The organism is Streptomyces sp. NPDC059740 (genome assembly GCF_042733155.1).
GTDB lineage: Bacteria > Actinomycetota > Actinomycetes > Streptomycetales > Streptomycetaceae > Streptomyces.
Window position 1 is genome coordinate 1 of sequence record NZ_JBHWGP010000035.1, and the last position, 56,944, is coordinate 56,944.

The 56,944-nt window shown below is 72.5% G+C and carries 46 protein-coding genes; 16 read left to right on the forward strand and 30 right to left on the reverse strand.

Translation table 11 applies throughout. The annotated features are described in order from the left end of the window. Window positions 1–249: 249 nt before the first annotated feature. The 6 genes from ACFV3R_RS28265 to ACFV3R_RS28290 form a co-directional block, all read right to left on the reverse strand. Window positions 250–3,060 carry a penicillin acylase family protein gene (locus tag ACFV3R_RS28265; protein ID WP_385589015.1) on the reverse strand — a complete coding sequence of 937 codons (2,811 nt, stop codon included), beginning with the start codon at window positions 3,058–3,060 and terminating at the stop codon, window positions 250–252. Window positions 3,061–3,292: 232 nt separating this feature from the next. Next, window positions 3,293–4,282, reverse strand: a complete 990-nt coding sequence (locus ACFV3R_RS28270) for a zinc-dependent alcohol dehydrogenase family protein (RefSeq protein WP_385589017.1) — start codon at window positions 4,280–4,282, stop codon at window positions 3,293–3,295. Beyond that, window positions 4,279–5,139, reverse strand: a complete 861-nt coding sequence (locus tag ACFV3R_RS28275; RefSeq protein ID WP_385589019.1) for a carbohydrate ABC transporter permease — start codon at window positions 5,137–5,139, stop codon at window positions 4,279–4,281. The genes ACFV3R_RS28270 and ACFV3R_RS28275 overlap by 4 nt, the downstream gene beginning before the upstream one ends. Next, a complete protein-coding gene (locus ACFV3R_RS28280) occupies window positions 5,136–6,107 on the reverse strand; it encodes a carbohydrate ABC transporter permease (protein WP_385589021.1) in 972 nt (323 codons plus the stop codon). The genes ACFV3R_RS28275 and ACFV3R_RS28280 overlap by 4 nt, the downstream gene beginning before the upstream one ends. Before the next feature lie 25 nt (window positions 6,108–6,132). Then, window positions 6,133–7,500 (reverse strand): ABC transporter substrate-binding protein, encoded by a 1,368-nt coding sequence (locus tag ACFV3R_RS28285; protein ID WP_385589023.1) that lies wholly within the window; start codon window positions 7,498–7,500, stop codon window positions 6,133–6,135. Window positions 7,501–7,600: 100 nt separating this feature from the next. Beyond that, a complete protein-coding gene (locus ACFV3R_RS28290; RefSeq protein WP_385589123.1) occupies window positions 7,601–8,362 on the reverse strand; it encodes a DeoR/GlpR family DNA-binding transcription regulator in 762 nt (253 codons plus the stop codon). A 731-nt stretch (window positions 8,363–9,093) separates the two neighbouring features. Between ACFV3R_RS28290 and ACFV3R_RS28295 the strand changes: the two genes are divergently transcribed. Further along, entirely contained in the window at window positions 9,094–9,981 is an 888-nt protein-coding gene (locus ACFV3R_RS28295; protein WP_385589025.1) for a D-alanyl-D-alanine carboxypeptidase family protein, read from the forward strand. Window positions 9,982–10,039: 58 nt separating this feature from the next. Here the strand turns inward: ACFV3R_RS28295 and ACFV3R_RS28300 are convergent, their stop codons facing one another. The 7 genes from ACFV3R_RS28300 to ACFV3R_RS28330 are packed head-to-tail and all read right to left on the reverse strand — an operon-like array spanning window position 10,040 to window position 16,671. Then, entirely contained in the window at window positions 10,040–10,687 is a 648-nt protein-coding gene (locus ACFV3R_RS28300) for a hypothetical protein (RefSeq protein ID WP_385589027.1), read from the reverse strand. Window positions 10,688–10,695: 8 nt separating this feature from the next. After that, window positions 10,696–11,583: a carbohydrate ABC transporter permease gene (locus tag ACFV3R_RS28305; RefSeq protein ID WP_385589029.1), complete on the reverse strand. Its 888-nt coding sequence runs from the start codon at window positions 11,581–11,583 to the stop codon at window positions 10,696–10,698. Then, complete coding sequence (locus ACFV3R_RS28310) at window positions 11,583–12,545, reverse strand: carbohydrate ABC transporter permease (protein WP_385589031.1); 963 nt, start codon at window positions 12,543–12,545, stop codon at window positions 11,583–11,585. Before ACFV3R_RS28310 ends, ACFV3R_RS28305 begins: the two co-directional genes overlap by 1 nt. Continuing rightward, a complete protein-coding gene (locus tag ACFV3R_RS28315) occupies window positions 12,545–13,861 on the reverse strand; it encodes an ABC transporter substrate-binding protein (RefSeq protein ID WP_385589033.1) in 1,317 nt (438 codons plus the stop codon). The genes ACFV3R_RS28310 and ACFV3R_RS28315 overlap by 1 nt, the downstream gene beginning before the upstream one ends. A gap of 7 nt (window positions 13,862–13,868) precedes the next feature. Continuing rightward, the gene (locus tag ACFV3R_RS28320) at window positions 13,869–14,594 is read right to left on the reverse strand and encodes a cupin domain-containing protein (RefSeq protein ID WP_385589035.1); all 726 of its coding nucleotides are present in this window, start codon (window positions 14,592–14,594) and stop codon (window positions 13,869–13,871) included. After that, entirely contained in the window at window positions 14,588–15,517 is a 930-nt protein-coding gene (locus ACFV3R_RS28325; protein WP_385589037.1) for a PmoA family protein, read from the reverse strand. Before ACFV3R_RS28325 ends, ACFV3R_RS28320 begins: the two co-directional genes overlap by 7 nt. Continuing rightward, window positions 15,514–16,671, reverse strand: a complete 1,158-nt coding sequence (locus ACFV3R_RS28330) for a Gfo/Idh/MocA family protein (RefSeq protein WP_385589039.1) — start codon at window positions 16,669–16,671, stop codon at window positions 15,514–15,516. The genes ACFV3R_RS28325 and ACFV3R_RS28330 overlap by 4 nt, the downstream gene beginning before the upstream one ends. A 375-nt stretch (window positions 16,672–17,046) precedes the next feature. Between ACFV3R_RS28330 and ACFV3R_RS28335 the strand changes: the two genes are divergently transcribed. Next, complete coding sequence (locus tag ACFV3R_RS28335) at window positions 17,047–17,610, forward strand: hypothetical protein (RefSeq protein WP_385589041.1); 564 nt, start codon at window positions 17,047–17,049, stop codon at window positions 17,608–17,610. A gap of 109 nt (window positions 17,611–17,719) precedes the next feature. On the opposite strand, the gene ACFV3R_RS28340 is transcribed toward ACFV3R_RS28335, so the two are convergent. The 5 genes from ACFV3R_RS28340 to ACFV3R_RS28360 all read right to left on the reverse strand — a co-directional run bounded on the left by ACFV3R_RS28340 (window position 17,720) and on the right by ACFV3R_RS28360 (window position 23,196). Then, window positions 17,720–18,619 carry a Gfo/Idh/MocA family protein gene (locus ACFV3R_RS28340; RefSeq protein WP_385589043.1) on the reverse strand — a complete coding sequence of 300 codons (900 nt, stop codon included), beginning with the start codon at window positions 18,617–18,619 and terminating at the stop codon, window positions 17,720–17,722. A 26-nt stretch (window positions 18,620–18,645) separates the two neighbouring features. Then, entirely contained in the window at window positions 18,646–19,845 is a 1,200-nt protein-coding gene (locus tag ACFV3R_RS28345; protein ID WP_385589045.1) for an ROK family protein, read from the reverse strand. Between the two features lie 14 nt (window positions 19,846–19,859). Continuing rightward, window positions 19,860–20,729, reverse strand: a complete 870-nt coding sequence (locus ACFV3R_RS28350) for a carbohydrate ABC transporter permease (protein ID WP_385589047.1) — start codon at window positions 20,727–20,729, stop codon at window positions 19,860–19,862. After that, window positions 20,729–21,691 carry a carbohydrate ABC transporter permease gene (locus tag ACFV3R_RS28355; RefSeq protein ID WP_385589049.1) on the reverse strand — a complete coding sequence of 321 codons (963 nt, stop codon included), beginning with the start codon at window positions 21,689–21,691 and terminating at the stop codon, window positions 20,729–20,731. Before ACFV3R_RS28355 ends, ACFV3R_RS28350 begins: the two co-directional genes overlap by 1 nt. Before the next feature lie 104 nt (window positions 21,692–21,795). Continuing rightward, window positions 21,796–23,196 (reverse strand): ABC transporter substrate-binding protein, encoded by a 1,401-nt coding sequence (locus ACFV3R_RS28360; RefSeq protein ID WP_385589051.1) that lies wholly within the window; start codon window positions 23,194–23,196, stop codon window positions 21,796–21,798. A 151-nt stretch (window positions 23,197–23,347) separates the two neighbouring features. Here ACFV3R_RS28360 and ACFV3R_RS28365 point away from each other — a divergent pair, with 151 nt between their 5' ends. Genes ACFV3R_RS28365 through ACFV3R_RS28380 form a run of 4 tightly spaced genes read left to right on the forward strand, consistent with a single transcriptional unit; the run spans window position 23,348 to window position 28,471 of the window. Beyond that, entirely contained in the window at window positions 23,348–24,394 is a 1,047-nt protein-coding gene (locus ACFV3R_RS28365) for a zinc-binding alcohol dehydrogenase (RefSeq protein WP_385589053.1), read from the forward strand. 14 nt (window positions 24,395–24,408) lie between these two features. After that, window positions 24,409–25,221 (forward strand): sugar phosphate isomerase/epimerase family protein, encoded by an 813-nt coding sequence (locus ACFV3R_RS28370; RefSeq protein WP_385589055.1) that lies wholly within the window; start codon window positions 24,409–24,411, stop codon window positions 25,219–25,221. Then, window positions 25,218–26,582: a hypothetical protein gene (locus ACFV3R_RS28375; protein WP_385589057.1), complete on the forward strand. Its 1,365-nt coding sequence runs from the start codon at window positions 25,218–25,220 to the stop codon at window positions 26,580–26,582. Before ACFV3R_RS28370 ends, ACFV3R_RS28375 begins: the two co-directional genes overlap by 4 nt. Continuing rightward, window positions 26,579–28,471, forward strand: a complete 1,893-nt coding sequence (locus ACFV3R_RS28380) for a glycogen debranching N-terminal domain-containing protein (protein WP_385589059.1) — start codon at window positions 26,579–26,581, stop codon at window positions 28,469–28,471. Before ACFV3R_RS28375 ends, ACFV3R_RS28380 begins: the two co-directional genes overlap by 4 nt. Window positions 28,472–28,675: 204 nt before the next feature. Here the strand turns inward: ACFV3R_RS28380 and ACFV3R_RS28385 are convergent, their stop codons facing one another. Then, on the reverse strand, window positions 28,676–29,929 hold the full coding sequence (locus ACFV3R_RS28385; RefSeq protein WP_385589061.1) for an ROK family protein: 1,254 nt from the start codon (window positions 29,927–29,929) through the stop codon (window positions 28,676–28,678). Between the two features lie 222 nt (window positions 29,930–30,151). On the opposite strand from ACFV3R_RS28385, the gene ACFV3R_RS28390 reads away from it, so the two are divergent. The 6 genes from ACFV3R_RS28390 (at window position 30,152) to ACFV3R_RS28415 (ending at window position 38,843) form a co-directional block, all read left to right on the forward strand. After that, entirely contained in the window at window positions 30,152–31,528 is a 1,377-nt protein-coding gene (locus ACFV3R_RS28390) for an extracellular solute-binding protein (protein WP_385589063.1), read from the forward strand. Continuing rightward, window positions 31,525–32,457, forward strand: a complete 933-nt coding sequence (locus ACFV3R_RS28395) for a carbohydrate ABC transporter permease (protein ID WP_385589065.1) — start codon at window positions 31,525–31,527, stop codon at window positions 32,455–32,457. Before ACFV3R_RS28390 ends, ACFV3R_RS28395 begins: the two co-directional genes overlap by 4 nt. Beyond that, complete coding sequence (locus ACFV3R_RS28400) at window positions 32,457–33,362, forward strand: carbohydrate ABC transporter permease (RefSeq protein WP_385589067.1); 906 nt, start codon at window positions 32,457–32,459, stop codon at window positions 33,360–33,362. Before ACFV3R_RS28395 ends, ACFV3R_RS28400 begins: the two co-directional genes overlap by 1 nt. A gap of 65 nt (window positions 33,363–33,427) precedes the next feature. Then, window positions 33,428–36,469, forward strand: a complete 3,042-nt coding sequence (locus ACFV3R_RS28405; RefSeq protein WP_385589069.1) for an alpha-mannosidase — start codon at window positions 33,428–33,430, stop codon at window positions 36,467–36,469. A gap of 355 nt (window positions 36,470–36,824) precedes the next feature. Then, the gene (locus ACFV3R_RS28410) at window positions 36,825–38,093 is read left to right on the forward strand and encodes a glucarate dehydratase family protein (protein WP_385589071.1); all 1,269 of its coding nucleotides are present in this window, start codon (window positions 36,825–36,827) and stop codon (window positions 38,091–38,093) included. A gap of 153 nt (window positions 38,094–38,246) precedes the next feature. Continuing rightward, window positions 38,247–38,843 carry a dihydrofolate reductase family protein gene (locus tag ACFV3R_RS28415; RefSeq protein WP_385589073.1) on the forward strand — a complete coding sequence of 199 codons (597 nt, stop codon included), beginning with the start codon at window positions 38,247–38,249 and terminating at the stop codon, window positions 38,841–38,843. A 190-nt stretch (window positions 38,844–39,033) separates the two neighbouring features. On the opposite strand, the gene ACFV3R_RS28420 is transcribed toward ACFV3R_RS28415, so the two are convergent. The 8 genes from ACFV3R_RS28420 to ACFV3R_RS28455 form a co-directional block, all read right to left on the reverse strand. After that, entirely contained in the window at window positions 39,034–39,594 is a 561-nt protein-coding gene (locus ACFV3R_RS28420; RefSeq protein ID WP_385589075.1) for a transglycosylase SLT domain-containing protein, read from the reverse strand. Between the two features lie 488 nt (window positions 39,595–40,082). Beyond that, window positions 40,083–41,063 carry a cation diffusion facilitator family transporter gene (locus tag ACFV3R_RS28425; RefSeq protein WP_385589077.1) on the reverse strand — a complete coding sequence of 327 codons (981 nt, stop codon included), beginning with the start codon at window positions 41,061–41,063 and terminating at the stop codon, window positions 40,083–40,085. A gap of 176 nt (window positions 41,064–41,239) precedes the next feature. After that, complete coding sequence (gene yicI, locus ACFV3R_RS28430; protein ID WP_385589079.1) at window positions 41,240–43,570, reverse strand: alpha-xylosidase; 2,331 nt, start codon at window positions 43,568–43,570, stop codon at window positions 41,240–41,242. A 145-nt stretch (window positions 43,571–43,715) separates the two neighbouring features. Then, on the reverse strand, window positions 43,716–44,537 hold the full coding sequence (locus tag ACFV3R_RS28435) for a carbohydrate ABC transporter permease (RefSeq protein ID WP_385589081.1): 822 nt from the start codon (window positions 44,535–44,537) through the stop codon (window positions 43,716–43,718). Window positions 44,538–44,540: 3 nt separating this feature from the next. Continuing rightward, window positions 44,541–45,482 (reverse strand): carbohydrate ABC transporter permease, encoded by a 942-nt coding sequence (locus ACFV3R_RS28440; RefSeq protein ID WP_385589083.1) that lies wholly within the window; start codon window positions 45,480–45,482, stop codon window positions 44,541–44,543. Between the two features lie 11 nt (window positions 45,483–45,493). Further along, the gene (locus ACFV3R_RS28445) at window positions 45,494–46,732 is read right to left on the reverse strand and encodes an extracellular solute-binding protein (RefSeq protein WP_385589085.1); all 1,239 of its coding nucleotides are present in this window, start codon (window positions 46,730–46,732) and stop codon (window positions 45,494–45,496) included. Window positions 46,733–46,780: 48 nt separating this feature from the next. Beyond that, a complete protein-coding gene (locus ACFV3R_RS28450) occupies window positions 46,781–49,723 on the reverse strand; it encodes a glycoside hydrolase family 3 C-terminal domain-containing protein (RefSeq protein WP_385589087.1) in 2,943 nt (980 codons plus the stop codon). A gap of 78 nt (window positions 49,724–49,801) precedes the next feature. Beyond that, window positions 49,802–50,812, reverse strand: a complete 1,011-nt coding sequence (locus ACFV3R_RS28455) for a LacI family DNA-binding transcriptional regulator (RefSeq protein WP_385589089.1) — start codon at window positions 50,810–50,812, stop codon at window positions 49,802–49,804. Between the two features lie 571 nt (window positions 50,813–51,383). On the opposite strand from ACFV3R_RS28455, the gene ACFV3R_RS28460 reads away from it, so the two are divergent. The 3 genes from ACFV3R_RS28460 (at window position 51,384) to ACFV3R_RS28470 (ending at window position 53,678) form a co-directional block, all read left to right on the forward strand. After that, window positions 51,384–51,845 carry a hypothetical protein gene (locus ACFV3R_RS28460; RefSeq protein WP_385589091.1) on the forward strand — a complete coding sequence of 154 codons (462 nt, stop codon included), beginning with the start codon at window positions 51,384–51,386 and terminating at the stop codon, window positions 51,843–51,845. 257 nt (window positions 51,846–52,102) lie between these two features. Beyond that, the gene (locus tag ACFV3R_RS28465) at window positions 52,103–52,480 is read left to right on the forward strand and encodes a hypothetical protein (RefSeq protein WP_385589093.1); all 378 of its coding nucleotides are present in this window, start codon (window positions 52,103–52,105) and stop codon (window positions 52,478–52,480) included. A gap of 340 nt (window positions 52,481–52,820) precedes the next feature. Continuing rightward, on the forward strand, window positions 52,821–53,678 hold the full coding sequence (locus ACFV3R_RS28470) for a lysozyme (RefSeq protein ID WP_385589095.1): 858 nt from the start codon (window positions 52,821–52,823) through the stop codon (window positions 53,676–53,678). A gap of 98 nt (window positions 53,679–53,776) precedes the next feature. On the opposite strand, the gene ACFV3R_RS28475 is transcribed toward ACFV3R_RS28470, so the two are convergent. From ACFV3R_RS28475 to ACFV3R_RS28485, 3 genes are all read right to left on the reverse strand, one after another. After that, window positions 53,777–54,436, reverse strand: coding sequence for a trimeric intracellular cation channel family protein (locus ACFV3R_RS28475; RefSeq protein ID WP_385589097.1), 660 nt, complete (start codon window positions 54,434–54,436; stop codon window positions 53,777–53,779). Window positions 54,437–54,593: 157 nt separating this feature from the next. Continuing rightward, complete coding sequence (locus ACFV3R_RS28480) at window positions 54,594–55,301, reverse strand: B3/4 domain-containing protein (protein ID WP_385589099.1); 708 nt, start codon at window positions 55,299–55,301, stop codon at window positions 54,594–54,596. Window positions 55,302–55,371: 70 nt separating this feature from the next. Then, entirely contained in the window at window positions 55,372–56,208 is an 837-nt protein-coding gene (locus tag ACFV3R_RS28485; protein WP_385589101.1) for an EamA family transporter, read from the reverse strand. Between the two features lie 123 nt (window positions 56,209–56,331). On the opposite strand from ACFV3R_RS28485, the gene ACFV3R_RS28490 reads away from it, so the two are divergent. After that, window positions 56,332–56,913, forward strand: a complete 582-nt coding sequence (locus ACFV3R_RS28490) for a helix-turn-helix domain-containing protein (RefSeq protein ID WP_385589103.1) — start codon at window positions 56,332–56,334, stop codon at window positions 56,911–56,913. Window positions 56,914–56,944 lie beyond the last annotated feature (31 nt).

Here is a 56,944-nt window from a genome sequence, read left to right on the forward strand (position 1 = left end):
CGGGGGTCGCGCGGGGCTTCCCCCCCGCCTGTGCGGGGGGGGGTGGGGGGGGTCGGCGTGTGGGCGGGGCCCGCCCCCGGGGTTCCCGCCCGGGGGGGGGGCCCCTCGCCCGTGCCCACTTCCGGGGCGCACCGCGATCGCCGCTCCTCCCGCCCGGAGCACAAAAGCGCCCGGCGGCCCACGGGGGTGGCCGCCGGGCGCACCGGTCGGCAGGGGGGCGGCTGCCGTGCGCAGCCGCCCCTTTCGGTGTCACCGGTGGTCGGGGAACTCCACCACCTGCTGGTAGGTGGGCCGGTTCTGCCAGGAGATCCGGTCGTCGGTGACGCCTCCGAGGGGGCGCTGGACGATGCTGTCGGCGCACCACTGGTCGCCGGCGTCGCACCCGTCGTCGCCGGGGTAGACCTGTGCCGCCGTCTTCCCCGCGGCCTCCTTGAGGCTGGTCAGCAGCGCGGTGCGGCAGGCGGAGAGGTCGCCGTCGCCGCAGAACGGCTTGGCCAGGCCGCCCTTGACGGGCTTGCCGAGCACCGCCCGCAGGTCCTTGTCCACGTAGGACCACCAGCCGTACTGGAAGGAGCTGCCGGCGTGACTGCCGGTGGGTCCGTGGCCGGCGGAGGGTGCCTCGTCGACGGTGATGTTCGCGGTGAGCGCCGAGTAGAGGTCGTCCCCGAGCCAGGGCTGGAACTCGGCCTTGACCAGGAGCGGCCACCAGGCGTCCATCACGCGTACCGCGTCGGAGTCGGCGTAGGTGTGGGATCCGGGGCTGGTCTCCTTCCGCTTGCTGCCCGCGTCGGCCCAGTTCTCGAGCTTCTGCACCGTCTCGGCGAGGTCGGGGTCGTCGACGGGCCGGCTGCGCACCACGGCCAGCAGGTCCGGCAGGACGTCCTCGCCGCGCAGGTCGGTGACGGCGGCGTCGGCCATCGCCCGGGTGAGGGAGGCGCGGGTGACGCCGCCCTTGTCGACGAGTTTCTTCACCCGGTCCTCCAGCAGGTCGGCGCGGTGCACCGAGCCGTTGCCGAAGGCGGCCGAGTCGTAGTCGGCGGCCTGCTTGTTGTTCCAGGAGACGTAGTAGTCCTGGTCGACCGACTGCGGGTGCTGGGCTGCGGGGGTGTAGTCGGCGGTGTTGTCCGACGGGTCGAAGCCGCGCCACTCGTAGGCGGGTTCGGCCTTCACGGGCAGTGAGGCGTCGACGCCCTTGGCCCGTACCGGGTTGGAGCCGGAGTTGTAGTAGGCGGTGTGCCGGGAGTCGGCGTAGAACCAGTTGAAGGTGTAGTTGATGTGCTGCACGGCGCCTCGGAAGCTCGCCGGGTCGTGCACGGCACCGGGGTCGTTGAGCATCTGGAAGCCGATGATGGAGTCGGCCTCGTGCTGGTAGGAGGAGCGCAGCGTGGTGTAGGCGACGGGCTTGCCGTCGACGGTGGCGCGGTACTCGACAGGTCCGTACTTCGTGCGCATGACCTGCATGCGGTAGGAGCCCTTGGCGGTGGAGTCGGCGAGGGTGGGCTTCCAGGAGTTGGTGCGCTCCAGCTTCTCCATGGGCACGCAGCTGCCGTGCCAGAGGTAGGAGGTGGAGTCCTTGGTCGGGGTGGAGCCGTCGGCCTCGCACAGCGGCACCGCGTAGGTGTCGGTGACGTCCTGGCTGGCGGAGGTGGCGCTCCAGGAGTAGTCCTGGCCGCGGCCCAGTTCGACGTAGAGGCTCAGGCCGGCGAAGGCGGCGCCGCGGGCGCTGATGCCCGGGCCCTGGAGTTCTTCCAGCATCAGGAGCTGCGGCGCGAAGTAGCCGGTCTGGGGGCCGAAGACGGCGACGGGGTGGCCGCTGGCGGTGTGGGCGCCGGAGACGAGGAGGGCGTTGGACATGCCCTTGCGGGGTGTCTTGAGCATGTCGGCGGGGAGCACCCCGTCGTCGAAGACGCCCTGGAGTGGCTTGAGTCTGTCAGGGGCCTTGACCGGTGCGCGGGTGACGGCCGCGTTCTGGGCGGCCGATCCGGTGCGGTCGTGGACCAGCGGTTCGGAGGTGACGGAGCCCTTGTCGGGCATCGCGGTGCCCTGGGGGTCGTCGGGTTTGGTGGCGTAGGGGAAGGACTGCCCGTCGTGGAGGGTGAGCGTCGCCTCCGGGTCGTTGCGCTCCCGGAAGGACTCCCAGACCTTCGAGCCCTCTTCGACGCCGTACTTGGCCTGCGCGGCCTGGAGGGAGAGGGCGTTCTGCACCTCGCCGCCGCCACCGGAGCCGAAGAGCGCGCCGATCACCGAGGCCAGGGCGATGAGGTCGGTGAGCTTGAACTTCTCTATGGAGCCGGCGTTGGTGATCGGGTCGATGTGGCCGGTGAGGTCGTACTCGCCGGGGAAGTAGCGTCCCGGTTTGGCCTTGGCGATGTAGGCGTTGATGCCGTCCACGTAGTTGGTGGCGTCGGCCAGCGCCTGGGCGCCGCGCTCCCCGTCGGCCGAGAGGCGGTCGACCTGCTTCTGGAGGTCCTCCTCGGTGTAGGGGGCGGCGCGCCAGAACTGCTGCTCCAGGCCCTGGTTGGCCTCCGCGCCGCCGGCGAAGGAGGTCAGCGCCCCGCGGCCGACGTGGCGGAAGAGGTCCATCAGCCAGAGCCGGTCCTGGGCGGCGGCGTAACCGGCGCCGAACTCCGTGCCGGCGCGGGTGGTGCCCTTGACGTGCGGGACGCCGGTGGCCTTGTCCCGGGTGATGGTGACGTCCTCGCGGGGGCTGGTGGTGGAGGCGACCTGGTCGGCGGGGACGCCGAAGGAGGCGTCGTTGTAGAACTTCGACAGCGTGGCGTCGGTGACCTGCTGGTAGCCCCCGGCCAGGTCGGCGTAGGGCCCGAGTTGGTCGCTGGTGTGCGCCGGGCGGGTGCCCAGCGTGCGGTTGGCGAGGATGTCCGCCAGGGTGGCGTTGCCGTTCTCGCCCGGTGGCAGGATGTCGCGGCACTGGCTGTGGCAGTAGTCGCCGTCCGCTTCGGCCGCCGCGGCGGTCGTCGGCAGGGGGGCCGTGAGGCCCACGCCCAGCGCGAGGACGGCGCCGGCCGCCGCTGATCTGAGACTGAGGGTGCGTCGTCGCATTCCCGCTCCTCCTGGAAGGCAGTGCGACGGAGGTTACCGTCGGTAGACGCTTCGTCAGGAGGTGTCTGTCAGCTCTTTTTACCCAGCGGTAGGAAACTCACACCACCGGCCCGGCCTGCCGGGCACGTTTGCGGCCACGCCCGGGCGGGCCCGTGGAGCCGTGGCACGGCGGGACGACACGGCGGAGGGGGATTGGCCGCCGTGCCGTCCCGGGTGCTGCCCCGAGGATCGCTCAGGGCAGGATCTGGATCTTCCGCCCCTGCCCTGCGCGGAACCGCTCCAGGGCCGCCGCGTAGTCGTCGAGGGGAAGCCGGTCGCTGATGAAGTCCTCGGGGTCGATGACGCCGGCGGCGAAGAGTTCCGCCGCCCGCTCGTAGCTGTGCAGCACGGCCATCGAGCCGGTGATCGTGATCTCCTGGTTGTAGATGCGGTACGGCTCGATGGTGGCGCGGGCGGCGTAGTCGGAGACACCGAACTGGAGGAAGGTGCCGCCCTTCCCGACCCGGCCGAGCCCGTCCTGGATGGCCCGTTCGTTACCGGTGGCGTCGATCACCACGTCCCAGCCGTAGGGCCTCTCCACCTCGTCCGCCGAGCCGACGGCCGTCGAACACCCCAGGGCGGTGGCGGTCTTGAGCCGTTCGGGGTTGATGTCGACCACGTCGATGGTGGCGGCCCCGGTGCGCTTGGCGAGCTGGAGCATCATCAGGCCCATGGTGCCGGCGCCGTAGATGAGCAGGTGGCTGGCGAGCGAGGAACGCAGCACGTCGTAACCGCGCACCGCGCAGGAGAGCGGCTCGATCAGGGCGGCGTCCTCGGTGCGGACGTGGTCGGGCAGCCGGACGCAGTTGGCGACGGGGGCCTTGGCGTACTGGGCGGCGCCGCCCGAGGTGGTGACGCCGATGGCCTGCCAGCGCTCGCAGAGGTTGTTGCGGCCGATGCGGCAGTAGTGGCACTCGTGGCAGTACAGGGACGGGTCCACGGCGACCCTGTCGCCCTCGCGCAGCTCCCGCACCTCACTGCCCAGAGCCACGACCCGGCCGGCGAACTCGTGCCCCGGTACCACGGGCAGGGTCGGTGCGAACTCGCCCTGGAGGATGTGCAGGTCGGTGCCGCACAGGCCGCAGGCGGCGACCTCGACGACGACCTCGCGCGGCCCGGGAGTGGGGTCGGGGACCTCGGCGATCTCGACCGAGCCCACTCCCGTGATGACGGCTGCCTTCATTTGACTGCTCCCAACGACAGGCCCTGGACGAGTTTGTCCTGGGCGGCGAAGCCCGCGGCGAGGACGGGCAGTGAGACGACGGTGGCGGCGGCGCACACCTTGGCGAGGAAGAGGCCCTGGCTGGTGACGAAGGAGGTGAGGAAGACCGGCGAGGTGCCGGCCACCACCCCGGTCAGCACGCGGGCGAAGAGCAGCTCGTTCCAGCTGAAGATGAAGGAGATCAGGGCGGTGGCGGCGATGCCCGGCATGGCCACGGGCGCCACGATCCGGGTGAGGACGGTCGGCAGCCCGGCCCCGTCGATCGCCGCCGCCTCCAGCATCGCCACGGGTACCTCGGCCAGGAAGGACCGCATCATCCACACCGCGATCGGCAGGTTCATCGAGGTGTACATGATGACCAGCAGCCAGATGTTGTCGAGCATGTGGACCTGCTGGGCGATGAGGTACACCGGCAGCAGGCCGGCGACGGCCGGCAGCATCTTGGTGGTGAGGAAGAAGAACAGCACGTCGGACCACTTGCGCACCGGCTTGATCGAGAGCGCGTAGGCGGCCGGCACCGCCAGCAGCAGGACCAGGAGGGTCGAGGCGACGGAGGCGGTGAGGGAGTTGAGCAGCGGCGGCCAGGGGCTGCTGCCGCCGGACCCGCCGAAGAACTCGCGGTACCCGGACAGCGTCAGGGCGGCGGCCGGGCTCGGCGGGTTGGTCGCCGCGTCCTGCTCGCTGTGGAAGGAGGTCAGGACCATCCACAGCACGGGCAGGGCGAACAGCACGCCGGCCACCCAGGCCGCCAGGGTCAGGAACATGCCGCGCGTCCGGGGACGCCTGCTCGGGCGGATGCCCGGTGCGAGGGCGCTCATCGGCCACCCTCCTCACGCAGCAGCGAGGAGACGCTGCGCAGGGCGAAGGTGGCGACGAGGATGGAGGCGATGACCACGACGACCCCGATCGCGGAGGCCTGACCGTAGTCGTGGGCCTGGTAGAGAGTCTGGTAGACGGTGAAGGGCAGGTTGGCCGTGCCCAGTCCGCCGGAGGTGAGGGTGAAGACGGCGTCGAAGTTCTGCACCACGTAGACGGCGCCCAGCAGGGCGGCCAGCTCCATGTAGCGGCGCAGGTGCGGCAGGGTGAGGTAGCGGAAGACCTGCCAGGCGCCGGCGCCGTCGACGGTCGCCGCCTCGACGGCGTCCATCTGCCGGCTCTGCAGTCCGGCCAGCAGGATCAGCATCATGAACGGCGTCCACTGCCAGATCAGGCACACCTCCACGGAGGTGAGCGGGAGCACCGACATCCAGTCCGGCTGCGGCGCGTTGTCGCTGCCGAACAGCTGCCACACGGCGTTGAGGATGCCGTTGAGCAGGCCGTAGGAGGCGTTGTAGAGGGCGTGCTTCCACAGCAGCGCGGCGGCGACGGGCACCACGAGGAACGGGCTGATGAGGAGGGTGCGCACGATGCCTCGGCCGACGAAGCTGCGGTCCAGCAGCAGGGCGAGCCCGAGCCCGAGCAGCAGGCTGACGAGGACGACCACGACGGTGAGGACGACCGTGGTGAGGATCGCCGAGCGCAGCGCCGGGTCGGTGACGACTGCGACGTAGTTGTCGAGCCCCGCGAAGCCCCGGTTCTGCGGAGCGAGGGCGTTCCACTGGGTGAAGGATATGAAGAGCGTGGCGACGAAGGGGAGTTGGGTCACCACGATCAGGAAGACCAGGGCCGGCAGCAGCGGCGCGCGACGTGCCCAGTCCGCCGCCCGGTGGACGCCCCGGCCGGGTGTTCTCCCGGTGCTGGGTGGGGCGCCGGGTGGGCTCAGGGTGAGGGGTGGTGCGGTGCTCATGGAGTCTCCCGAAGGGGCGGGTTGATCACTTGGCGTAGGTGGCGGCGACGCGTGCGGCCAGTTGCTGGCTGTCGTGGAGCGCGGCGGCGACGCTGGTCCCGCCGGCGATGGCCGAGCTGATGTTCTGCGAGACCCGCGTGCCGAGGGCGGAGAACTCCGGGATTCCCACGAACTGGATACCGGGGGCGGGGCGGGGCTGCACGCCGGGGTCGTCCGGGCGTGCGCTGCTGATGGCCGAGGCGGTGGCGTCCGCGAAGGCGGCCGAGGCCTTGCGGTAGGCGGGGTTGGTGAAGGTCGAGGCGCGCTTGCCGGCGGGCGCCCGGGACCAGCCCAGCTCCTTCCCGGCCAGCTGCTCGTAACTCTTGCTGGTCGCCCAGGAGACGAACCGCCAGGCGTCGCTCTGGTGCTTGGACGCCTTCTGCACGGCGAGCGCCCAGGTGTAGAGCCAGCCGGAGCTCTTGGTCTTCTCGACGGGCGCGGGGGCGTAGCCGAGCTTCCCGGCGACCGGCGAGTCCTTCGCCTCCAGGGGGCCGGCGGCGGCTGTGGAGTCGTACCACATGGCTACCCGGCCCTGCTCCATGTCGTTGAGGCACTCGGTGTAACCCGCCTGGGCGGCGCCGCGTTCACCGTGGTGGCGCAGCAGGTCGACGTAGAAGTCGGTCGCCTTGGTGAAGTCGGGGCTGTCGAGCTCGGCCTGCCAGTCCTTGGTGAACCAGGTGCCGCCGAAGGTGTTCACGACGGTGGTGAGCGGCGCGGCCATCTGCCCCCAACCCGGCTGTCCGCGCAGGCAGATGCCGCGCACGCCCGGCTTGGCGCCGTCCAGCTTCGCCGCGATGTCGGCCACCTGGTGCCAGGTGGGGTGGGCCGGCATGGTCAGTCCCTTGGCCTTCAGCAGGTCCTTGCGGTACATCAGGAAGGAGGACTCGCCGTAGAAGGGCTCGGCGTAGGTGTGGCCGTCGGCGGCGGTCAGGGAGGTGCGGATCGGCTTCAGCACGTCGTCCTGGTCGTAGGACGGGGTGGCGGCGGCCTTGTCGTCCAGCGGCGTCAGCCACTTGTTGCGGGCGTAGAAGGGCACCTCGTAGTTGCTGATGCTGCCGATGTCGTACTGGCCGGCCTGGCTGGAGAAGTCCTGGCTGATCTTGTCGCGGACGTCGTCCTCGGGCAGGACGGTGAAGTGGACGCGGATGCCGGTCTGCCGGGTGAAGTGCTCGGCGGTCAGCTTCTCCAGATCCAGCATCTGGGGGTTGTTGACCATCAGCACGTTGAGGGTGTGGCCACCGGTGTCGTCCAGTGCGCCGGCGCCGGCGCAGCCGGTGAGGGTGAGCAGGGATGCGGCGCACAGGGCGGCTACCCGGCGCAGTGCCGGGCCGCGTGGCCGTCGTCGTGCGGTCATGATGGGTGGGTCTCCTTTGACACATGGGGCGGCTCGACCGGGTCGCGGCACGCCGACGGAGCCGTCGGCGGCACGTCCGAGGGCTGGGGGTTGAGGGTGGTCAGACCCGGTGCACCTGCGGGCCCAGGAGGGCGTAGCGGTGGGCCTCGGCCGCCGACAGGCCGGTGTCGGTGACGACGGCCTCGAAGTCGGCGACGTCGGCGAAGCGGCAGAAGCTGTTGGCACCGAACTTGCTGTGGACGCCGACCAGTACCCGCCTGCGGGAGCTGCGTACCGCGCAGGCCTTCACGGCGGCGACGGCCGGGTCCGGGGTGGTCAGGCCGTGCTCCCGCGAGATGCCGTTGGCGCCGAGGAAGGCGAGGTCGATGACGAAGCCGGAGAGCATGTCGGTGACCCAGTTGCCCACGGTGCCCAGGGTGTTGCCGCGGACCCGGCCGCCGAGCAGCAGGACGGTGAGGTCCTCGCGGTTCGAGACGGCGGCGGCGGTGGAGAGGGAGGAGGTCACCAGGGTCAGCGGGCGGCCGGCCGGCAGCATCGAGGTGAGCAGCTGCGGGGTGAACCCCTCGTCGACGAAGAGGGTCTCCGCGTCCCCGAGGAGCTTCACGGCGCCGGCAGCGATCCGGCGTTTCTCGGCCACGTGGCTGGTCTCGCGGTGGGCCAGGTCGGTCTCGAAGCCGGCGCTCTCCACCGGGTAGGCGCCGCCGTGGGTGCGGCGCACCAGGCCGCGTCGTTCCAGGCTGCGCAGGTCGCGGCGGAGCGTCTCGGGGGCGACGTCGAACTCGACGGCCGCCCGGGTGACGTCCAGCCGCCCCTCCCTGCGGGTCAGCGCGAGGATGCGGTGCTGCCGTTCTTCGGCGTCCATCTTCATGCGCGACCTCCTCTCCACCGTGGGTGGGCCCGATCGGGCCTCATGGGGCCCGGTTGCGCCCGCCTGAGAGTTATACCAACGGTCTTGCCGGAAGCGGTCACCCACGATCAAGGAAACTGTGACCGATCGGGTGTCGCGCCGGACACGGTCCCGGCAGGTGGAGGGCGGGCAGCCTCCATCCTCGCGAGGTTCACCGGGCGATCCGTGCCCGTTCGGTGCCCGTTTTCCCCGGGGCCGCCCCTCAGGTGAGCGGCCGGGTGCCCGCCGGAGCCCGGAAGGGACCGCGGGGGTCGCGACCACGGTGTTCACCGCGACTCGCACGGCAGGGCCGACCGGGGCCCGCAGCGCACCCTCGTCCCCTGCGTCCGCTCCGGGGCGGGGCCCGCCGCGCGCCGCGGTGGCCGGGTGGAGCGGTCTCACCTACCGGGCGGCACGGAGAGCATCGTCACAAACCGGTGCCTAACGGACGAACCGCCGCCTACTGTTCTTCGAGGCGTCGCGTCAGCGGGCCCGCGGGCCCCCGTGCGCGGACAGTGCCGGCGGGACGACCGCACGGGCAGAGCCGTATGCGCGCCGGAATCGGGCAGACACGCAGGGTATGGAGCCCGGTCGGACCGGGTGAGGCGGGCGGTCTCCACGACCTGTGGCCGCCCCTCGGCCGGCGTCGCCCGTCACAGGCGGTACGTGATCCTGTGCCGCCCCGCGAGAACGTTCGGAGTGATCATTTGAGGACCGCAGACAGCCAGCGGATACGTCGGGGTGTGGTGGTCGTCGCCACGGGGGCCGCGGTGGCGGCGGGGGCCCTGACCCTCCCCGCACAGGCGGCCACCACCCCCTCCCCCGCGGTCACTGCCAAGGGCGGCTACGTCACCGACGGCAGCGGAGCGGACCTGTACGCCAAGGGCGCGGACACCCCGCGCTCCACCGGGTCGACCACGAAGATCATGACAGCCGAGGTCGTCCTCTCGCAGCGGCACCTGGACCTGGACGACAAGGTCACGGTGCAGAAGGCGTACAGCGACTACATCGTCGACCACACCGCCTCCAGCGCCCACCTCATCGTCGGGGACCGGCTCACCGTGCGGCAGTTGCTCTACGCGATGATGCTCCCCTCGGGCTGTGACGCCGCCTACGCGCTCGCCGACCACTTCGGTTCGGGCACGACGCGGGCGCAGCGGGTGGAGTCCTTCGTCGCCGAGATGAACTCCACGGCGGCCGGCCTGGGTCTGCGCAACACCCACTTCGACTCCTTCGACGGCATCGGCAACGGCGAGAACCACTCCACGCCGCGCGACCTGACCGCGCTGGCCACCGACGCCCTGCGGAACGCCACCTTCGCCAAGGTGGCGGGCACCGAGTCGACGAAGCAGGAGGTGACCACCTCCACCGGCGGCCACCGCATCATGTCCTGGACCAACACCAACACCCTGCTGGGCACTTACCCCGGGGTGATCGGTGTGAAGACCGGGTCCGGACCGGAGGCCGGGTACTGCCTGGTCTTCGCCGCCGTCCGCGACGGCCGGACCGTGGTGGGCACCGTCCTGGACGCCCCGAACGCGAAGGACCGGACCGCCGACGTGAAGAAGCTGCTGGACCGCGGCTTCGCGCAGTAGCCCTCTCCCCCGCCTCCCGTTGCCCGGCCCCCGGCCCCTCCCGAGCGGGGGCGGAACGTCACGCCTGCGGGGCCGTCTCCTCACGCACGGCGGCCCGGGCCTCGACGGCCGTCACCGCGAAGGCCAGCGCGCCCGGCGCCAGGAGTGCCAGCGGCGGCGACATCCAGGCGATCACACCGGTGAGGCACAGGGCGGCGGCGAGCCAGGCCGTCCCGCGCCGGTCCTCTCCTGACCGGCTCACGGCCCCGGACAGCGCCCGGCGCCAGCCGGCGTCCGCCACAGCGGGGTCGGCCGCGGCCCGGACACCCACCAGCAGGGCCGCCGCGCCCACGGCCGCGAGCACCCACCGCACCACGGCGGCACCGGGCAGCCCCGCCCCCGCCAGTGCCGTGTCCAGCGCGAGCAGCGTCGCCAGCGCCAGGAGAGCGAGGCCGGCGCGGAGCGAGCGCCCGGCGCCGGGAGCGCGCAGCGCGGCCAGGTAGCGGCCGGGGGTGGCCGGCCGGCCGTCGTCCGCCGCCTCCCGCAGCAGCCGGCAGGCCGCGGCGAAGGCGGTGGGAGCGGTGATTACGGGCAGGCTCGCCAGGGTGCAGTAGACGCCGGCGGCGAGCACCTCGGCGAAGAGCGCGGTACGCGGGCCGAAGAGTTCACCGGGTTCGCGCGGGGTGCGGGGGCGGGCAGTCGCCGCAGGTTGGTGGGGCACGCTCATGGCCCGCCTCATCCCTTCAGTCCGGACGTCGCCATGCCCTGCACCAGGTAGCGCTGGAAGGCGAGGAAGAACAGCATGATCGGGACGACGGACAGCACCGACATGGCGAACATCGGGCCGTAGGCCGACTGGCTGGACTGGTCGATGAAGCTGCGCAGCGCCAGCGTGATGGTGAACTTCGTCGGGTCGAACAGGTAGATGAGCTGGGTGAAGAAGTCGTTCCAGCTCCAGATGAAGGTGAAGATGGCGGTGGTGATCAGCGCCGGCCGGGTCAGCGGCAGCACCACCGACCAGAAGACGCGGAAGGGACCGCAGCCGTCGATGCGCGCGGCCTCCTCCAGTTCGCGCGGCAGCCCCCGCATGAACTGCACGATGAGGAAAACGAAGAACGCGTCGGTGGCGAGGAACTTCGGGAGCACCAGGGGCCAGAAGGTGTCCACCATGCCGAGTCTGTTGAAGATGATGTACTGCGGGATGAGCACGGCGTGGTGCGGCAGCATCATCGTGGCGATCATGAAGCCGAACATCGGTCCGCGCATCCGGAACCGGAGGCGGGCGAAGGCGTAGGCGGCCAGCGAGCAGGAGAGGACGTTGCCGAGCACGCACCCCACCGAGATGACCAGCGAGTTGCCCAGCAGCTTGCCGATGGGGACGCCGCTGACACCGTCCAGGGCGGTGCCGTAGTTGCCCCACGCAAGCCGGCTCGGCAGCAGCTTGAGGCTGGTGAGGACCTCGTCCGCGGGCTTGAGCGAGGTGGCCAGCAGCCACACCAGCGGGTAGAGCAGCGCCAGCAGTACCAGGAGCGCCAGGACGTGCTTGGCCACCCGGCCCGCGGTCGGGGCCGAGCGGCCCGCGGCCCGGTGGCCGGCGCCGGACGCGGCGGCGGTGGTGGTCATCAGCCCTCCTCACCGGCGTAGAACACCCACGCCTTGGACGTCTTGAACAGCACCAGCGTCACCGCGCCGATGGCCAGCAGCAGGATCCACGCCATCGCCGAGGCGTAGCCCATGTGGGAGGCGCTGAAACCCCGGTCGTAGAGGTAGAGCGTGTAGAACATGGTCGAGTCGGCGGGGCCGCCCTTGCCCGAACTCACCACGAAGGCGGGCGTGAAGACCTGGAAGGACTGGATGGTCTCCAGGACGAGGTTGAAGAAGAGGACGGGTGAGAGCATCGGCAGGGTCACCGAGCGGAACTGCCGCCAACGGCCCGCGCCGTCCAGCGCAGCCGCCTCGTACAGGTCGGAGGGGATCTGCTGGAGCCCCGCCAGGAAGATGACCATGGGGGCGCCGAACTGCCAGACCGTCAGCAGCGCCACCACCAGCCAGGCCAGGTCCGGGTCGGCGACCCAGCCGCCGGTGTGGATGCCCAGGTGGCCCAGCACGTCGGGGACGGTGCCGCCGTCGTTGTACAGCGCCCGCCACACCAGCGCGATGGACATCGAGGCGCCCAGCAGGGAGGGGGCGTAGAACGCCGAGCGGTAGAAGCCCTGGCCGGTGCGGATGTTCTTCAGCAGCACTGCGACGGCGAGCGCCAGCGCCAGCTTCAGCGGCACCGCCACGACCACGTACAGCAGCGTGGTCCCCACCGACCGCCAGTAGCGCGGGTCGTGGAGGAACATGTCGGTGTAGTTGCGCAGCCCGACCCAGTGCGGGGCGTCGAAGAGGTCGTAGTCGGTGAAGGACAGGTACAGCGACACCGCCATCGGCACCAGCGTCAGTGCCACCACCCCGATGATCCAGGGCGAGAGGAAGACGTAGGCAGGTCCCTGCCGTTCGCGGCGCGGGCGTTTGGTGCGGCCGGTCCGGGCGGGCCCTTCCCGGCCGGTGGAGGTCGTCAGCGGAGGGTGTGTGGTGGCCATCAGCGCAACTCCCTGTGGGCCTCGGCGACGTACTCCCTGGCCGCCTGTTCGGGGGTCTCCTTGCCGAAGGCCACCGTCTGGTAGATGCGGGTGAAGGACACCTGGAGGACGAGGTCGCCGCGGGGCGGGGCGGCCGGCGGCTGGGAGACGCCGTAGTGGTCCATGGTGCGGCCGTAGTCGTAGACGACCTTGTTCGGTCCGGTGAGCCTCTTGCCGACCGCGGCGGCGATCCTCCGGTTGGGCGGGGTGGAGCGGGTGTTGCCGAGGATCGCCCCCGCCTCGGGGTCGTTGAGCACGAAGTCCACCAGTTCGGCCGCCTCCCTGGGGTGGGCGCTGTTGGCGCCGACGCCGACCAGCACACTGGGCTTGAAGTACTGGCCGGCCCGGCCGCCGGTGGTGGGCACCGGGGCCAGGCCCACCTTGTCGCCCATCAGGGGCACGTACCCGAGCCAGGTGGCGTCCCACTGGAAGTCGGTGGCGGCCAGGCCGCGCGCCAGCGGACTGTCCTGCACGGCGCCGTACATCTGCGAGGTGTTCTCGGCACTGGAGACGGTTCCCTCGCGCCGCAGCCCGTCGCAGAAGCGCCAGAACGCCGCGAGGTCCCCGGCGGTGAAGCCGAGTTCGTGCTGCGAGGCGTACAGCTGCTTGCCGTGGCCGCGCAGCCAGTCCTCGAAGGCGTCCTCGTTGACACCGACGTCGGTCAGGCCCGTGTAGGGCTGACCGTCGGGCCCCTTCAGGTGCAGGGCGCTGATCCTGCGGCCGGCCGCCGCCCAGTCCTGCCAGGTCCAGCTGGGTTTCGGAGCACGCACACCGGCCTTGGCGAAGGCCTGCTTGTCGTAGGCGAAGCCGGTGATGCCCCTTCCCATGGGGAAGGCGTACTGGCGGCCCGCGTACTTCCCGGTGGCGGTGAGCTGCGGGTCGAAGTCGGCGGTGCGCAGCGTCCCGTCCTTGACGTACGGGTCGAGGTTCAGCAGCGTGCCGCTGCCCGCGTACTGCGATATCTGCCGGTAGTCCAGTTGCGCGACGTCGGGGAGGTCCCGGCCGGCGGCCTGGGTGGCGAGCTTCTGGACGTAGGCGTCGTAGGTGGAGTAGGTGGTGCGCACGGCGATGTCCGGGTGCTTCTTCTCGAAGAGGCGCACCACCTTGTCGGTGAGCGCGGCCCGTTGGTCGTTGCCCCACCAGGCGAAGGTCAGGGTGACCTTGCCGTGGGCGGCCGCCGTCGCGTCCCCGCCCGCACACCCGGTGGCGGCCACGGCCACCAGCGCCGTGAGCACCGCCCACACCGCCGTCAGCCAACCTCGTCGTCGACTGCGCATGCTCGCCTCAGTTCCCCTCGAGGTCGTAGACGTCCAGGCGTCCGCACATCCCGAAGCGGCGCTGCGGCTCGGTGTGCCGGGCGTACACGGCGGCCTCGGCCAGGTGGGAGGCGTCGCCGGCGCGGAGCCGGTCCAGTTGTTCCCCCGTCGCCGCCGACGCCGCGGCGGCGCCGGCCTGCCAGCGTTCCCGCCACTGCCCGGCGAGGGGGCGTACCAGCTCCACGGCGGCCCGGTGGAAGGCGGCGAGTGGTTCCCGGTCGCCTGCCAGGAAGGACTCGCGCAGGGCGGTGAACCCGGAGATCGCCAGGTCGCGGCGGGCGCGGGCGGCCTGGGCGCACGCGGCCTCCTGGGCGGCGGGCGGCAGGGCGACGGCCTTTTGGTAGGTGTCGCGGTCGGTGAGGTACTCGGGCGGCAGGGTGAGTACGGCGTCCCCCGCCTCGGGCAGTCCGCTGTTCTGCATCATCACCACGATGCGCAGGTCGCCCTCGTTGACCAGGCGGTGGATGGTGCCGGGGGTGAACCACACCAGGTCGCCGGGGGCCAGGGGGGCCTGCTCGAACCCGGAGGCGGTGAGGGTCTGCACCGCGCCCCGTCCGCCCGTGACCACGTACCCCTCGGTGCAGGTCAGGTGGAGGTGGGGGGTGCCGCCGCAGACGTTGTCCGCCGCCTCCCAGTCGTAGACGGCGAGGTGGGAGACGGCCACGGCTCCCGGGGGGCCGGCGAAGCTCACCACGGGTGGTCCTTGAGGTAGGCGGTGATTCGGTCGCGGTCCCAGCGGCCGTCGGCGATGACGACCCGGTAGCGGCGGGAGAGCGTCTCGCCGGGGGCCAGCGGCAGTTCCTCGTGGAAGGCGAGCGAGGGGGCGACGGCGGCGAAGGGGTCGTTGCGCACGAACCAGTGGGCGGGATGGGCGCCGCCCTCGCCCGAGTGGTCGTTCTCCGGCGCGTGGGCGAAGACCAGCGTGGCGTGCCCGTCGACGCCGTCGTGCTCGGCGCTGTAGGCGAGCCAGGGCGACTGCTCGCCCATCACCTGCGGGCCCTCGTCGGTCGCGGTGAACACCTGGCCGTCCCGGAAGCCGCGCGGGCCGCGCCAGAACAGGCCGGTGTAGCCGGCCATGGGGCGCCCGTGCGTGGTCGGGCTGCCGAAGACCAGCGGCTGCTCACGCCGGTTGGTGACCGAGGTGGTCCAGGTCAGGGCCCAGGACCGGGAGGCGGCGTCCACGTCGTGGATCTCGATGCGGCGCCTCTCCTCGGCCCACAGCTCCCCGCTGTGGGGGTGCCAGGTGAGGCGCTCGGCGAAGGTGACGCGGTCCGGCTCGGCGCGCACCTCGTCGAAGGCGAGGTGCGCCATGGAGCCGACCCGGTCGTGCAGCGGCAGGTAGCCCTCGCCGTGCACGTAGGTGTTGCCGCCCCACAGGTTCTGGCCCGAGAGGTGGGAGGCGGTCATCTGGAGGCCCTTGTGCCACCGGTGGTCGTTGGGGCGGTAGTCGGTGACGACGGCGCCGTCGAAGGTGCGCAGCGGGTGCAGGTAGGGCTTGGGCGCCTCGAAGGCCGCCTCGGGCCGGTAGACGTAGGACAGCAGCTCGGTGCCCTGCTCCGCCAGGCTGACGGTGATCCGGTCACCGTGGCGGTGGGTGGTGTGCAACGTGGGGCTCAACGGGCCGCCTCCTTCGAGGTGGTGTCGGTGGCAGGGGCCCAGCCGGGGGCGCCGCCGTGCAGGGCCGTGTAGTAGGGATCGCCCGGTCCGATCTCACCGGCGTGGACGGGGGCGGCGGTGAACGCCGACTTGTAGAGGGCCGCGATGAGTTCGAGCGTCTTGCGGCCGTCGGCGCCGCTGCTGCGCGGGCGTTCGCCGCGGCGTATGCTCGCCACCAGCTCGCGCAGTTGCGCCAGGTGGCTGCTGGGGACGTCGGTGCCGAACTCCGCCCAGCCCGCGGCCTCCTCGGCGGGGACCTCGGGAGCCGGGGTCAGCCGCCAGTCGTCGTTGCGGTACCCGTAGAGGTGGGTGAGTTCGACCGTGGCGCGCTCGCAGTCCAGGCGGATGCGGCTGACCTGCTCGGGGCTGAGGACGCTGTTGACGACGGTGGCCATCGCGCCGCCGGCGAAGCGCACCAGGGCGGTGGAGACGTCCTCGGTCTGCACGTCGTGGACGAGGCGGCCGGCCATCGCGCGTACCTCCTCCCAGGGGCCGAGGAGGTCGAGCAGCAGGTCCATCTGGTGGATGCCGTGGCCCATGGCGGGCCCGCCGCCCTCGGTGTCCCACCGGCCGCGCCAGGGCACGGCGTAGTAGGCGGTGTCGCGGTACCAGGTGGTCTGGCAGTGCGCCACCAGCGGCCGGCCGAGGGAGCCGTCCGCGAGGAGTCGTCCGACGTGCCGGGCGCCGGAGCCGAATCGGTGCTGGAAGACGATCGCCGCGTAGGCGCCGGAGGCCCGTTCCGCCTCCTGGATCGCGTCGAAGTCGGCGAGGCTGGGGCACGGCGGCTTCTCGCACCACACCCAGGCACCGGCCTGGAGGGCGGCGACGGTCTGCTCGCGGTGGACCGTCGGCGGGGTGCAGACGGTGACCAGGTCCGGGCTCTCCTTCGCCAGCATCGTCTTGAGGTCGGTGTAGGCGCGGGGGACGCCGCCCTCGACGCAGAAGGAGCGCACCGACGCCTCGTCGACGTCGACGGCGGCGACGACCTCCAGCTCCCCCTCGTCGGCGAGCGTGGTGAGCGCGGGCAGGTGGCTGCCTCTGGCGATGCCGCCGGTGCCTACGACGGCGGCCTTCAGCTTCCGGTCGTTGCGGTGGGGCGTGGACGTGGGAAACACCTCATCATCACGGTTGCGGGGTGCGAGGGTTGCGGCTCCGGCACGGGTGGTGGGTGCGGTGAGGGGCCGACGACAGGTCCAGCGGGGTAAGCGCTTGCAGGGACGTTAGGTGAGGCCTCTGCCATAGAGCAACAAGGCTGCCGGGTTGTATTTGTGCTGGGGGATGCGGTAAGCGCTATCGCTCCTTCGTACGCCCGCACCCGTGCGTCGCCGCCTCCCTCTGGGCCCGGCGCGGGACGGCCTACGCGACGGACCGTGCGGAGCGGGACGCGGGACGGCCGCGGACGGTTGCGACGTCCGCCTGAGGTGGGCGGTCGACTCCCGCACCCCGAAACGAAGTTGCCGGTGCGCGGCCGTCCCTGCTGTCCTGCCGGCATGAGGGTCGAGTTTCCGCGGCTGCCCGACGGCCGGCGCGCCCACTGCGTGGTGGAGCGCTCGGACGGGGTGCGCTACCGGGTGCGTGAGGGCGTGGCGGGTCCAAAGGTCCCGCACGACCTGGTGCACCTGGTGGTGGAGCGGGAGACGGAGGAGGACGGCGGTTTCTGGGGCGCGGTCGCCGCCGGGGCGGTCTTCGCCACCATGGACCACCTGGACGGCCGGCGACCGCCGCACGCGGCGCGGCTCTCCCGCGAGGTGATCCGTGCCCGCGCCGGCACCGGGCGGCTGCAACGCGCGGAGCTGATGGCCGACCTCGTGGAACGGGTCCTGGGACGGCGGATCGAGGACGTGGCGCGGGTGCGCGCGGCCGCCGCGGAGGTGCTGGCCACCCTTCCCGACGCACGGGTCGACGAGGAGCGGATCCTCGCCGCCGCTGCGGCGCTGCGGGAGACCGCGGCGCAGTGGCAACGGTTGGCGCCCGGCCAGGCGCTCGTCGTCGAGTGGCCGGAGCGGGCGGATCGACGCCGGGGCGCCGGGCGGCCCGGCAGGCGACGGCACTGAACCGCCGCTGGCGCACCCGGCGCCCCGCCACTCCCAGGCCCGCGGTGCGGTCGGCGGGGCGCTGCTGCGGGACAGGCGCCGGCGGAGGCGGGGCGGCCGTCCTGGCGGCTCAGGCTGCCGTGGTCCTGGCCGCCTTCTCCAGGAGCGACTGGAGGTGGAGCCCGCGCCGGGCGTCGAGCGGGCCGGCACCGTCCGCCGCCTCCCCCGCCGTGCCGCGGACGGCGGCGGCGAACTCGCGGCGCAGCACCGGCCAGCACTCCTCGTGGTCGATCTCGGCGGTGTCGTACACCAACTCCTCGAATTCACCGAAGAGTTCGACGCGGGTCCGGGCGCGCGGCAGCCGCACCGAGCCGGAGAGCGAGGCCTGGCTGACCGCGCCGTTCTCGTGCTCCAAGGTCAGCTCGGTCCAGCGCCGGGGGTCGCCGGAGGCGTGGACGGCCGCGACGGGGCCGACCGCGGCGTCCAGGAGGTCGAGCAGGTGGGGGCCGAGGTCGAGCAGGGCGCCGTGCTCCAGCCGCCAGGCGGTGGCCAGTTCGCCGCCCAGGAACGCGCCGTGCAGGTAGCAGGAGCGGGCGCCGGTCACCTGCACGCCCCGGGCCGCACGCAGGAACTCGACGGTGCGGGGGTGGTAGCGCTTGGTGAGCACCATGCGCGTCACGACGCCGGCCTCGGCCACCGCGTCGGCCACCGCCCTGGCCGCGGCGAGGTCCGGCCCCAGCGGCTTCTCCAGCAGCAGCGCCTTCCCGGCCCTGGCTGCGACGGGGGCGAGTTGCGCCTGCACGGCCGGCGGCACGGCGAACGCCACCGCCTCGCACCGGTCCAGCAGTTCCTCGACGCAGGAGACGGCCGCGGTGCCGTGGGCCGCCGCCAGTTCCGCGGCGGCCTCCGGGCGGCGGGCCCACACGGCGGCAAGGGTGGTCTCGGGGCCGGCGGCCAGCATCCGGGCGTGCATGGTCCGGGCCCAGGGGCCGGCGCCTATCAGTCCGACGGCGACGGGGGTGGTACTCAACGGGTGCTCCCTGGCTGGTGCGTGGGTCAGGCGGTGGGGCGGGCGGCCAGGCGGGCGTCGGCCTGGGCGGGCGAGTAGAGGTGGTCGACCACCATGCAGGCGGCCCCCGCCAGTCCGGCCCGGTCGCCCAGGTGCGAGGTGACCACCTGGAGGCCGCGGGTGGAGCGGGGCAGGGCCCGCTGGTACAGCAGTTCCCGGACACCGGTGACGAAGTGGGTCTCGGCGAGGTCCCCGGCGATCATGAGGACGCCGGGGTTGAGGAGGCTGACGACGGTGACGAGGACCTCCCCGCACCGCTGCCCCGCCTCCCGCGCCAGCCGGACGGCGTCAGGCTGGCCTCCGGCCAGCAGCGCGCGCACGTCGGAGCCGGAGCGGGCCGGGACGCCCAGGGCGGACAACTGTCCGGCCAGGGCCCGGCCGCTGGCGACCGCGGCGAGGCAGCCGTGCGAGCCGCACATGCAGCGGGCGTTCTCCCGGTCGTGCAGCCGGATGTGGCCGATGTCGCCGGCGCCGCCGTCGATGCCGCGGTAGACGGCCCCGTCGACGATGACGCCCGCGCCGATCCCGGTGCCCACCTTCACCAGGACGAAGGCCCCACAGTCGGCGTGGTGGCGGCGCTGCTCGGCCAGCGCCATCAGGTTGGCGTCGTTGTCCACCAGTACCGGGACCGGCGGTGCGGCAGTGCCGGTGTGGGTGGCGAGGGCGCGTTGCAGGGTCTCGCCGATGGGGTGGCCGTCCCAACCGGGCATGATCGGCGGGAGGATGACCCGGCCGGTGGCGAAGTCGACCGGGCCGGGGACCGACAGTCCGATGCCGCAGACGCGGTCGGCGGGTGTGGCGGTCTGGGACAGCAGCGCGGCGAACAGCGAGCCGAGGTGGTCGAGTACCTTCTCGGGGCCGTCGGCGATGTCGAGCCGGTCGCCGGTCTCGGCCACCACGTGGCCTGCGAGGTCGACGAGGGCGGCGCGGGCGTGCGTGGTCTCCAGGTCCGCGGTGAGGACGAGGGCGTGGTGGGAGTCGAACTCCAGCCTCGTGGAGGGGCGTCCGCCGGTGGAGGCGGTGCCACCGGCTTCCCGCACCCACCCCGCGCGCAGCAGGGCGTCCAGCCGCAGGCCGACGGTGGAGCGGGAAAGGCCGGTCAGAGCCTGGAGCGCACCCCGGGTGTCGGCCTGACCGCTGCGGATCAGGTTCAGCAGGTGACCCGCGCTGTTCTGCGGTCCTGTCACGGTCGGGCAGCTCCTCAGCTCTTGTCGGCGCCGCTGGTGAGCCCCTCGGTGAGGAGTCGTTCGGCTGCGTAGAACAGGATTACCACGGGGATGGTCAGGACGACAGAACCGGCCATCAGCACGGTCTTGGGGGTCTCGATGCCGCCCGCGAGCTGCTGGAGGCCGAGGGAGACCGTCCACTTCTCGGGTGAGGCGGCGAGGAAGAGCAGGGCGAAGAGGAACTCGTTCCACGCGATCATGAACACGTAGAGCCCGGTGGCCATCAGGGAGGGCGCGGCCAGCGGCAGGACCACCTTGCGCAGCGTCTGGAGGCGGCTGCACCCGTCGAGCGCGGCGGCCTCCTCGATGCTGTAGGGGATGGTGACGAAGTAGTTCTTGAGCATGTAGATCGAGACGGGCACCGTCTGCGCGATGTAGACGATCGCCAGCCCCACCAGGCTGCCCTGGAGTCCGATCCTCGCGAAGATCACGAAGAGCGGCACGGCGAGCAGGGTGGCGGGGAAGAGGTACACGGCGAGGAAGAGCGCGCTGATCTGGCGGTGGCCGAAGAACCGCAGCCGGCCCACCGCGTAGGCGCCCGGTACGGCGACCAGCAGGGTGAGCGCGACCGTGGCGACGGCGACGAGCGCGGAGTTGCCGAGCATCCGCAGGAAGCCCTGGCCGCCCTCGGAGACGGGGCGCAGCACCTGCCGGTAGGTGTCCAGCGTCCACTCCGAGGCGGAGACCCAGAGGCTGCCGGGGTCGGCCATGAGGTGGTCGACGGGTTTCACCGACAGGATCAGCATGTAGGAGAAGGGGACGATCGTGATCAGCGCCAGGAAGGCGATGACCACCCACTTCAGGATCGCGAAGGTGCGGTCCTCGAACTGTGCGCGGCTGGGCATCAGGCCTCCTCCTGGACCTTGCGGGCGAAGAACGCGAAGTAGAGGCCGAGCAGGACCATGAGGATCACCGCGAGCACGAGTGCCTGGGCGCTCGCCGCCCCCACGTCGTAGCGGGCGGTGAGGAAGTCGTAGACGCGCACCGGGACCACGTCGGTGCCGGAGCCGCCGCCGGTCAGCAGGTAGACGTCGTCGAACTTGTTGAAGGTCATGATGAACCGCAGTACCGACAGCAGGGCGATCACGGGCATCAGCTGGGGCAGCAGGATGTACCGGAAGCGCTGGGTCTGCGTCGCGCCGTCGACCGTGGCGGCCTCGTCGAGCCCCTCGGGCACCGCCTGGAGGCGGGCCAGCAGGAAGAGGAAGGCGAACGGGAAGTACCGCCAGGTCTCGAAGGCGATGACGGTGAGCAGGGCCAGTGGTATGTGGACGTGCAGGCCCGGGAGTTCGTAGGAACGTGAGGTGAGGAAGGCGATGGGGCGGTCCCAGCCCAGCAGCCGGCTTCCCCAGTCGTTGACGATGCCGTACTGGGGGCTGAGGGCGACCTCCCAGACGAAGGCGACGGCGACGACGGGAGCGACGTAGGGCAGCAGCATGGAGCCGCGCAGCAGCGCCCGGCCGCGGAAGGGCCTGCGCAGGGCGAGGGCGGCGACCAGACCGAGCACGATGGAGCCGGCGGTGCCGCCGACGGTGTAGGCCAGCGTGGTGCCCAGCGACTCCCAGAACCCGGCGGAGGCGAAGACTGCGGAGAAGTTCTGCAGCGTCCAGTGGCCGAGGAAGCTCATGCCCTGGATGTCCACGAGCCTGGCGCGTTGGAAGGCCAGGAGGACGGTCCAGGCGATCGGCAGGACGACGGCCACCAGGACGACCAGGACGGTGGGGCTGACGAAGGCGAGTCCGGCCCGGTTCTCCCGTTGGACGAGGCTGAGCGGGCGGCGCTTGCTCGCGCCGGCGGCTGTCTGCATGGGGGGCTTCCTCTGTTGCCGTGCGGGTTCGCGGCGCCCGTCCGGTGCGGTGGGCGGTGTGGCTTCCGTCCCGGGCGGGTCGGCGGGGGCGGTGGCGGGGCCGGTCACCGCAGTGACCTGCTCAGGGACTCGACCTCTTCGTCGGCCTCACGGGCGGCCTGCGCCGCGGAGACCTGCCCGGCGGCCAGTTCCCCGACGGCCTTGGGGACGGGCAGCTCGCCCATCGTGGCGCCGAGCAGGGCGCCCTGTCCCTGGAGGATGCCCCAGCGCTTCATGTGACCGACGCCGTCGGCGAGTTGGTCCAGGAGGGCGGGCGGGTACGCCTTGTCGAACGGCACCCGGTGGTCCAGCCCGATCTTGCTGGAGCGCCAGGCCGCGCGGTACTTGTCGGGGTCCTCCGCGGTGCCCTGGCGGACGGGGATCTTGCCTTCGGGCGCCATCCGGAACCAGTCCTGGTAGCCGCCGCCCATCATGTACTGGATGAACTTCTCGGAGGCGCCCTTCTCGGCGTCGCGGGTGACGGTCCAGGAGGACACCTCGCCGAACTGGGCGCCCCTCCCGCCGTCGTCGCCGCTGAGGGTGGTGACGACGCCGGTGTGGTCGGCGAGCCAGCTGCGGTCCTTGCGGCAGGCGGGGCAGCTGGGCAGTGCGTCCGAGCGGAGCCCGGCCAGTTCGTCCAGGAGCATGGAGGACCACACGACCATGCCGGAGCGGCCGGCGAAGTAGGTGTCGCGGGTGGTGTCCACAGTCTGGGTGCCGGGTGGACCGTAGGTGCCGGCCAGCCTGCCGTAGGTGGCGAAGGTGCGGCGGCACCGCGGGCTGTCGAGGGTGACGTGGCCGACGGAGTCGGCCAGTTCGCAGCCGCCCGCGGTGGCGAGGTCCTCGAAGCTCTGCTGGGTGAAGACGTCGCTGGGGTCGCTGGCCAGGGACATGCCGCTCATCGCACCGTGGTCCAGGGCGCCGGCGGCCTTCAGCATCCGGCCGTAGGAGGTGGGGGCGGCCAGGTTCCGCCGGGCGAAGAGGTCCTTGCGGTAGGCGACGATCTGCATCCAGGAGTCGCTGGGGACGGCGATCTGACGGCCCGCGTCGCGGGTCAGGCGCAGGGCGTTGGGCTCGAAGGTGCCGGCGCCGAGGCGGTCGACGACCTCGCGGGTGGCCCCGGTGTCCAGCAGGCCGTTGCTGTACATCTGCCAGGCGGCGGCAAGCGGTACCCCGCCGATCACGTCGGGCAGGTTGCCGGCGGCGGCGGACGACATGATCAGCTGGGGCAGCTGGCTCTCGTCGACGCCGACCAGTTTCACGCTGATGCCGGTGCGGTCCTCGAAACGCTGGACGATCTTCTTGGTCACCGCCATCCGCGGTGCGAGGTTCTCCAGCGACCAGACGGTGATCCGGTGGTCAGGGGTGCCGGGGCTGCCGGTGGAGCAGCCGGCGAGGAGGGTGGCCGTCAGCGTTGCGGCGGCTCCCGCGGCGATCGCCTTCGATCGCCGGAACCAGTTGCCCATGTGCCGTCCTTAGCGTGCCGTGGTGCGTACCTGCTGCATCCCAGCACCACTTTTGCGTATTGACAAGACCTAAGTCTGAGATACCTTCGACGTAAGTCACGCCCAAGTGACCGGCCATGTCGCATAACTTGCTGTGTTTCGGAGCTGCCCCGTGGAACGCGTCGTCCAGTTCACCGGCCCCCGCCAGGTCGAAGTCGCCCCGTGTGAGCGGGCCGGGCTGCCCCCCGGCCATCTGCGGGTCCGCACCCGCTACTCAGGTATCTCGGCCGGCACGGAACTCACCGCCTACCGCGGCACCAACCCGTACCTGACCCGCACCTGGGACCCAGCCTCGCGCCTCTTCCAGGAGGGCTCGCCGGGCATCGAGTACCCGGTGGCCGGCTGGGGTTACAGCGAGGTCGGCGAGGTGCTGGAGGTCTCCCCCGAACTGGCCGGCACCGAGGGCCTGCCCGCCGTCGGCGACCTGGTCTGGGGCATCTGGGGCCACCGCAGCGAGGGCGTGGTCCCCGCCGAGCGGATGGCCGGGCACACCCTCCCGGCCCAACTGGAGCCGCTGGCGGGCGCCTTCGCCCGGGTCGGCGCGATCGCGCAGAACGCGGTCCTCGCCGCCGACCTGCACGTCGGGGAGGACGTGGCCGTCTTCGGGCAGGGCGTCATCGGCCTGCTCGCCACCCGCCTCGCCCGGCTCAGCGGCGCCCGCGTCACCGCCGTGGACGCCCTCGACGCACGCCTGGCCAAGGCCGTCGAGTACGGCGCGCACCACACCCTCAACGCCCGCACCGACGCGGTCGCCGAAACGGTCCGGGAGCTGACCGAGGGGCGCGGCGCGGACGTCGCCATCGAGATCAGCGGTGCCTACCCGGCCCTGCACGAGGCGCTGCGCTCGGTTGCCGTGGCGGGCCGGGTGGTCGCCTCCGGCTTCTACCAGGGTGACGGCGCCGGCCTGCGGCTGGGCGACGAGTTCCACCACAACCGGGCGCAGTTGGTGTGCTCCCAGATCGGCGGGGTGCCGCCGCAGCTCGCCGGCCGGTGGACCGTGGAGCGGCTGCAGCGCACCTTCCTGCGGCTGGTGGCCGAGGGCGAGGTCGACGTGGCGTCCCTGGTCAGCCATGTCGTACCGGTGGCCGAGGCCGCCGACGCCTATGTCCTGCTGGACGAGCGTCCCGCCGACGCGCTCCAGATCGTTCTGGAATTCTGAGAGGCAACGCCACCATGTCGCACCCCGCCTTCAAGACCGCCTGCCAGGAGCAACTGCTGCCCGGCGACACCCTCCAGGAGAAGTGGGAGTTCGCCCAGGCAGCCGGCTACGACGCCATCGAGCTGCGCGCCAAGGGCGACTTCCACTTCGCCGGCCGGCTGCCGGAACTGCGCCGGGCCCTGGCCGACGGCGTCGTCATGCCGACCGTCTGCGTGGAGATGCTGCACTTCTTCGGCGCCTTCGACGCCGAGCTGCGCCGCGACGCCATCGAGCAGATGAAGTCGCAGCTCACCGTCATCGCCGAACTCGGCGGCCTGGGCGCCCAGACCCCGGCGTCCTACGGGATGTTCTCCCGCCGCCTGCCTCCCTTCGAGCCGCCGCGCGGGGAGGCCGAGGAGCGCGAGATCCTCCTCGCCGGCCTCACCGAGCTGGGCGAGCACGCGGCCCGCGAAGGCGTGCAGCTCTTCCTCGAACCCCTCAACCGGTACGAGGACCACATGGTCAACCGCCTGGAGCAGGCCGCCGACCTGATCCGCGAGTGCGGCCTGGACTCCGTCCGGATCGGCATCGACAGCTACCACATGAACATCGAGGAGGCGGACCCCGCCGGCGCGATCCTGGCCCACGCCCCGTACATCGGGCACGCCCAGGTCTCCGACTCCAACCGCTTCCAGCCCGGCGCCGGCCACCTGGACTGGCCCGCCTGGCTGAACGCCCTGCACGCCGCCGGGTTCGACGGCTACCTGGCCGCCGAGTGCCGGCTCACCGGCGACCCGGTGGCGGCCGTGCGGTCGGTGCCCGGCTTCCTCAAGCGGGCCGCGGGATGACGACAGCCCTGATGAGCCCCGCCGCGCAGAGCCCGCCGGCCGACGAGGCGGCGGCCTCGCGCGCCGCCACCCGGGTGCTGCTGGGCAACTGGCGGGGCACCACGACCGTGCCCTCGGGTTCGCTCTACCCCCACCAGTGGTCCTGGGACTCGGCCTTCATCGCCCTGGGGCTGCGCCATCTCTCCCCGCGCCGGGCCCAGTCGGAGCTGGAACACCTCCTGGGTGCCCAGTGGGACGACGGCCGCGTGCCGCACATCGTCTTCCACCCCTCGGTGCCGCTCACGGCGTACTTCCCGAGCCCGGACTTCTGGCGCTCCTCCACGGTCGGCCGCCACCGCGGTGCTCCGGCCGGGGTGGAGACCTCCGGCATCGTGCAGCCGCCGGTGCACGCCCTCGCCGCCTGGCTGGTGCACCTCGCCGCCCCGAAGGAATCCCGCCGCCGCGGTTTCCTGCCCAGGCTCTACCCGCGCCTGGTGGCCTGGCACCGCTACCTCGCCGACTGCCGGGACCTGGGGGGCGCCGGTCTCGCGGCGATCACCCATCCCTGGGAGGCCGGCCTGGACAACAGTCCCGTCTGGGACGGGCCCCTGGGCCGGGTCAGCCCGGTCGAGCCCGGCAGCTACCGGCGTGCCGACCTCGACCACAGCGCCGCCGCCGACCGCCCCACCGACCTCGACTACGGCCGTTACGTGCGGCTGGCCGCCGACTACCGCGACAGCGGGTACGAGGACGCCCGCGCCGGTCAGGCGTTCGCGGTCGAGGACCCCTGCTTCAACACCCTGCTCGTCCTCTCCGAGCAGGCGTTGGCGCGGATCGCCGCCGAGACCGGCCGGGACGCCGCCCCCCACCGGGAGCGGGCGGCCCGTCTGGAGCGCACGCTCCTCGCCCGACTCTGGGATCCGGAGCAGCAGCTCTTCGCCGCCCGCGACCTGCTGGCGCCCGGCGGCGGCGCCCTGCTCCCCGGCAGGAGCGTGGCCGGACTGGTTCCGCTGGCCCTGCCCGGGCTGCCCCGGGCGCTCGCCTCACACCTGCTGGACACCCTGACCGGGCCGCACTTCCGCCTCGGCGAGGTGGCCCTGGTGCCCAGCTACGACCTGCGCGGCGAGGCCTTCGACACCTCCCGCTACTGGCGCGGCCCCTCGTGGTTCAACACCGCCTGGCTCGTCCACCGGGGCCTGCTGACCCAGGGCGCCCACCAACAAGCCGCGGCGCTGCGCGAGCAGTTCTGGCGCTCCGCGGCGGCGAGCGGCTTCGCGGAGTACCTGGACCCGCTGACGGGGGCGGGCCGCGGCGCCCGCGACTTCAGCTGGACCGCCGCCCTGGCCCTGGACCTGCTCCGGTCGGAAGGGAACCTGACATGACCGAGCCGAACCGCCGACGACTGCTCGTCGACGACGGGATGTTCGCCGCCGTGGACGCCTCCGGCGACATCGCGGGCACCGGCGGCACCTCTCCCGACGGGCTGTTCCGCAACGACGCCCGGCATTTGAGCCGCTGGCACCTCACCGCGGACGGCGCCCCGCTGACCGTCCTGACCTCCGACCCGGCCTCCGTCGTCCTCGTCCCGCCCGGCACCCGGGACGAGCCGCCCGCCTACGCCGTGGTCCGCCACCAGCGGCTCGCGCAGGGGGCGCTGCACGAGCACCTGAGGGTGCTCCCCCACACCGCGGGCCGCACCACGGTGCACCTGACCCTGGAGGTGGACGCGGACTTCGCCGACCAGTTCGCCCTCCGGTCGGACAGCCGCAGCTACGCCACACCGGGGGCGACCCGGACCGTGGAGAGGACGGCGGACGGACTCCTCTTCCACCACCGGCGCGAGGACTGGCACGCGCGCACCGAGGTGGTGGCGACACCGGCACCCGGCGCAGCCGCTGCGGGACCGGAGGGCAACCGGCGGCTGCTGGAGTGGCACCTTCCCGTCGGCCCGGACGCCCCGGTGGAGATCGAACTGACCGTCCGGGCCGTGCCGCCCCGTGCCCTGACGGCTCCGGCACCGGCGCCTTTGAAGGTGGTACGCCGACCGCACAGCCGGTGGCCGGAGCTCACCCGCGCCTGCGAGCAGGGCCTCGCCGACCTGGCCGACCTCCGCCTCCCTGCCTGCGGACCCGGGGGCGAGGTGGTACGGGTCCCCGGGGCCGGCGTGCCGTGGTTCCTCACCCTGTTCGGCCGCGACGCCCTGCTCACCTCCCTCTTCGCGCTGCCCTACGCGCCGGAGCTGGCCGCCGCCACCCTGCCGGCGCTGGCTGCGGTGCAGGGCACGACCTCCGACCCGGCCCGCGTCGAGGAACCGGGCAAGATCGTCCACGAGTTGCGGCGGGGCGAACTGGCGCACTTCGGCCAGGTGCCCTACGGCCGGTACTACGGCTCGGTGGACGCCACCCCGCTGTTCCTGGTGCTGCTCGGCGCCTACGCCGAAACGGTCGACGAGGCGCCGGCCAGGGCCCTGGAGCGGCAGGCGCGCGCCGCGGTCGACTGGATGCTGGGCGACGGCGGGCTGACCGGACACGGCTACCTCGTCTACCGCTCGGGGCAGGAACACGGCGGGCTGGTCAACCAGAACTGGAAGGACTCCGCAGGTGCGGTGTGCTTCAGCGACGGCAGCCAGGCCACCGGCCTGATCGCCGTGGCGGAGGTACAGGGCTACGCCCACGACGCCCTGGTGCGCACCGCCCGCCTCGCACGACGGGTCTGGGGCGACCTGCCCTACGCCGACCGGCTCGAAGCCGAGGCCGCGGCCCTGCGGGACCGCTTCCTGCGCGACTTCTGGATGCCGCAGCACTCCTTCCCCGCCCTGGCTCTGGACGGTGCCGGCCGCCAGGTCGACGTCCTGGCCTCCGACGCCGGGCACCTGCTGTGGTCGGGCATCCTCCCGCAGGACCTGGCCCTCACCACCGGGCGCCGGCTGATGGCTCCGGACTTCTTCTCCGGCTGGGGGGTGCGGACCCTGGCCGCCGGCCAGGCGCCCTACCACCCGCTCTCCTACCACCGGGGCAGCGTCTGGCCGCACGACAACGCCGTCATCGCTCTGGGGCTCGCGGCCCACGGGCTGCACCGACAGGTACGCACCCTGGCGCGCGGGCTGCTGACGGCCGCGGCGGGCAACGGCTGGCGCCTCCCGGAGGTCATGGCCGGGTACGGGAGCGAGGACCACCCGACGCCGGTGCCCTACCCCCACTCCTGCTCCCCGCAGGCCTGGGCGGCGGCCACTCCCCTGGCGCTGCTGACGGCGGTGGGGGCCGCAGAGTAGACCCTCGGCCCGCTGCGGCGGACCGCCGGCGCGCCGGGCCCGTACGGCCACGCCTCGGCGGTCCGGGCACCCCGTGCCCGCCGTCGCAGGACGTGGTCGCCGGCATCCCGCCCGCCACCTGCCGGCCCAGGTCCTCGTCCGGCTCCGAGGGCACGAGCCCGCCTGCGTGATCGAGCCGGGACGGCAGAGGAGGGCCGGGCGGACTCACTCCCCGACTGCCCCCGCCTCCGTCAACATCCCCCACCCCGGAGCGTAGTTGCCGTGCAGCACGAGCGAGGCCGCACCCACCGCGCCCACCGTCTCCCCCGTCAGGCTGCGTTCCACCCTCACCCGGGGCGCGGCGGTGAGCCGGCCGGCCCGCCGGGCGTTGACCACCCGGGCGACCTCCTCGACGACGAGGTCCTCGACGTCCCGCAACCCCTCGCCGCCCAGGACGACGGTGCCGACGTCCAGCAGCTCCACGGCACCGCGGGCGGCCTGGCCCAGTCGGCGGGCCGCGCCCCGCACGGTGTCGGCGCAGGCGGCGTCCCCCCGGCCCGCCGCCAGCCGCAGGCGTCTGAAGTCCTCCCGTACGCTGTCCGGTTCGCCGCTGACCCCGACGGCCCGGGCCGCGGCCCGGCCGTGCCGGTCCAGCAGGTCACCGACGAGGGCGGCGGGGGTGCAGTAGGGACCGAGGCAGTTCGTGGCCCCGCAGTAGCAGGCGAGGGCGCCGGCTTCGACGGCCATGTGGCCGAACTCGCCGGCGTTGCCGGTGTCGCCGTGCAGGACGGTGCCGCCCAGGACGATCCCCGCCCCCACGCCCGTGCCGACGTACACGAACAGGAAGCTGCCGGCGCGGTCCTGGCCACCGATCCACCGTTCGCCGATGGCCGCGGCCGTCGCGTCGTTGTCCATGGCCACCGGCGTCCGGGTCGCCTCGGCGAACAGCCGTGACAGCGGCACCCGTCCCCAGCCCGGGAGGTTGGGCGGCCCGACGACCAGCCCCTCCGCACGGTCGATGGGGCCCGGTGTGGCGACGCCGACGCCCAGCAGCCGCGCCGGGTCGACGCCGGCCCGGGCGGTCACCCGGCGGACGGTGAGGGCGGCACGGCGTACCAGGTCGGCGGGGTCGCCGGCGCCCGGCCGGATCCGGGTGCTCACCAGCACCCGCCCCACCAGGTCCACCAGGACGATCCGCACGACCTCGGGATCGATGTGCACCCCGGCCGCGTAGGCCCCCTCGGCCCGGGGCGTCAGGAGGGTGCGGCGCTTGCCGCCGCTGGACGGGGCGTGGCCGGACTCCGTGACCAGACCGGCTGCCAGGAGGCGACGGACCACGTTGGAGACGGTCTGGTTGGTGAGGCCGGTGAGGGGGCCGAGCTCCACCCGGCTCACCGGTCCACGGGTGCGGATGGCGTCCAGCACGACGGCCTGGTTGTAGCCCCCGACCCGGGGGAGGTTGGTCCCGCCTTGCGACAACTCCCGTGCCTCCTTGGGCCTCACGCCCGCAGGGTTCCGTTCGCCGGTCAGGGATCGGGGCACCGTGCGGAGCCCGAAAAACTGTACCTGTCCGGTCCGTTGACTTCATCCATCAAGTGGATTTTGCTTGCGCGCTAAGCGTGGTCGGCCCCGGCGCCGGACGACGGTGCTGCGACCGGTATGCGCCCCCACGACGCGCGTCCCCTTCTCCGGAGGCCTCCTGTGCGTACCAAACTCCTCCTCGCCCTGGCCTCGTCGGCCGTCCTGAGCGTGACTGCGACCGGCTGCGGCGGCAGTGCCCTCTCCAGCGACGGCAAGACGATCAAGGTCGTTTACCAGCAGCAGCTGAACGCCGCCAACAAGATCCAGGCCAACTACCTCAAGCCGATGGCGGCGAAGTTCGAGAAGGCCCACCCGGGCACGAAGGTGCAACTGGTGCCGGTCACGGCCTCGGAGAACGACTACTACACCAAGATCCAGCTCATGATGCGCTCGCCCGCGACCGCACCGGACCTGGTCTTCGAGGACACCGCGACCATCAACTCCGATGTCGCCAGCGGCTATCTGCGCCCGCTGGACGACTACCTGGCCAAGTGGAAGGACTGGGACCAGTACCCGAAGGCCTCCAGGACCGGTGTGACCTCCGTGAAGGACGGCAAGGTCTACGGCGTACCGGACGACACCGACACCCGGGGCATCTGGTACAACAAGAAGATCTTCGCCAAGGCCGGTATCGCCCTTCCCTGGCAGCCCAGGACGTGGGCCGAGGTCATGGCCGCCGCGGAGAAGATCAAGAAGCAGGTCCCCGGCGTCGTCCCGCTCAACGTCTACACGGGCAAGGCCAGCGGCGAGATGGCCTCCATGCAGGGCCTGGAGATGCTTCTCTACGGCACCCCCGCCGGCGACGACGCCCTCTACGACGCCGGCAAGAAGAAGTGGGTGGTGGGGAGCAAGGGCTTCCGCGACGCGCTGACGTTCGTCCACGACCTCTACGGCCACGGCCTCGGCCCCTCCGCCTCCCAGGCCCTCGGCGCCAACTTCAACAACACGGTCACCACCGAGCTCCTCCCCGAGGGCAAGCTCGCCATGAACCTGGACGGCTCCTGGCTGCCCAACCAGTGGCTCGCCACCGGCCCCAAGCCCTGGAAGGCGTGGCAGTCCACCATGGGGCAGGCCGCCATGCCCACCCAGAACGGCCAGGCGCCCGGCCGGGTCAGCCTGTCCGGCGGCTGGGCCTGGTCGATCGCCGCCAAGGCCAAGAACCCCGATCTCGCCTGGAAGTTCGCCACCTTCCTGACCTCCCGGGACGCGACGGCCAAGTGGAACGTGGTCAACGGCACCCTCGCGCCCCGCAAGGACTCGGCCGCCGACCCCGGGTACCTCCGGGCGGTGCCGACCAACAAGTTCTTCACCTCACTGGTCCCCGACACCCACTACCGTCCCGGCCTGCCGACCTACCCGCAGGTCTCCACCGCGATCCAGAAGGCGATGGAGTCGGTGACCACCGGGCAGAGCTCGGTCACGCAGGCCGCCGCCGCCTACGACAAGGACGTAGCCGCCGCGGTCGGTGCCGGCAACACCGTCAAGGGCGACCGGTGAGCGCGCAGGCACCCGCGGTCCCCGGCCGGCGCGGCCCGGCTCCCGGTGGCCGTGCGCCCCGCCCCGGCGCGGGCCGTGCACTGCTCCGCGGCGTCCCGGTCCTGCCGTCGGTCGTCCTGCTGCTGGTGTTCCTCGCGGGGCCCGTGGCGTACTGCGTCTACTACGCGTTCACCGACACCCAGCTCACCGGTGCCACCGGCACGCACTTCGTCGGAGCGGCCAACTTCACGCGCGCCTTCGCGGATCCCGTCTTCCTCAAGTCGGTACTGCTGACGCTGGTGTTCGTCGTCGGATCGGCGGTGGTGGGCCAGAACACCCTCGGCCTCGCGCTCGCCCTCCTCTCGGAGAAGGCCGCGGCCCCGCTGCGCGCTCTCACCAACACCGTGGTGGTCGGTGCGTGGGTGCTGCCGGAGGTGGTGGCCGGGTACCTGATGTACGCCTTCTTCTACCAGCGCGGTTCGCTCAACGCCGTGCTGGACCTCCTCCACCTGCCGCAGCAGAACTGGCTGTACACGATGCCGATCCTGGCGGTCTGCCTCGCCAACGTCTGGCGCGGCACCGCGTTCTCGATGATGACCTACACCGCGGCGCTGAGCGAGGTCCCCCAGGACCTGGTGGAGGCCGCCGAGATGGACGGGGCGGGGCCCTGGCAGCGGCTGTGGCGGGTCACCCTGCCCGTCATCCGCCGCTCGATCACCACCAACCTCATGCTGATCACACTCCAGACGCTCTCCGTCTTCGGCCTGATCTACACCATGACGCGGGGCGGCCCGGGGGACGACAGTGAGACCCTGCCCCTCTACATGTACCAGCAGGCCTTCCAGAACAGCCTCATCGGTTACGGCACGGCCATCGCCCTCGTTCTCCTGGTGGTGGGCGCCCTCTTCTCCCTGGTGTACACCCGCATGCTGAAGCTGGAGGACAACTGATGGCCGTGACCGAAGAGGTCCGTGCGCCGCGGCCGCCGCGCGTACGGGGGTTGCCGCCGATCACCGCGTCCGCCGCCGGCCGGCGCCGCCGCGGACTCGCCGCGAGGGCCGGCGTCAACGCGGCACTGCTCGTGGTCTCCGTGCTGTTCGTGCTGCCGCTGCTGTGGATGGTGCTGGCCTCACTCGACGCACACGCCGACTTCCGGCTCTCGGTGCCCTCGCCGACGGCGGCCAACTACTCCCGGGTGCTCAACGCGGACACCACCTACCTGCCGCTGCTCAACGGGCTGTTCCTGTGCGTCGGCGGAACCCTGGTGTGCGTCGTCTGCTCCGTGCTGGCCGCCTACCCGCTGTCGCGGTACCGGTCGCGGCTGCGCCGGCCCTTCCTGTACACGGTGCTCTTCTCCACGGGACTGCCGATCACCGCGGTGATGATCCCGGTGTACAGCATGTTCGTGCAGACCTCCCTGATCGACTCGATGCCCGCGACCGCCCTCTTCCTCGCCGCCGCCGGTCTGCCGTTCGGCATCTGGCTGACGAAGAACTTCATGGACGGCGTACCCGTGGTGCTGGAGGAGGCCGCCCGGATCGACGGCGCGGGCACGCTCCAGGTGCTGTGGCGTGTGGTGCTGCCGCTGATGCGGCCCGGCGTGACCGTGGTGACGATCTTCACCTTCATCGGCATGTGGGGGAACTTCTTCGTCCCCTTCATCCTGCTGCTCTCCCCCGAGAAGCTGCCGGCGTCGGTGAGCGTGTTCACCTTCCTCAGCTCCCACGACCAGACGCAGTACGGGCAGCTGGCAGCCTTCTCCATCCTCTACTCGATCCCCGTCGTCCTGCTCTACGTGGTGCTCGCACGCAGGCTGGGCGGCGGCTTCGCGCTGGGCGGGGCCCTCAAGGGCTGACCGGCGCACACCGCCCCACCCTCGCCTGACAACGATGCCATTCCCCCGAAGGAAATGAGGAACGCATGCACGACGACCGCGACGACATCGAGAAGCGCCTGCGCAGGGTGCTGGACCAGCGGCTGCGACCGGCCGTCCACGGGCGTGCGGTGCCGCTGGAGGTCGCGGCCTGGCCGGTGTCGGGCGAGCCCGTGCCGGTGGCCGAGGGACTGGCGGCCGAGTACGTCCCCGTCCGGCCCGGCGACCGCTGGGGTCCTGCCTGGTCCACCACCTGGTTCCGGGTCAGCGGCACCGTGCCCGAGGAGTGGGCGGGGTGCACGGTCGAGGCCGTACTGGACCTGGGGTTCGGCTCCACCTCGCCCGGTTTCTCCGCCGAGGGCCTGGTCTACCGTCCGGACGGCACCGCGGTGAAGGCCCTCAACCCCCGCAACGTCTGGGTGCCGCTGGCGCGTCCCGCGGTGGGCGGCGAGTCCTTCACCCTGTACGTGGAGGCCGCGGCCAACCCCGTGGTGATGCAGTCCGGCGAGAACTCCTTCGGGCCCACCCCGCTGGGCGGCCGGGCGCCCTGGCTCAGCGAGGAGGGGTCACCCGCGGGTGAGCCGCTCTACCGGCTGCACCGGATGGACCTTGCGGTCTTCGACTCCGGCGTCCACGAGCTCGTCCAGGATCTGGAGGTCCTGGGGCAGTTGATGCTGGAGCTGCCGGCGGACTCCTCCCGGCGCTGGCAACTGCTGCGGACGATCTCCCGCTCCCTGGACGCACTGGACCTCCAGGACGTCGGCGCCACCGCCCCGGCCGCCCGCGAGGTCCTGCGGCCGGCCCTGACGGCCCCCGCCCACGCCGGCGCCCACCGGGCCTCCGCCGTGGGGCACGCGCACATCGACACGGCCTGGCTGTGGCCGCTGCGGGAGACGGTGCGCAAGGTGGCGCGCACCGTCTCCAACGTCACCCAGCTGATGGACGACCACCCCGAGTTCAAGTTCGTGATGTCCCAGGCCCAGCAGCTCGCCTGGCTCAAGGAGCAGCGGCCGGAGGTCTACGAACGTGCCGTGGAGAAGGCCAAGACGGGCCAGTTCCTGCCGACCGGCAGCCTGTGGGTCGAACCCGACACCAACCTGACCGGTGGTGAGGCCCTGGCGCGGCAGTTCGTCCACGGAAAGCGCTTCTACCTCGAGGAGTTCGGAGTCGAGACGCGGGAGATGTGGCTGCCGGACACCTTCGGCTACAACGCGGCGCTGCCGCAGCTGATGAAGCTGGCGGGCGTGGAGTACTTCCTCACCCAGAAGCTGTCCTGGAACACCACCAACAAGTTCCCCCACCACAGCTTCTGGTGGGAGGGCGTCGACGGCACCCGCATCTTCAGCCACTTCCCGCCGGTGGACACCTACAACAGCGATCTCTCGGGCGCGGAACTGGCCCACACCGTACGCAACTTCCAGGACAAGGGCGCCTGCGACCGGTCGCTGGTGCCCTTCGGGTACGGGGACGGCGGGGGCGGCCCCACCCGGGAGATGCTCGCGCGCGCCGCCCGGACGGCAGACCTGGAGGGGTCGCCGCGGGTGGCCATCGAAACGCCTCAGGAGTTCTTCACCAAAGCCAGGGCCGAGTACACCGACGCCCCGGTGTGGGTGGGCGAGTTGTACCTGGAGTTCCACCGCGGCACGCTCACCAGCCAGTTGGCGACCAAGCAGGGCAACCGGCGCAGCGAGCACCTGCTGCGCGAGGCCGAGCTGTGGGCGGCGACCGCCGCGGTGCGCGAGGGCGCCGCCTACCCGTACGAGGCCCTGGACCGGTTGTGGAAGACAGTGCTCACCCACCAGTTCCACGACATCCTGCCGGGCTCCTCCATCGCCTGGGTGCACCGCGAGGCGGAGGAGACCTACCGGCAGGTGGCGGCGGAACTGCAGGACCTGACGGAGGCCGCGCAGCGGGCACTGGCCGGCCCGCCCGGCGGCACCGTCGTCTTCAACGCGGCGCCGCACGCCCGCGAGGGAGTGCCGGCGCTCGGCGCGGCGCCGCGGGAGGAGGCCGCAGCGCCGGCCGTTCCCGAGGCGTCGGGGGACGGGTACGTGCTGGACAACGGTCTGCTGCGGGTGGCGGTGGACGGCCGAGGCCTGATCACCTCCGCGTACGACCTCATCGGCGAGCGGGAGGCGCTGGCGCCGGGCACGGTCGGCAACCTGCTCCAGCTCCACCAGGACTTCCCCAACAAGTGGGACGCCTGGGACGTGGACGCCTTCTACCGCAACACCGTCACCGACCTCACGGCGGCCGAGTCGGTGACCGCCACGCCGGAGGGGGTCCGGGTGGTGCGGACCTTCGGCGCCTCCCGGATCGAGCAGCACCTCTCGCTCGCCGCGGGGGACGCCCGCCTGGAAGTGGACACGGTGATCGACTGGCACGAGCGGGAGAAGCTGCTGAAGGCGGCCTTCCCCCTGGACGTGCGGGCCTCGCACTCCACGGCCGAGATCCCGTTCGGCCACGTGGAGCGTCCCACCCACGCCAACACCAGTTGGGACGCGGCCAAGTTCGAGATCTGCGCGCACCGGTTCCTGCACGTCGGGGAGCGCGACTGGGGTGCCGCGCTGGTCAACGACTCCACCTACGGCCACGACGTGACGCGGGACGTGCGCGAGGACGGGGGGACCACCACCACGGTGCGGCTGTCGCTGGTCCGGGCCCCCAGGTTCCCCGATCCCGAAGCCGACCAGGGACGCCACCACCTCCGCTACGCCCTGGTGGTCGGGGCACAGGTGGCGGACGCGGTGCGCGAGGGCTACCGGCTCAACCTCCCCGAGCGCATGGTTCCCGGGTCCTCGGCCGTCGCACCGCTGGTGACGCTGGACTCGGACGGCGTCGTGGTGGAGGCCGTGAAACTGGCCGACGACCGCTCGGGCGACGTCGTGGTGCGACTGTACGAGGCACAGGGCGTCCGGGCTCGGGCCACTCTCACGGCGGGCTTCCCGCTCGCCTCGGCCACGGCGACGGACCTGCTGGAGCGGCCCAGGCAGGAGGCGGGCGTGGCGCGGGCCGCCGGCGGGGCGGTGCGGTTGACGCTGCGACCGTTCCAGATCCTCACGCTGCGGCTGGCTGCGGCCCGGTCCTGAGGTGAAGTCCGGGGCGGGTGGTCCGGTGCCGCCCGCCCCGGTCCGCGCGCCCGCCGCGAGCGCCGGTTCTGCCGTGCGGGCTGCCGTCCCGGTGGGGTTGACCCTCCGTGGGGAGGTGCATAGTCTCGCTGCGTTCGTCCACGCCTGTGCATGTTGTTCATGTGTGTGGACATGGTTGGTTCGGTGAAGGGACGCAACCGGTGCTTCTCCTGACGGCTCGGTCCGGCACACACGAAACGGCGGCGCCGGACGTCGCGGCAGCGGGAGGACCGCGAGGCGCAGCGCACGGACCCGAACCGCGGCCGGCGCGAGCGGAACGCCTTCTGACTGGGCGGCGTGGGCGGGTGAGCCGCTGATGGGCGCCGCCGGACGCATCACGAAGGTGACCGTCACCCCGGTCGCCTTCCACGACCAGGCCCTGCTCAACGCGGTCGGGGTGCACGAGCCGTACGCCCTGCGGGCCATCGTCGAGGTCCATACCGACCAGGGCCTGAGCGGGCTCGGCGAGACCTACGCCGACACCGGGCACCTGCGCCGACTGGCTGCTGCCGCCGAGGTGTTGACCGGCCAGGACGTCTACGCCCTCAACACGCTCCACGCCCGCGTCGCCGAGGTGCTCGGCAACGACCGGGGTTCCGACGGACACGGCCTGACGGGCATGATCACCACCAGCAGCACCGTCGACCGCGTCTTCTCCCCCTTCGAGGTCGCCTGCCTGGACATCCAGGGCAAGGCCGTGGGCCGCCCGGTCTGCGACCTGCTCGGTGGGGCCGTTCGGGACCGGGTCCCCTTCAGCGCCTACCTGTTCTACAAGTGGGACGGACACCCCGGGCTGGCCCCTGACCCGTGGCCGGCGGCCCTGGACAGTGAGGGCATCGTCGCCCAGGCGCGACGCATGATCGACGAGTACGGCTTCACCGCCGTCAAGCTCAAGGGAGGCGTCCTGCCGCCGGAGCAGGAGGTCGAAGCGGTGCACGCGCTGCGGGCCGCCTTCCCCGACCTCCCCCTGCGACTGGACCCCAACGCCGCCTGGACGCCGGCCACCTCCGTCAAGGTGGCCGAGGAGCTGGCAGGCGTCCTGGAGTACCTGGAGGACCCGACGCCCGGGCTCGACGGCATGGCGGAGGTGGCTCGCCGGGCCTCGATGCCGCTGGCGACCAACATGTGCGTGGTCGCCTTCGACGAGCTGGCCCCCGCCGTCGCCCGGGACTCGGTCCAGGTGGTGCTCTCCGACCACCACTACTGGGGCGGCCTGCACCGCTCCAAGCTGCTCTCGGGCATCTGCCGCACCTTCGGCATGGGACTCTCGATGCACTCCAACTCGCACCTGGGCGTCAGCCTCGCCGCGATGGTCCACCTCGCCGCCGCCACCCCGGACCTCACCTACGCCTGCGACACCCACTGGCCCTGGAAGTGGGAGGAGGTCGTGCAGCCCGGTGCGCTGACCTTCGAGAACGGCGCGGTCGCGGTGCCCGGCGGGCCCGGCCTCGGGGTGGAACTGGACCGCGACGCCCTGGCCCGGCTCCACGAGCAGTACCTGACCTGTGGCCTGCGCGACCGCGACGACACCGGTTACATGCAGCGCATCGATCCGGGCTACCGGAAGCTGACACCCCGCTGGTGACCCCGGCGCCCGTCCCGCACGACGGCCACACCCGCCTCCTCGGCGACACGGCACGCGTGTCGTTCCGGGGCCGGGCACAGCAGGCCTGGCGAAGGTGAAGATGGGGCGATGCGCGACGGCCGCTGTCGTGCACCGTCCCGAGGAGGAGCCCCCGTGCGCGTCGTCATCAGTGAGTTCATGAGCCTGGACGGTGTCGTGCAGGCACCCGGCGGGCCGGAGGAGGACACCGACGGCGGCTTCGCCCACGGGGGCTGGTCGCACGCCTTCTTCGACCCCGAGGCGGTCGGCTGGTTCGTCGGCGAGGCGATGGCCGGGGCTGATGCCCTGCTTTTCGGACGCCGCACCTGGCAGACGATGGCCGCGGCGTGGCCGGACCGGGCCGGTGACCCCTTCGCCGACCGGATGAACGCCGTGCGCAAGTACGTGGTCTCCGCCACCCTGTCCGAGTCCGAGCTGACCTGGGAGAACACCACGCTGCTCCCCGGCGACGAGGCTCCGGCGCACCTCCGGCGGCTGCACGCGGCGGACGGCGGAGACCTGCTGGTGATGGGCAGCCCCACCCTCGTCCGCACCCTGCTGCACGAGGGACTGGTGGACGAGGTACGCCTGATGCTCATGCCGGTGCTCCTGGGCGGCGGAAAGCGGATCTTCCCCGAGGACGGTGCGCTGCGCACGCTGGAACTCGTCTCGGCGACCACGAGCGCGACGGGCGTGCAGCTCTGCGTCTACCGGCCTGCCGCCAAGGACTGACGCGGCGCTCCACCTCCGTCCGGACGTGCCGCCGGGCACGCGACGCGGGCGGACCGAAGGGCGGGCATGGGTGAGGGCCGGGTGGGATCGTGTGATCCCACCCGGCCCTCACCGGTGACCCGGGCCCCGCCGCCCCCGACCGGGGAACGGCTGTCCCCGGAGCCCGAGCGGACTGTGGCGTCCCGCCCGATCAGTAGGCGGAGTCGACGTGGTCCATCGAGCCGTAGCGGTCGGCGGCGTAGTTGCACGCAGCCACGATGTTGGCGACCGGGTCGGTCAGCGAGTCCTTGGTGCCCTTGACGTGGTAGGTGTCGAAGGTCGGCTGGATGACCTGGAGCAGGCCCTTGGACGGCACGCCCTTCTGGGCGTTGATGTCCCAGTTGTTCTGCGCGGTCGGGTTACCGCCGGACTCACGGATGATGTTCTTGTGGATGCCCTGGTAGGAGCCGGGGATGTGCTCGGCGTGCATCACGTCCAGCGCCGTGCGGATCCAGCCGTCCAGGTCGTCGCCGTGCTTCTTCTTGCCCTGCTCGACCAGCTTGGCGACCTTCGCCGCCTCCTTGGCCTGCACATCATTCGCGTCGGCCTTCTTGCCGTGGGCGACGGAGACAGCCGCGGGCTTGGCCTCATGCACCGGAGCAGCATGCGCCGGAGTCGGCGCCAGAGTCGCGGCGGCAGCGGCGGCACCCGCGATGGCGATACCGGCGACCGTGTACTTGCGGAAACGGGTGGCGGTGGTGGTGGCAGTCATGGCGTACCTCTCTACGGGGGACATCGTGGGGAGGCCGACAAGCTGTCGGCGGCAGCACCCAGGCCCGGAGGCTCCGGTGCGTGCCCGACGCGGCGGGCGCGTCATGGGGCCGGTGTCAGGCTCAGGCGAGAAGGACTCCCGCCCGTGTCCGGCGCTGGCTCCCCGGTACGTCCACCACCCTGGGAACCGGCTCCCCACCGGCGCCAACCTGTGACCTACGAAGGCGCTTAGGCGAGGACCGGAAGACGACCGCGACGACCGCCATGGCTGAGAGGCTGCGGCCTACTACGTCCCATCCCCTGTGACCCACGCCCCGTGCCCGCCCTCACAGCAGCGCGGCGGATTTCGCCTTCCGGCGGCAGCCGGTACCACGTGGTGCAGTTGACCGGACACGCTCTGAGGCGAAGCTCGGCGGGGTGACGGGGCTTTCGGGGAGGTGACGGGTGCAGTCACGGCGGCCTCTACGTGCCACCTCGTGCCCGTCCGGCTCAGCGTGCGCGGGTGCCGCGGCCCGGAGTCGGGTCCAGGTAGACGCGGCAGACCGACGGCAGGCGTGAGCGGAGCCGCCGTTCGGCCTCCTCGCAGCTCTGCTCGATGTCCCCGGCGCTCAGGCCGTCCTCGAAGTCGACCTTGGCGGCCACCAGGACCTCGCGCGGGCCCTGGACGAGGGTGGTCAGCTCGACGACCTCGACGACCGCAGGCAGGGCGAGCAGCTCGGCCCTCAGCTCCTCCCGCATCGCACGCGGCAGTGCGCGGCCGATGAGGAGCTGGACGTTGCTCCTGCCCAGCTCCCACGCCACCAGGGCGAGCAGCACCCCGATGGCGATGGCCGCGGTGCCGTCCCAGGCCACGGCACCGGTGAGCTGTTCGAGCAGCAGCCCGAGGGCGGCGAGCAGCAGCCCGGCGAGCGCCGCCGTGTCCTCCAGGACCACCGCTTTGACGGCCGTGTCCGAGGTGTGCCGCAGGTAGTGCAGGAAGGGCCGGTCCCGGCTCGCCGCCTCACGGCGGGACTGCCGCACCCCGGTGCGCAGCGAGAAGCCCTCCAGCAGGAAGGCCAGGGCGAGCACGCAGTAGGAGGCGGTCGGGCTGCCGATCTCCTCGCCGTGGGTGAGGGTGTGCACCCCGTCGTAGACGGAGAAGACCGCGCCGCCGACGAAGGTGGCGACGGAGGCGAGGAGGGCCCACACGTAGCGCTCCGGGCCGTAGCCCAGCGGGTGTTCCTCGTCGGCGGGCTTCTGGCTGCGTTTGAGCGCCGTCAGCAGCAGGATCTCGGTGACGGTGTCGGCGAGAGAGTGTGCGGCCTCCGAGAGCATGGCGCTGGAGCCGCTGATGAGCCCCGCCACGGCCTTGGCCACGGCCACGCCCAGGTTGGCCGCGGCGGCGACCACGACGGTGAAGGTGGAGTCACCGCTCTCGGGCTCGGGCCGGTCCGAGCCGGGGTCGTCCGGCGTCTGCGTCCTCTCGCTCATGCGACGAACCTACGGGGGCCGCAGACGCGGGACCGCTCGGCACGCGGTGCCGGCCCTGCGGAGCAGCCGGACGGGGCGGAGCGCCCGCACGGAGACGGCCCGCCCCGCCGGACCGGGCTGCCTGCCGGACCGGACCCGTCCGGCAGCCCGGTCCGGCAGGCCCGGCGCGAGGGCGGTCAGCCTTGCGTGCGGACGGTGAGGGTGGGGGTTCCTCCCGGCACCCTGAGCAGGGTGCCGGACGGGCCGCCAGCTGCCTCGCGTCGCACGCCCGCCGTGAGCGGTTCCCCTTCCCCGCCCACCAGCAGGACGTTCCACGGTCCCCTCGCGTCGGAGTCCACGGTCAGGGTCTGCGCGTTCCGCCGGACGCGGAAGGTGACGGGCTGGCCCTCGCCGCCGGCCACCACCACCCGGCGCTCGGTGTCGTCGGGGGCCGGGGCGTGGACGTGCAGGGTGACGTCGGCCGCCCAGTCGTAGGCGGCGAGGTCGCTGCGGGCGCCGAAGGGGATGACGGCGCCGGGCCTGGCGAGCAGCGGGAGGCTGTCGAACCCGTACCTCTCCCGGCGCCAGCCGGGGCCCTCGATGCGTTCCCCGGTCAGCAGGTGCGTCCAGGTGCCCGCGGGCACGTAGTACTCGACCTCGCCGTCCGCGGAGAAGACGGGGGCCACGAGGAGGTCCTCGCCCAGCATGTACTGGCGGTCCAGGGTGTGGCACGCCGGGTCGTCGGGGAACTCCAGCAGCATCGCGCGCATGACGGGGGTGCCCTGCTCGGCTGCCTGCCGGGCGGCGCGGTACAGGTAGGGCATGAGCCGGTTCTTGAGCCGGGCGAAGTCCCGCGTGACGGCCACCGCCTCCTCGTCGTAGTCCCACGGGACGCGGTAGGAGCCGCTGCCGTGCAGACGGCTGTGCGAGGAGAGCAGGCCGAACTGCACCCAGCGTTTGAAGACCTCGGGTGAGGGGGTGCCCTCGAAGCCGCCGATGTCGTGGCTCCAGAAGCCGAAGCCGGACAGACCCAGGGAGAGGCCGCCGCGCAGGGACTCCGCCATCGCGCCGAAGCTCGACTCGCAGTCGCCGCCCCAGTGGACGGGGTACTGCTGGCCGCCGGCGGTGGCGGACCGGGCGAAGAGCACCGCTTCGTCCGCACCGCGTTCCTGGGTGAGGACCTCGAAGACGGTGCGGTTGTACAGGTGGGTGTAGTGGTTGTGCATGCGCTGCGGGTCGGAGCCGTCGTGCCACACCACGTCGGTGGGGATGCGTTCGCCGAAGTCGGTCTTGAAGCAGTCCACGCCCTGGCCGAGCAGTCCGCGCAGTTTCCCGGCGTACCAGTCCCTGGCGTCGGGGCTGGTGAAGTCGACCAGCGCCATGCCGGCCTGCCACATGTCCCACTGCCACACCCCGCCGTCGGGCCTGCGCACCAGGTGCCCCAGGCGCCGGGCCTCCTCGAACAGGGGTGACTTCTGGGCGATGTAGGGGTTGATCCAGACGCAGATGCGCAGGCCGCGCTCCTTGAGCCGGCGCAGCATGCCCTCGGGGTCGGGGAAGACCTCCGGGTCCCAGGTGAAGTCGCACCACTGGTAGGCGCGCATCCAGAAGCAGTCGAAGTGGAAGACGCCCAGCGGGATGTCGCGTTCGGCCATGCCGGTCACGAAGCGGGTGACGGTCGACTCGTCGTAGGCGGTGGTGAAGGAGGTGGAGAGCCACAGCCCGAAGGACCAGGCCGGCGGCAGTGCGGGGCGGCCGGTCAGCGCCGTGTAGCGGTCCAGGACCTCCTTCGGGGTGGGGCCGTGGATGACGAAGTACTCCACGCTCTGGTCGGCCACGCTGAACTGGACCCGGCCCACGGCCTCCGAACCGATCTCGTAGGAGACCTGTCCGGGATGGTTGACGAACACGCCGTAGCCGCGGTTGGTGAGGTGGAAGGGGACGTTCTTGTAGGCCTGCTCGCTGGCGGTGCCGCCGTCGGCCTGCCAGATCTCCACGCTCTGCCCGTTGCGGGTGAAGGGGGTGAACCTCTCCCCGAGCCCGTACACCAACTCGCCTACTCCGAGGTCCAGTTGGGTGACCATGTGGTGGGTGCCGTCGGCGGTGGTGGCATATCCGGTACCGCGGTCGCCCGCCGAGGTGAGGGGGCGGCCTTCTGCGGTGAAGTCCAGCCGCCAGGGCTCCGAGGTGTCGACGCGGACGGCGAGCGGGCCCGTGGTGAGCTCCAGGACGGTTCCGTCGCGGTGGGTGGTGGCGTGGTGGCCGGGGTCGGTGTGGAGGGTGAAGTCGGGTCCGTGCTCCGCCGCTCCGGCATGGTGGGTGGTGCGGACCCCGATGACGCCCTCGGCAGGTGACCAGCACTCGACGGTGATCAGGGGGCTGTTGAGGGTCTGGCCGCGACTGTGGACGTGGCGGGTCGCGGCGTGCAGGACGAGCCGGTCGCTCTCCAGGCGGGCGTCCGCGGTCTCCTTGGCGTAGACGGCCTCGACGCCGTCGCGCATCAGCCAGTAGCCGTCGGTGAACTTCATCGGGTGACCTGCTCTTTCGGTGGATCGGGGCCGCGGCCCGGGCCTGCGGCGGCCAGGCCGTGGAGGATGGTTCGGGTGGTGCGCGGCGGTGGTGCCGGCCGCGGCCCTCAGGGGTGCGGGCCGCGGCGGCCGGTGGCGGCTGTGCTCACTTCACCGAGCCGCCGGCGATGCCCGCCGCGATGTACCGCTGGGCGACCACCAGCAGCACGGCGGCGGGCAGCGCGGAGAGGACGGCGGTCGCCATGACGGCTCCCCAGTCGCTGACGTGTGCGCCGACGAACTGGTAGATGCCCAGCGTGATGGGTTTGACGTCGTCGGTGGTGTTGAGGGTGAGGGCGAACATGAAGTCCGACCAGGCGAACAGGAAGGTGAACAGGCCCGCGGTGATGAGGGCGTTGCGGCTCATGGGCAGCACCACCCGGACGAAGGCGGTGAAGCGGTTGGCGCCGTCGACCAGGGCGGCCTCGATCACCTCGCGGGGTATGGAGACCATGAACGCGCGGAGCAGGACGATGGAGAACGGCAGGCCCAGCGAGGCGTCGGCCAGGATCAGTCCGAGGTAGGAGTTGACCAGGCCCAGTTCCGCGTAGGCGCTGTAGAGGGCGTTGGCGATGACGATGCCCGGCACCATCTGGGTGATGAGCGTGGCGAAGACCATGGAGCGGCTGCCCCGCAGGCGGAACTGGGCCAGGGCGTGGGCTGCGGGGGCGGCCAGCGCCAGGCAGACCAGGACGGCACCGAGGGAGACGGCGAGGCTGGTGAGGAGCGAGCCGCCCTGGGTGTCCAGTGCGGTACGGAAGTTGCGGAGGCTGAGGTCGCGGGGGAGGAAGTGGACCGCTGCCGTGCCGGCGTCCGGCTGGAGCGCGGTGTCGGCCATCCAGTACACCGGGAAGAGCAGGACGGCGAGGATCAGCAGGGCGGCGACGGTGTTCCAGGCGCTGCGTACGCGCCGGGCGGGGTTGGGCATGCCTCACCCCTCCTTTCCGAGGTCGGTGCGGTTGGCGCGCAGGTACAGGACGGCGAAGACCGCGCTCACCAGGAGGAGCACGGTGCCGACCACCGCGCCCTGGCCGAAGTCCAGCTGCATGAAGGAGAGCTGGTAGGTGACGGTGCCCAGGGTCTGGGTGGAGTCGGCGGGCCCGCCGGAGGTCAGCGCGAGGATCAGGTCGAGGATCTTGACGGTGGACATGAAGCCGAGCACGAGGACGACGGTGACGACGGGCCGCAGCACCGGCAGCGTCACGCTGCGGAAGGTGCGCCAGGCGCCTGCCCCGTCCAGGGCGGCGGCCTCCCGCAGCTCCCGGGGGATCTCCTGGAGTCCGCCGTAGAGGATGACCATGTTGAAGGGGACGCCGATCCAGATGTTGACGAGGACGGCGGAGAGCAGTGCCGTGCTGGGGCTGTTGAGCCAGGGCACTCCCCCGTCGGTCAGGCCGAGGGCGGACAGCAGGCTGTTGACCACCCCGTGGTCCTGGTCCAGCAGTCGGCGCCACACCACGGCGGAGACGACCATGGGCACCAGCCAGGGCAGCAGCAGGACCGCCCGGACGGTGCCGGAGAGACGGAAGCGGCGGGAGAAGAAGACGGCGAGGGCCAGGCCGATGGTGAACTGGCCGACCAGCGATCCGACGGTGAACAGGGCGGTGTGCCACAGCGAGTCGGTGAAGAGGCTGTCGGAGAACACCGCGCGCCAGTTGGCCAGGCCGTTGAAGGGGGCCTCACCGGTGAAGTAGGTGCGGGGCGTGTAGTGCTGGAAGCTCATCACGACGTTGCGGACGAGCGGGTAGCCGAAGAACAGCACGATGTAGAGCAGCGCCGGCAGGACGAAGAGCCAGCGCAGCGGGGCGTGGGCGCGGCCACGTCGGGTGGTGGGCGGCGCGGCGCGGGTGCCGGCGGCGAGGGTGGTGGTCATGGTCTGCGTCCTCACTCCCCGGCCGTCGCCTGCTGCTGGGCCCGGCGCAGGGCGGCCGGGGCGTCGCTGCGACCGGTGAGGACCGCCTGGAAGGCTCCGGCCAGGGCGTCGGAGACCACCGGCCAGCGGGTGCCGACCTCGGCGGTGCGGGAGCGGGCGGTGGCGACCAGGCCGGTGAAGGGCGCCAGCTGCGGGTTGCGTTGCGCGTAGGCGCGAGCGGCGTCGGTCCGGGTGGGCACATTGTTCACCGAGTCACCCCACTGGAGTTGGTTGCTCTCGCTGTTGAGGCAGTCGAGGATGCGCGCCGCGTGTCGGACCCGGCTGCCGTCCTCGTCCGCGTCGTTCTTCGGGACGGTCATCACCGTGCCGCCGATCGGGGCCACGGCGTCGCCGCCGGCGTGGGGCACCGGCAGGGAGGCGACGGCCCAGTGCACCTTCTTCTGCGCGTTCAGGACGGGGACCTGCCACGGGCCGTTGATCATCATGGCGGTGCGGCCGGCGATGAACTGGTCGTTGACGTCCTGCTGGTTCCAGCTGACGACCGACCTGGAGGCGGAACCGTCCGCGACCAGTTCCTTCCAGAGGTTCAGTGCGTCGGCGCCGCCGCTGCCGTGGTCCAGGTGCGCCTCGTCGCCGCCGGCGGACCAGAAGAACGGCAGGAACTGGTAGACGCCGTCGGCGTTGGGGCTGGCGCTGAACGCCATGCCGTGCACCGGGCCGCTGGTCAGTTTCCGGCTGACGCTGCGCAGTTCGTCCCAGGTGCGGGGCGGCTTCACCCCCGCCTTCCGCAGCAGGTCGGTGTTGTAGAAGAGGGCGAGGGAGTTGGCGGACCGGGCTATGCCGTACTGCGTGCCCTGGTAGGTGCCCAGCGAGGTCGCGCTCCGGCTGAAACCGCCGGTGTGCACGCCCACGTCCTTCAGCGGCAGCAGTCCGTCGGTCTCCGCGAACTGCGGCAGCTCGGAGCCGTCGAGTTCGAGGATGTCGGTGAGCGAGTGGGAGGAGGCCATGCGCAGCGCCTTGGAGACGACCTGGTCGGCCGGGACGCTCAGCTGCTGGACGCGCAGGCCCAGCGGTTTGGCGCAGCGGTCGAAGTACTTCTGGTTCGCGGCGTGTTCGGCGGTGTCGGTGGCCGAGTTGAGGACCGTGACGGTGTCCGGGTCCGGGGTGGCCGCGCAGCCGGTGAGGCCGAGTGCCGTGACGGCACCGGCCACCACGGCGGCCGGCCACGCCTGGCGGGGTCGGGGATGCATGGGCGTACTCCTGTGGACGCTGCTGCGGGGGCGGGAGGGCGGTCAGGGTCAGTGCAGGGAGAAGGTGCTCAGGCGGGCGTCGCCGGTGAGGAGCAGGTACACGGCGCGGCGGCCCCGCGCCCCCTCCAGCCGGGCGCGTACGGTGCGGTGGCGGTACCGGTCGCCGGTGCTCGGCAGCACGACGTCGGCCGCGGTGGGCCCGTCGGGTCGGTCCAGCCGCACCTGGAGCCGGCAGTCCCCTTCGGCCTCGCGGGTGTAGCGGACGGTCAGGGTGCGGGGGCCTTCGCTGAGGTCGGCGTCGTCGTAGGAGAGCCAGCAGCCCTCGCCCAGCGCCACCGACTCGCCGCGGGTCTTCGTCTCGTCGACCAGGGCGGCGCCGTGGTGGTCGTCGAAGTCGGCGGCGCGGGTGGGGCGGCTCAGGTCGCGGGCGGGGATGCGTTCCCCGTGGACCCGCAGTCGGGCGGTGGCGCGGATGTCGGCGCTGGAGGCGCCCACCATGACCTCGTGGTGGCCGTCCTCCAGCACCGGACGGCCCCGGGTCACGTCCCAGTGGGCGAGGTCGCCGGCGGGGAGGGTCAGGCGCACGGTGCGGGTGGCACCGGCACGCAGATGGACGCGGGTGAAGGCGCGCAGCCGGCGGCGGGGTTGCGGGTCGCGGGAGTCGAGGTGACGGGTGTAGAGCTGCACCACCTCGTCGCCGTCGCGGTCACCGGTGTTGGTGACGTCGACCTCGGCCACGACGGTGTCCCCGGAGGCGATGGCCGCCGCCCGCAGCCGGCACGGCCCGTAGCGGAAGGTGGTGTAGGACAGCCCGTGACCGAAGGGGTACAGCGGTTCGCCGGTGAAGTACCAGTAGGTGCGGCGGGACTTGATGATGTCGTAGTCGAGGATGCCGGGCAGGTCGTCCTCCGACCGGTACCAGGTCTGGGTGAGGCGCCCGGCGGGGTTGCGGTCGCCGAAGAGGACGTCCGCCACGGCGTGGCCGGTCTCCTGGCCGGCGTGGGTGGTCCACAGGAGGGCGGGCAGGGTCGCTTGCTGCTGTGTGACGGCGTCCGGGTAGCTGGTCTGGAGCACCATCACGGTCCGCGGGTTGGCGCGCCGCACCGCCTGCACCAGGGCGGCCTGGGCGGGGGCCAGGGCCAGGTCGGGCCGGTCGTGGTCCTCGCGTCCGTTGACGAACGGCATCGAGCCGACGACGACGACCGCGGCGTCGGCCCCCGTGGCGGCAGCCACCGCCTCGGCGACGCCGTCCCGGACGGTACGCACCCGGTAGCGGCCGGCGGTGTCCGCGTCGGTCAGGTGGAGGGTGCCGTCCGCGCCGGCGGCGAGGTAGGTGTGCGGGTCGTCGGTCTTGTCGTAGCCGACGTAGCGCAGCAGGTGGGTGCCGTCGTCCCGGGCCACGAGGGAGAAGAGCTGCTGCACGAACCAGCCGTTCGGTTGCGTCTGGTCGTTGCGGAAGTGCTCGCCGTCGTAGCCCAGGACGCGGCCGTTGGCGACGGCGCGCAGCGTGACGACGCCGGCGCCCCAGTCGAAGACGTCGAAGTGGCCTGCCTCGCCGGGGTCCTCGGTGCTCTCGTGCAGCAGGTCGCCGCTGTCCCCGGGGCCGGCCGCGAGGTGGCGTCCGCTGTCCGCCTCCTGGAAGGCGACCCGGTCGACGCCCTCGCTGAAGGGGACCGTGGCGCCGTCGCCCAGCGCCTCGCGGACGCCGTCGCGGACCGTGACGGTGTAGGGCGGGGTGCCCGAGTACCAGTCCGTGTAGAGGGTGTCGCCGAGCGGGCCGACGACGGCGACGCTGCGGGTGGTCCGGGCGTCCAGCGGCAGGGTCGCGTGGTCGTTCTTGAGCAGGACGACGGCCTCACCGGCGCACTCGCGGGCCAGCGCCCGGTGCGCGGGGCTGTCCACCGCCGCGCGGGTGATGCCGGAGTAGGGCCCGCCGTCGGGGTCGAACTCCCCGAGCCGGAAGCGGACGTCGAGGATGTGGCGGGCGGCGCGGTCGATGTCCTCGGCGTCGATCAGGCCCTGCTGGAGGGCTGAGGTGAGGGCTGCGACGGTGTGCGAGGGGTCGGCGTCGTCCACCGTGAAGCTGTCGTTGCCGGCCCGCAGCGTGGCGGCGTCGCCCGCGGTGCGGTCGGGGTAGTAGTCCTCGTTGCCGGGGAGGAGGTTGTTCGGGGCGCCGGCATCGGTGACGTGGAGCAGCGTCTCCTTCGTCCAGGACCGCACCCGGCCGCCGAGGTCGGGGTTGACGGTGGCGGGGCGGCCGTTGACGAGATTGTAGGAGGCCATCACCCCGGTGACCGCGCCGGCCTCGATCACCGGCCGGAACGCCGCCTCGTCGTATTCGGCCCGCACCCTGGGGCGGACCGAGGAGGAGGTGGTGCTCCGGTGGACCTCGTTGTTGTAGGCGAGGAAGTGCTTGAGCGTGGGGGCGGTGCGCAGGTGGTCCGGGTCCTCGCCGCGCATGCCCCGGCCGTAGGCGGTGGCGATCGCGGCCGTGAGGTGGGGATCCTCCGAGTAGCCCTCCTCGTTGCGGCCCCAGCGGGGGTCGCGGAGCAGGTTGGCCACCGGTGCCCAGAGGTTGAGGCTCCAGCCCTCGGGTCGCTCCTGCTGGAAGCCGCGTGCCTCGGTGCCGACGGCCTCCCCCACCCTGCGGATCAGTTCCGGGTGCCAGGTGCTGGCCATCCCGACGGCCTGCGGGAAGACGGTGGCCTCGCCCAGCCATGCGACGCCGTGCAGCGCCTCGGTGCCGGTCCGGAACGCGGCGATGCCGAGCCTGGGTATCGCCGGCTGGTACTGGTGGAGGAGGGAGATCTTCTCCTGGGTGGTCAGGCGGCCCAGGAGGTCCTCGACGCGTGCGGCCCGGGTGAGCCGCGGGTTGCGGAAGGCCGGGCTGCCGGCGGGTGCCGCGGCGGCCGGGTGGGCGAGGCTGAGCGGGGCCAGCGGTGCGAGGCCCAGCGCGAGCACGGATCGGCGGGTGATGCCCTGGTGACGCACTGCGTGACTCCTTCGGTGGGCGTCGAAACGCTTCGACGGCAGGTGCCGGGCGGTGGGCGGACGGGGCCCGCCGGGGGTTCAGGTGGTGCGGCGGGGGGCGGTGCTGGCGCGCTCCACGAGTTCGGGCGGCAGCAGCGTGGCGTCGGGCACCGGTTCGCCGCGCAGCTTCGCCATGAGCAGGTCGACGGCCTCCGCCCCGATCCGTTCCGCCGGGATGCCCACCGAGGTCACGGGCAGCGGGGCCTGCTCGGCCTGCGGGTCGGGGCAGACGGCCACCACGGACAGGTCGGCGGGGATCTCCAGGCCGGCCTCCTGGAACGCCTCCACCAGGGGTTCGAGGGCCGACTCGTTGTGGATGACGACCCCGCTCAGGTCGGGCTGGTCGTGCAGGAGCCGCGTCACCAGGTCGCGGGCGGCCTGGGGTCCGGCCTCGCAGGGCAGGACGGTGGAGGTCAGTCCGTAGCGGCGGGCGGTCCTGGTGAACCCGGCGGCGGTACGGCGGGCGAACCCGGTGCCGCGGGTGTAGACGGGGGGCGGGGAGCCGATCAGCGCCACGCTGCGGTGGCCGAGCAGGGCCAGGTGCTCCGCGCACACCTCACCGGTGGCGGTGAAGTCCAGGTCGATGCAGGTAAGTCCGGTCGGATCGGCGGGGAAGCCGATGAGGACGGACGGCCGGTTCAGGGAGCGCAGCAGCGGGATGCGCCCGTCGTGCATCTGGACGTCCATGACGACGAGGGCGTCGACCATGGCGCTGTCGGTGACGCGCCGCAGCCCCTCCTCGCCCTCCTCCTGGGTCAGCAGCAGGACGTCGTGGTCGTGGCGGCGGGCGGTGGTGACCACGGAGACCGCGAAGCGCATCTGGACCGGCACGTCGATGCCGCTGTGCAGCGGCATCACCAGCGCCAGCACGTTGGAGCGCTGGCTGGCGAGCGACCTGGCGCCCGCGTGGGGGCGGTAGCCGAGTTCGCGGATGCTCTCCTCGACGCGCAGCTTCGTCTGCTGCGATATGGAGCGCTTGCCGCTGAGGACGTACGACACGGTGCTGGGTGAGACGCCGGCGCGCCGCGCCACATCGGTGATCTTGACCATGGACCCTCCGCGCCGTCGTCCTCGGGCAGCCCTCCGACGGCCACGGGCCTGCCCGGACGTGGGTGAGGAGAGACTGTCGAATCGTTTCGACAGTCGTGTTCGAAGCGATTCGGCGTGACGGTAGGGGCGGCCGGACCGTGTGTCAACGCAATGAACAGAAGATTTCCTCGCAGTTTTCCTGACGCAGAGTCACGCTCTGCCGGGTCGGGTGGCGCCGAGCGCCTCCTCCCGTGCGAGCCGTACCGTCGGCCTCCCGGTGGTCTCCCCCGGCGCCCCCGGAGTCGGCCGTGCTGCGCGCGCGGCTCGACCGTCACGCCGGCCGTACCCCTTCTGCCTGCGGAGACATCCCGGCTCAGCCCGGCGGACCGGGGCCTGACGGTCTCCCGGGGCGACTCGGCAGGCCGCCCCCGGATCTCACCCATCCGATCACCGAGCGGTGACCGGACGGCCGTGCGAGGGGATCGTTCGCCGTTTTCACCGCCCGGAGTGGTTACAGCGGGCAACCCTGGCTCGGGTGTCGCCGCTCGCGCGCGGGACCGCTTGTCTGGGACGGAACGACCAGGAGCACACCATGCGGCATGTTGCGAGCAAGGGGCGGCGGGGGCGACGCAGTTCACCCCTCCTCGTGCTGCTCGTGCTGCTGCCGCTCCTGCAGGTCCTCTTCGCCGGCGCCGCCCCCGCCGGACCGGTCACCGGCACGGGTATGCCGGCGGACGCCGTGGCGGCGAGCGTCGAGGTGGTGCAGCGGAGCCCCGAGCACGACGGCCGGGCCACCGCGGAGCCACGACCGGTCCACGGGGACCTGCGGCGGGTGCCGGACAACCCCGTGGGCGCGGCCCCGTTCCTCACCTGCCGGGCCCCCGCCTGGCACCACCGCCAGTCGCCTGCCACGGCCGGCGGCACCCGGGCGGCCTTCTCCCCCGCCGTCCGCGGGTGGTGGCACCCGCTGCCCGGCACCGCCGCGTCCCCCGCGACCACCCGGGCGTTCCGTGCGCCCGCAACGACGGTCCGCTCCACCGTCCTGCGCTGCTGACGGGGCCGGGGCCTTCCTCCCGGAACCCGCCGGGCGCGCGCCGTCTCCCCTCCGGCCGAGCGGCGCCTCCCCCCGCAGTGGCCCTCCTCCTGCCTCCGGCAGGGGTGCCCTCCGCCTTGTTGCGCGGCACGCGGGCCACGCTCCCCGCCCCGGCCCGTTCCGGGCGGAAGGCCCCGGCCCGACCACTGCCACCGCCCTCCGGTGGTTTTGTTCGGGCCCGACGCCCACCGTCGTTCTCGCACGCTCGGAGCTCCGTCATGCCTGCTGACCCCTACCGGATCATCGCTGCCTTCCTCCGCGCCGAGGCGGCGCGGGAGCCGCGCGCCCGCGACGCACGGCCCCGGCCGGCCGGCCCACGTCCCACCGCGGTGGGGGCGGCGGGAGAGCCGTCCACCCGTCAGGAGGGCGAGCCGGCCGGCGCCGGCGCCCCCTCCGGCCCGGCCGCCGCTCCCCGCAGGAGCCTCTTCACCGGTGTGCGCCGACTGCTGTCCCCCACCTCCACCGGGGCCCCGGTGCCCACGCCGCGCCGCCGGGCCGAGCCCCCCGCGGACGTGTCCGGCTCCCTGCCGGCTTCCGGGCCTCCGTGCGGCCCCGAGGCGCGGCAGGAGGAGCGGTCGCCGCACGGGGAGGGCTGAGGAGGACGGACGAGGCCGGGGCGGAGAGCCGGGGTGTGGACCTGCCGTACCGTCACCGGGCCCGGGACGGGCGTACGCCGGGCCGGCGCCAGGTGCGCAGGGCCTCGGGGGGCGCGTACGGCCGGTGCGCACCGCCAGGTCCACCGTCTGGCCGAGCCTGCGGACCCGGGCGGGGGGTATCTCGGTGATACGCCGTGGTGACGTCCGGGTCCCCCGGGCGGGGCCGCGGCGTGTGACGGGTCGTGCGGGGCCGCCTGCCCTGCGCCTCGGCTCCGGCACCGCCCGGCACCCGCCCACGCGCTGAACCGAACAGCGCGCCAACGATCCTCGGGAGTGGGACATGCACAGGTCTCCTCACAGCGCGGGAGGGCCCCTGCGTCGACGCGCGGGCCTCACCGCGACGACCGGCACCCTGGCCACGGTCTTCCTTTCCTCCCTACTGACCGCGGCCCCCGCCGACGCGGTGGGGGCCACCGCCCCGAAACCCATCCGTCCGGGCGAGGCGTACGCGGGCTCGCAGATCCTCCGTCACGAGGGCCGGTCCGCCCAGTCCTCGGCACTGACCGTCCGCGGGGGGACGGAGGGGGTGGATGTCAGCGCTCACCAACGCAACGCCTCCTGGCCGTCGCTGCGGCGAAAAGGGGTGCGGTTCGCCTACATCAAGGCGACCGAGTCCACGCGCTACAAGAGCCCTGCCTTCGCCCGGCAGTACAACGGCGCCTACCGCGCCGGGATCGTCCGGGGCGCATACCACTTCGCAGTCCCCAACGCCTCCAGCGGGCAGGCCCAGGCCCGTTTCTTCCTGTCCCACGGCGGTGGCTGGTCCAAGGACGGCAAGACGCTGCCCGGCGCCCTGGACCTGGAGTACAACCCCTACGGCTCGTCCTGCTACGGGTTGAGCCACGCTCGGATGGTGAGCTGGATCCGGGGGTTCGTCACCGCCTACCGGGCGAGGACACGGCGGGACGCTGTCATCTACACCTCCACCCGGTGGTGGCGCCAGTGCACCGGCAACTACCGGGGCTTCGCCGCCGCACACCCGCTCTGGGTGCCGCACTACGGCTCCTCGGTGGGTGCCCTTCCGGCCGGCTGGCGTGTTCACACCATCTGGCAGTACACCTCGAAGGGCACCGGCGTGGGTGACCACAACCGGTTCAACGGCGCGCAGGCCCGGCTGCGGGCCCTGGCCAACGGCTGAGTCCCGCCACCCCCTGGCGGCGGTGGCGACCGCCCCGGGGGGCCTGACCCGGCGGCACCCGGGAAGGGGCCGGCGCACCGCCCCGCGTCAGGGCCGGCTCAGAGTTCGGCGTCCACCTCCGCGTCACGCGGCCGGCCACGCCGGGGCCCGGGCGCGTTCAGCCCGTAGTGCACCCCCGTCATCCGCAGCGCGAAGCAGGCGAAGGCCGCGGCCAGGGCTGCCGGGAGTCCGTAGGTGTCGGTGCGGGCGCACACCACCGTGACCGCCGAGGCCACCAGTGCGGGCACCGCGTAGAGGTCGGCGCGGAGCACCGTCGGCACCCGGCCCACCAGCACGTCCCGCAGCGTTCCGCCGCCCACCGCCGAGACCGCCCCGAGCAGCACCGCCTGGGCCGGACCGAGCCCGTGGGCCAGCGCCTTCACGGCCCCGGTGACGGCGAACAGGCTGAGGCCCGCGGCGTCGAGAAGGGTGATCACGCGGGCGAACCGCTCCAGGGTCCTGCCGAGGAGGAAGGCGACCAGTCCCCCGCCGAGAGCGACCGCGAGGTAACGCCAGTCGCTGAAGGTGGCGGGCGGCACCGAGCCGATCAGTACGTCGCGGATCATGCCGCCGCCGAGAGCGGTGATCATCGCCAGGGTCAGGACACCGACGATGTCGAGCCGCGCCACCCGCATGGCGGTCAGCGCACCGTCCAGGGCGAAGGTGAACGTACCGGTGAGGTCCAGGACGAGTTCGAGGAGGGGCTGACTGGCGCTCATGGGTGATGACTAGCACGTCGGCGGCGGTGCGCGGTCCGACCTCCCCCGCCGCCCGCCGCCCGCCGCCGCGTCACCCGGCCCGCGCCGGGCTCCGCCGTCGCTCCCGCTGCGTCCCTCCCACTCGCGGCGAGGGTGCTGGGCATGCGCCCTGCCGGGGTCAGAGGGCCGCTTCGAGGTGGTCCCGACCCAGGTGGTGGACGGTGACCTGGTCGGTGTGCGGGGCCAGGAGGGCCTGCAACTCCTCGGCGGCCTTGGTGACGAGGTGGCCGTCGCGCCGGGCGTGGAGGGTTTCCAGGACGAAGGTGACGTGGGTGGAGTCCTCGGTGACGCGGGTGCGGTGGGCGTCGCGGTGGTTCCAGTGCCGGGTGAGGACTCCGGTGGTGTCGGCGTAGATGATCTCGCCGGGCTTCGGCTGCTCGACGGTCTCGGGTTCGCCGAGCGGGGTGAACTTCTCGCTGCCGTCCGCGTGGCGGATGTCGACGTCACCGGTGACGTGGTCGAGGTCGAAGGCGCCCGCGGGCAGTCCGTGGCGGACAGAGACGGCGTTGTAGGAGTCGACCGGGCGGTTGATGCGGGGCAGACTGCCCTTCTTGGCGAGGCGGCGGCCGAGGGCGTCGACGCTGGGGCGGATGCGGCGCGGGTTGGTGCCGAAGGACCGGTAGGCGCTGTGCCAGGCCTCGATGCGGGGATCGTTCTCGTCGGCGGGCTGCCAGGTCCCGTCGGCGAGTTGCCGCTCCAGGTCCGCCAGGCCGGCGGCGGTTTCCGGCCAGGGCTCGTGGCCGCGCAGTCCCGTCGCGGTGACCAGTGCGATCAGGGTGTCGGGGAAGGCGTCGGCGACGGCGGGGTGGATGCGGAAGACGGTCATGCGCGGGGTTTCCGTTTCTCTGCGCGGGGTTGGTCCCCTGGTCGGTGGCTGGTTGTCCGCTCGGGGCAGGTCAGGTCAGGGCGAGGAGGCTGACCGCGACGGCGGCGGTGCCCAGGCCGACGACCTGCCCACGGTGGATGCGTTCGGCAAGCACGCCACGGGCCAGCAGGACCGTGCCGGCCGGGTAGAGGGCGGTGATCACGGCGACGACGGTGAGGTCGCCGCTGCGGACTGCCAGCAGGAACAGCAGGTTCGCCACCGAGTCCAGGACGCCCGCGGCGGCCGACACCGCGTACACCGGCTTCTCGGGCCCGAGTCTGCGGCGCAGCAGGGCCGCGGCGGTGAGGGTGACGGCCGAGGAGACCGCTCTGCCGACGATCAGCGGTGCCACGCCACTGCCGGGCGGTGTCTGGTGGAGGAAGACCAGCTGCAGGGCGATGGCGGCGCCGGCCCCGAAGGCCAGGAGCAGCGCGGTACGGGAGGGCCGGGCTCCGCCCGCGCCGTGCCCCGCGCTGACCAGCACCACCGCCACCAGGGCGAGCGGCAGCCCCAGCAGCCCGGCCGTGCCCAGGTGCTCGCCCTGCAGCAGCCCGACCGTGACGGGCAGGACCGCGGACACCAGCGCGGCCACCGGCGAGAGCACGTTCATCGGGCCGATGGCGAGCGTCTGGTACAGGAGGGCGAACGCGGCGGCCGAAGCGGCACCGGATGCCACGCCCCAGCCCGCGGCAGAGGGGCTGAAGGAGGCACCGAGGACAGGCCACAGCAGCAGCTCGACGGCCAGGCTGGCCGGTGCGGCGACCAGCACGGTGCGGAGCACATGGGCCTTCCGCGCACCGAGTCCGCCCAGGAAGTCGGCGCATCCGTAGGCCAGGGAGCTGCCCAGGGCCAGCAGCAGAGCGATCACGGTACATCCCTTACTATTGCAGCAGAACGACCAGACCGTACAACGGACCGACCACCCCTTGTCAACAGAACGACCGGGTGGCACATTCCACTGGTCCACTTGCGAGAAGGGTGATCGGATCGGATGGCCGAGACAGCGGCGGCGCTACGCACGCTCGCGCACAACGTCAGGGCGGCCCGTACCCGCGCCGGCTTGTCCCTGGACGAACTCGGCCGGCGCGCCCAGGTGAGCAAGGGCGCTCTGGTGGCGTTGGAGAAGGCGCAGGGCAATCCGAACTTCGCCACCCTGGTGCGGCTGGCCGACTGCCTCGGCGTCTCGGTCTCCGCCCTGCTGGAGGGGCCGGCCGAAGGCCGCGTCCGCCTCGTGGCCGCCGACGCCGTCACTCCGCTGTGGACCGGCGCACAGGGCAGTGAGGCCCGCCTCATGCTGACGACCTCGGGCCCGTCCCCGGTGGAGGTCTGGCGGTGGAGACTGGCCCCCGGCGAGGAGTACGTCAGCCACCCCCACCAGGCCGGGGTGGTGGAGACGGTCAGCGTCACCGCCGGCCGGATGGTGCTCCTCGTCGACGGCACCGAGCATCCCGTCGAGGCCGGGCAGACCGCCACCTTCGACGGGGACAGCCACCACACCTACCGCGGCGCCGGCACCGGAGCCTGTGACCTGATCATGACCGTCCACCTGCCGCCCGGCCCCGGCACCGCCTGACGGCAGCCGCCCGGCGCGGGTGCACCCCGGG

Coding starts and splice junctions, on each gene's coding strand:
- ACFV3R_RS28265 (WP_385589015.1), bottom strand. CDS start 3,060: ATGCGACGACGCACCCTCAGTCTCAGATCAGCGGCGGCCGGCGCCGTC.
- ACFV3R_RS28270 (WP_385589017.1), bottom strand. CDS start 4,282: ATGAAGGCAGCCGTCATCACGGGAGTGGGCTCGGTCGAGATCGCCGAG.
- ACFV3R_RS28275 (WP_385589019.1), bottom strand. CDS start 5,139: ATGAGCGCCCTCGCACCGGGCATCCGCCCGAGCAGGCGTCCCCGGACG.
- ACFV3R_RS28280 (WP_385589021.1), bottom strand. CDS start 6,107: ATGAGCACCGCACCACCCCTCACCCTGAGCCCACCCGGCGCCCCACCC.
- ACFV3R_RS28285 (WP_385589023.1), bottom strand. CDS start 7,500: ATGACCGCACGACGACGGCCACGCGGCCCGGCACTGCGCCGGGTAGCC.
- ACFV3R_RS28290 (WP_385589123.1), bottom strand. CDS start 8,362: ATGGACGCCGAAGAACGGCAGCACCGCATCCTCGCGCTGACCCGCAGG.
- ACFV3R_RS28300 (WP_385589027.1), bottom strand. CDS start 10,687: ATGAGCGTGCCCCACCAACCTGCGGCGACTGCCCGCCCCCGCACCCCG.
- ACFV3R_RS28305 (WP_385589029.1), bottom strand. CDS start 11,583: ATGACCACCACCGCCGCCGCGTCCGGCGCCGGCCACCGGGCCGCGGGC.
- ACFV3R_RS28310 (WP_385589031.1), bottom strand. CDS start 12,545: ATGGCCACCACACACCCTCCGCTGACGACCTCCACCGGCCGGGAAGGG.
- ACFV3R_RS28315 (WP_385589033.1), bottom strand. CDS start 13,861: ATGCGCAGTCGACGACGAGGTTGGCTGACGGCGGTGTGGGCGGTGCTC.
- ACFV3R_RS28335 (WP_385589041.1), top strand. CDS start 17,047: ATGAGGGTCGAGTTTCCGCGGCTGCCCGACGGCCGGCGCGCCCACTGC.
- ACFV3R_RS28350 (WP_385589047.1), bottom strand. CDS start 20,729: ATGCCCAGCCGCGCACAGTTCGAGGACCGCACCTTCGCGATCCTGAAG.
- ACFV3R_RS28355 (WP_385589049.1), bottom strand. CDS start 21,691: ATGCAGACAGCCGCCGGCGCGAGCAAGCGCCGCCCGCTCAGCCTCGTC.
- ACFV3R_RS28360 (WP_385589051.1), bottom strand. CDS start 23,196: ATGGGCAACTGGTTCCGGCGATCGAAGGCGATCGCCGCGGGAGCCGCC.
- ACFV3R_RS28370 (WP_385589055.1), top strand. CDS start 24,409: ATGTCGCACCCCGCCTTCAAGACCGCCTGCCAGGAGCAACTGCTGCCC.
- ACFV3R_RS28375 (WP_385589057.1), top strand. CDS start 25,218: ATGACGACAGCCCTGATGAGCCCCGCCGCGCAGAGCCCGCCGGCCGAC.
- ACFV3R_RS28380 (WP_385589059.1), top strand. CDS start 26,579: ATGACCGAGCCGAACCGCCGACGACTGCTCGTCGACGACGGGATGTTC.
- ACFV3R_RS28400 (WP_385589067.1), top strand. CDS start 32,457: ATGGCCGTGACCGAAGAGGTCCGTGCGCCGCGGCCGCCGCGCGTACGG.
- ACFV3R_RS28405 (WP_385589069.1), top strand. CDS start 33,428: ATGCACGACGACCGCGACGACATCGAGAAGCGCCTGCGCAGGGTGCTG.
- ACFV3R_RS28410 (WP_385589071.1), top strand. CDS start 36,825: ATGGGCGCCGCCGGACGCATCACGAAGGTGACCGTCACCCCGGTCGCC.
- ACFV3R_RS28420 (WP_385589075.1), bottom strand. CDS start 39,594: ATGACTGCCACCACCACCGCCACCCGTTTCCGCAAGTACACGGTCGCC.
- ACFV3R_RS28425 (WP_385589077.1), bottom strand. CDS start 41,063: ATGAGCGAGAGGACGCAGACGCCGGACGACCCCGGCTCGGACCGGCCC.
- yicI (WP_385589079.1), bottom strand. CDS start 43,570: ATGAAGTTCACCGACGGCTACTGGCTGATGCGCGACGGCGTCGAGGCC.
- ACFV3R_RS28435 (WP_385589081.1), bottom strand. CDS start 44,537: ATGCCCAACCCCGCCCGGCGCGTACGCAGCGCCTGGAACACCGTCGCC.
- ACFV3R_RS28440 (WP_385589083.1), bottom strand. CDS start 45,482: ATGACCACCACCCTCGCCGCCGGCACCCGCGCCGCGCCGCCCACCACC.
- ACFV3R_RS28445 (WP_385589085.1), bottom strand. CDS start 46,732: ATGCATCCCCGACCCCGCCAGGCGTGGCCGGCCGCCGTGGTGGCCGGT.
- ACFV3R_RS28455 (WP_385589089.1), bottom strand. CDS start 50,812: ATGGTCAAGATCACCGATGTGGCGCGGCGCGCCGGCGTCTCACCCAGC.
- ACFV3R_RS28460 (WP_385589091.1), top strand. CDS start 51,384: ATGCGGCATGTTGCGAGCAAGGGGCGGCGGGGGCGACGCAGTTCACCC.
- ACFV3R_RS28465 (WP_385589093.1), top strand. CDS start 52,103: ATGCCTGCTGACCCCTACCGGATCATCGCTGCCTTCCTCCGCGCCGAG.
- ACFV3R_RS28470 (WP_385589095.1), top strand. CDS start 52,821: ATGCACAGGTCTCCTCACAGCGCGGGAGGGCCCCTGCGTCGACGCGCG.
- ACFV3R_RS28475 (WP_385589097.1), bottom strand. CDS start 54,436: ATGAGCGCCAGTCAGCCCCTCCTCGAACTCGTCCTGGACCTCACCGGT.
- ACFV3R_RS28480 (WP_385589099.1), bottom strand. CDS start 55,301: ATGACCGTCTTCCGCATCCACCCCGCCGTCGCCGACGCCTTCCCCGAC.
- ACFV3R_RS28490 (WP_385589103.1), top strand. CDS start 56,332: ATGGCCGAGACAGCGGCGGCGCTACGCACGCTCGCGCACAACGTCAGG.